This window comes from Achromobacter sp. 18P8.1.1, from assembly GCF_057799415.1.
This window is the reverse complement of record NZ_JBYOKH010000040.1, coordinates 1-57,671: the sequence shown is the minus strand read 5'-3', so window position 1 is coordinate 57,671 and position 57,671 is coordinate 1. Positions and strand designations below refer to the sequence as shown.

Sequence of the window (57,671 nt, the reverse complement as noted above, 5' to 3'; positions counted from 1 at the left end):
CGTCTTCCACGATCGGATGGCGCGCCACCCCTTTTTCCAGGTTGCCGTCGGCATCGGTCACAAAGCGCTTGGCGCCCAGCGTCACGGCTTGATAGATGCGCACGCCCCGCCCGATGCGGGCCGTTTCGCCGATGACGACGCCGGTGCCATGGTCGATGAAGCAGCCAGGGCCGATCTGCGCGCCGGGATGAATGTCGATACCCGTCTCGCCATGGGCAATTTCTGCCGCGATACGCGCCAGCAATGGCAGGTCCAGCAAGTACAACTGGTGCGCCAGCCGGTGATGGATCAGCGCGTGGATGCCGGGATAGCAAAGCAGCACCTCGTCGACGCTGCGCGCCGCGGGGTCGCCTTGATAGGCGGCAAGCACGTCGCTGTCCAGCAGCCGGCGCACATCCGGCAGCGCGGCCGCAAAGCGGCGCACGATCGACGCCGCGTGATCGTCCACCGCAGGATGGTCGGGCGCGTGGCGCCGCAATTCCAGCCGCGCTTGCTCCAACAGGCTGCGCAGGGCTGCGTCCAGCGTATAACCCACGTAGAAGTTCTCGCTCTCGTGGCGCATGTCCACGGGCCCCAGGCGCATGGGGAAAAGCGCGCGCTTGAGTTTGTCGAAGATGTCGGCCAGCGCTTCGCGCGAGGGGAATTCGCGTTCGCCCGGCTCGCGTGTGCGCTGCTGAGAGGTCCGCCAATCGGCACGGATGCCTTCCAGCGCACGGACGATGCCGTCCAGATCGAAGACGGCCATATCAGTCCTGGATCCAGGGCAGCCCGCGATACCGCCAGCCGTCGTTCAAGCCGCGATGCTGATTGGCGTCGAGCTCACCCTCGAAGCCCTCGAACACGTTGAAGACCGAGGAGAATCCGGCCTTGGCCGCGGCTTCGGCGGCCAGGGCAGATCGCTTGCCGCTGCGGCACAGCAGCAGCACGACGGCCGCTTTACCGCCGGCGCTGGCCACCTTTGCTTCAAGTTCCCGCACGAAGCGAGGGTTGCGCGTCAGGCTCGTGCCGGTGGCCCATGGCACATGGACCGTGCCCGGAATGTGGCCCACGAACGTACGTTCTTCCGCCGAGCGCACGTCCACCAGCACGGCATCGCCGTTCTGCGCCAGCGTCCAGGCCTCAATCGGCGTCACGCCGCCCGCATAGGGAAGATGGCGGTCCCGCGCTTCGGCGCGCGCCCGTTCCAGCGCGGCCGGCAGGACCCGTTCGGATATCGGGGCTTCGGTGGTGTCGTAGCTCATGGCGCAAGGGCCTCCTGGCGAGTCGTCGCGCCAGGCGCGACAGAACCCACAATCTAGGCCCTAAGCCGGGAAATCCAAATGAATTAAAAGTCGGAAATTAAGAACCGCCAGTTGTGTAGCGGTGCATTGCCCGACAAGCGGCGCGCCGACGGCATCGGTCGGCGGCCATGGCAGCGACCTGAACGCCGGGGCTATTGCCGGGTCAGGCGGTACACGGAAGCAGGCGGCAGATTGAGCGGCACGAAACGCTCTCTGCGCGCCGACAGCCCACACGCGTCCAGCACGGTGCGGGAAATCGGGCAGCGCACGCCATAGGTGAAAAAGTGCATGGCGCCGCCTGGCCGCATGGCCTCGAACACGGCGGTCAGAAGCTGGTGATGGTGCACCCCGCTCATGTTGCGCAATGGCAGTCCGCAAATCGTCGCATCGATGCCGTCCAGTTCGGGGTGTAGGTGCCGCGACAGGTCTTGCGCCGACACCTGCAACACGGCGGCTTCCGGGAACTGCGTGCGCAGGCTTGAGCTCATGCCCGAATCCTGCTCAACCAGGACCAGCCGCGAGGGATGTACGCCTTTGCGCAGCAGCTCGCGGGTGAACACGCCGGTGCCGCAACCCAGTTCCAGGACTTTTCCTGCCATGGGCGGCACCGCTGCGGTGATCGCCGCCGCCAGCGCCGCCCCGGAAGGCGACACGGCGCCGATGGCTGCGGGGTTGGACAACAGCGCCTTGACGAATTGCTTGCGCTCTTGCAGCCAGGTCATCCGCCACTGGGACGGATGCTTGTGCCGCGCGGCGGTCTTGTATGACGACGAGGAATGCATGGGTGCCTTTGTCTCCGGTTCCAGGACCCCCATGCATGATTGCTGCGCTGCACAGGAGAACTACAAAGACATTACCTGCCCCAGACCGCCCGCACCGGCAACCGGACGTAAGCACGTTTATCAATTGGCGGCGACAGGACGGCGCGGCCGCCACAGCGGGCGGCCGTCGCTGTCAGCTTGCGTTGCAAGTCCCCGTGGCGGATCAGTCGATCGCCGCGCCTGCGGTCTTCACCACCTTGCCCAGCCGCGTGTACTCTTCGGCGCCGAAGTCCGCCAGCGATTGGCGGGTCGTGGGCGACGGAACCGCGCCGCGGGACTCCAGGGCCTTGCGCACTTCAGGACGCTGCAGCGCCTGGTTCACCGCGGCGTTCAGCTTGTCCAGGACAGCAACCGGGGTGCCCTTGGGCGCGTACAGCCCATCCCAGGCGAAGAACTCGTAGCCCTTGACGCCCGCCTCGCTGATCGTGGGGATGTCCGGGTTGGAACCCACCCGTTCAGGCGTGGTCACGCCCAGCGCCCGCAGCTTGCCCGCGGCGATCTGGCCCGACACATTGGGCATCACATCGATCAGGAACGAAATGCGTCCGCCCAGCAGGTCCGTCATGGCTGCGCCGCCGCCCTTGTACGGAATGTGCATGACACGGATGCCGGCCATCTGGTTCAAAAGTTCACAGGCCAGGTGCGACGAGGTACCGTTGCCGGCCGACCCACAGGTCAGTTCGCCAGGATGCGATTTGGCGTAGTCGAGCAGCTGCGCCAGCGTCTTGAAACGGTCGTCGGTGCCGTTGACAACCAGCGCCGCGGCGATGACGGTAAAGCGCGAGATCGGCTCGAAGTCGCTGGGGGCATAGCCGGGCGACTTGTAGAGCCAATGGTTGATGGCCTGCGTGCCGTTGGTGCCATAGGACAGCGTATAGCCGTCCGGCTTGGCCCGCGCGGCGATGGACGCGCCGATATTGCCGCCCGCGCCCGGCCGGTTTTCCACGATGATGGATTGGCCCAGTTCGCGCGACAGCGGTTCGGCCACCAGGCGGGCCAGCGTGTCGCCGCCGCCTCCTGCGGCAAAGGGCACGACCAGCGTGATGGCGTGCGCGGGCCAGTCGGCCTGCTGCGCCAGCGCGGCGCCTGATGTCAGCGACACACAGGCGGCAGCCGCCATATGAATGAGAGTCTTTGAAGGGTTCACTGTTGTCTCCTGGGGGATGCGTTAACGCGCGCCCGCGGCGTTGTAGGTATGTCGGGCGCGTGGTTGGATTGGGAAAGGGGTCAGGCGTCTCCTGGCGGTTGCGTTACACGAAGCGGCAGCTCACCGAGCCCAGCGGCCCGTAATCCACATGGAAGGTGTCGCCTGCCTGGGCAAAGACGGGCCGCGTGAACGATCCGCTCAGGATGATCTGGCCGGCTTCCAGCGTGACGTCATGCTCGGCCAGTTTGTTGGCCAACCACACCACTCCGTTGGCCGGATGGTTCAACACGCCCGCCGCCAATCCGGTTTCCTCGATGACCGCGTTGCGCGACATCATGGCGCCCACCCAGCGCAAGTCCAAGTCGCCCACGCGCACGGGCCGGCCTCCCATCACCACACCGGCGTTCGCCGCGTTGTCGGCAATGGTGTCGAACACCTTGCGCGGCCGTTTGGTCTCGGGATCGATCTGGTGCGACCGCGCGTCGATGATCTCCAGTGCGGGAATCACGTAGCGCACGGCGTCCAGCACGTCGAACAAGGTCACGCCTGGCCCTTGCAGGCGCCGGTCCAGGATGAAGGCCAGTTCAACCTCGACGCGCGGCACGATGAAGCGGTCGCGGGGGATCTCTGCGCCGTCGGCGAACAGCATGTCGTCCAGCAACGCGCCGTAATCGGGTTCGTCGATCTGCGAGGACAGCTGCATCGCACGCGAGGTCAGCCCGATCTTATGACCGACCAGCCGGCGGCCGGCCGCGATCTTCTGCGCGACCCATTCGCGCTGGATCGCATAGGCATCGGCAATGGTGATGTCCGGATGGTCTAGCGACAGCGCACGCACCTGGGTTCGCGTCTGTTCCGCTTCGTCCAGACGGCGCGCCAGCGCCTTGATGGTGGGGGTATCCATGTTGTCTCCTTGGCTTTCTTTGCTTATCCCGCGTCGGGCTCGGGCTTTTATTCGGGTTTGAGTTCAGGCGGCAGATGACGTCGGCTACGCTTGTCAGCCAGACGCCAACCGGCGCCGGAGTCCACCAACGCGTCCTGGCAATCCCGGATGGCGACGAGCCTGGGCGCCCCGCCCTGCTCGTGCGGCACGCTTTCGTAAGCGGTCAGGAAATACGCGACGGTCGCATGCGTGCCTTCCAGCGCGGTCAGGCGCAGGTTGGTGATGACGTGGCAAGTGGTGCGTTCCGGCGCTCGGGCGTTCAACGCGGCCAGGACTTCCTGCGGGCCGCACAGCCGCTTGCCCTGCCGCAGCCATACGCCGTCTTGCGCCATCAGCGCGGCTGCGTCCTCGTGGCGGCGGGTGTCCAACGCATGGAAGAAGTCCAGCACGACCGCTACGCAAGCGGCCTGGATTTGCAGGGTGTGGGTGGAATGTTCCAAAGGGGTTCTCATCCGATCTGGGCGCTGGCCAGCGGCACGTCTGGCCGCTGCAACAACGCCGGGTCCAGGACCGCGCCTTGCGCGATCCACTTGCGCAGCTGGCGGAGATCCCGCGCTGCGTCCACCGCCACCGCCGCCACGAGGCGGCCGCCGTTATCCAGCGCCATCGACAGCAGCGCCCGGCCATCGGCCTGCGGCCGCAATACCTCGCAAGCCGCCAGCGCCGGGAAGCCGACGATCTGCACCATGGCGTCGTATTGCTCCGACCAGACGGCGCCGGTCGGTACATAGGGCGCCGTCTCGCCCAGCGCCGACAACGCGGCCGCCGTGCCCTGGTCTTGCGCGTTCTGCCAGGATTCCAGGCGGATCCGGCCGCCGGCCGCGGCGTGCGCGGAGACCGCTACGTCGCCCGCAGCGTAGACGTCCTCTGCCGAGGTGCGGCAATATTCATTCACCAGCACGCCGCGCTCGCAGGCGATGCCCGCCTCGCGCGCCAACGCATCATTGGGCTGCAAGCCCACTCCAAGCACCACCGCGTCCGCGGCAATGCGGGTGCCGTCGGCCAGTTCGGCAACGGGTTTGCCGTCCGCCTGCGCCTGCACGGCGCGCAGCCCGGCATTGACCCGGATATCCACGCCGTGCGCGGCGTGCAGCGCGGCCAAATGGGCGGACACGCCCGGCTGCACGCTGCGGGCGCACAGCCGCGGCGCCTGTTCCAGCACCGTGACCGTGCTGCCCGTCTGCCGCGCGGTGGCCGCGACTTCCAGCCCGATCCATCCCCCGCCGACGATGACCAGGTGCTTACCGGGCCCCAAACTCGCGCGCAGGCGCAGGGCATCGTCCCGCGTACGCAGCACATGCACGCCGGCGCTGTCGACACCGGGCAGCGCCGGCACTAGCGGCTTGCCGCCCATGCAGAGGATCAGCTTGTCGTAACCCAGCGCACCGCCATCGGAGGTGTCCACCCGACGTTCCCGCAACCGCAGGCGCGTTGCCGACACGCCTGGCTGGAATTCGATGTCCAGCTGCGCCAACCGCTGCGCCGAGAACAGCTCCGTGCTTTCGGGCGGCGCTTGCCCGCCCAGCACGGCCTTGCTCAAGGGCGGACGTTCATAGGGCGCATGCGGCTCGTCGCCCAGCAGCACGACCCGGCCGGCGTAGCCGCGGTCGCGCAGCGTGGCGGCGGCCCAGCCACCCGCCTGCCCCGCACCCACGATGACAATGGCGCCCGTGTTCACGCGGCCTCCGCCTTCAGGTAGATCGTGTTCGCCTCGACCCGCACCTCGTAGCGGCGCAAGTCCGTCGTGACGGGCGGGCATTGCGGCTTGCCGGTGCGGATGTCGAAGACGCCCTGATGCAGCGGGCATTCGATGGTGCCGTCTTCCACATAACCGTCCGCCAGACTGGCGTTGCCATGCGGGCAGCGGTCCTGCGTGGCGCAGATCTCTCCCTGCAAGTCATACAGGCAGACGCCCTCCCCATCGTGCACCACGCGCAGGGTGCCGGTATCGGGCGAGATGTCGCCGACCTGGGCGACGGGTTTCCAGGTTTCCATGCTTACAGCCCCATTGCCTTGCGGTAGTAGTCGTAGAACGACCGGATCAGCACTTCGGTCACCATGTAATCGGCGGGCTCGGTGTCGCGCCCGCCCATTTCGACGATGCCCCGCGCCTCGGGATACCCCGTCACGCCGATCTGCACCTGGTTCAGCATTTCGCTGTCGTCCATGGACACGAATCCGGCCGGACCCAGCAGGTTGGCGTGCTTTAAGCGCAGCCGGGTCATTTCCTCGTCGTCGTCCTCGTACCCGTAATAGGTGAACACCAGTTCGTGCTCGGTCGGGCTGCGCGGAATCACGTGGCGCGTCTTCAGGGAATTGGCCTGGATGCCAAACTGCGCGGCCGGGAACACCCAGGCGCCGCCCACGCGGCCCCGGTTGAATTCAGCGCGCGGCGTCACGGTCTCCAGGTCGAGCAGTTCCAGGTCATCGCGGAAGCGGCTCATTTCGGTCGTGGCCGCCGTCTTCTTCTTGCCTTCGTTGTGCGACACCATGACGCTGTGCGCGCCGCCGCCCGTGGGGATGCACTCCGACTTGGAGTCGGCCCGCCACAGGCCGAAGGTGATGTAGAAGGTATGCAGCAAGGTGGCGTGGTACGGGTCCTTCAGGTTTTCCAGGTACATCTTCCAATTGCTGGGGATCAACTGGCGGCTGTAGCCCAGCAGCTTGAGCGGCTTGCCCGGCAGCATGTGGTCGATCTCGGCCAGCACTTCCGGCCCGCAATAGTCCTCGAAGCTGGGCGCCTCGTCAGAGAACGTGGCCCAGATGGAGCCGCCCCGGTTCACGCTGCGCAGCTTGCGGATGCCGTTCTGCTTGGGGTCGAAGTCCTTCGGCATACCGCCTTTGCCCATGGCGCCGCGACGGAACGGCACACCTTGCAGGTTGCCGTTCAAGTCGTAGTTCCATTGGTGGTACGGGCACGTGAAGTCCGTCACACGGCCGGTGTTGTGCCAGCAGATCTGCGCACCGCGATGGGCGCAGCGGTTCTCCAGCACGGTCACTTCGCCGGTTTCGGTGCGGACCATGATGACCGGCCGGTTGCCGATCCAGTTGCGCTTGTAGCAACCGACCTCCGGCACTTCGCATTCCAGGCCGACGTAATTCCAGGTCTGCCCGGCAAAGAAGATGTCCATTTCCTTCTGGAAAATGGCGGGGTCCGTATAGACCCAGTTGGGGATGCGCGTATAGCCCTCTTTGGGCCAGCGGCGCTCGATATGGATGGGAGCCTCGGCAGGCGCGTCCAGCACAGCGGAGTCGGAACAGGTCATGGCAGGTTTCCTTGCAGCGGATTCAGAGAGGCACGATCAGCGACGTGCGCACGCGGTAGTTGTCGTAGACGCAGTCGCGGCGGGTGAACGCCAGGCCGTCCGGCCCGTCGCGAAGCACGTCCAGGTACCGGCCCACCATGTTCAAGGTGGGCTCGCGGTCGGACAGCGACTCCATCACCGCGAAGTTGGCCTGCGCCACGATGTGGTCGCCCTGCACTTCCATCACGCGCACGCCGCTCACGAAGTGGCGCAGCGAGCGCGGCTCGAACATGGTGGTCTCGCGCAGCGCCGTGACGCGGTCGCGCAGCATGTTCTTGTTCATGCAGTAGATCAGGCCCAGCGGCAGGCCGGCGTCGTGGTTTTCACGGGACAGCACGCGGTAGTGGCAGTCTTCGGTGAAGAAGTCGGGCCATGCTTCAAGCCGGTTTTCGTCCAGGCAAAAGGCGTAGTCGTCATAGAAGTCCCGCAGGCGGGCACGCAACGTCGACACGTCGGAATAGTCGGTCAAGGTCATGGAAGGATCCGGGAATCGGTTCATGGGAAGCGCGTCCGCTTACGAGGCCGCAGCCAACTGCGCGCGGTTGCTTTCAAAGCCGCTCTGGCTGCCCAGCGCCAGGATGGGTTCCTGCATGCGCTCCTGCCAGATCAGCGACTCCATCGCGATTTGCAGGGGGTGGTCCTGCACGGTCAGCGCCGACGTGGTCTCGGTGCCCGAATGGTGCGAGTGCATTGCCCAGCCCGGTGCGGACAGGATCAGGTCGCCGGCCTTCCAGTCCAGGCGCGTGCCGCTGACCTTGCTGTAGCCGTTACCGCGCAGGTAGTAGTTGATGGCAGACGAGCTGTGCCGGTGCGGCACGTGGTGGTTGTCCGGCGGCGACGAGGAAATCGTTGCAAAGAAACTATGCGTGGTGCCGATGCGGCGTTCGGTGGCCGGGTTGTACAGCACGAAGAGCCGGCGGCCGTTATAGCCGCGCGCCATGTCTTCGACGGTAGGCAGGTAGCGCGACACGTCCGCCCACGGCCAGTGCAACGCCTTGGACTCCAGCACGTCGATATCGATCAGCCACTCGTAGCCCATCAGCCAGGCGCCATCAGGCGTGATCTGTTCGCGCAAAGCCAGGTCACGAGACCGCGGGCCGTCCGCGGCGCGAGCCGGCACAGGCTTCGTGTTGGCATCCGCCGGCGGGACATCGCCCTCGAATTCCTCGACGTAATGGATCTCCAGCTTTTCCAGCAAGGGCGCGTTCGAGTACGACAGCCGCACCCAGGGCGTCTTGCCCTCGTTGCGGTAGGAATGCACCTGCATGGCCGGCGTATTCCAGACGTCCCAGTGGCCGACGCGGATATCGCGGCCCGCCACGGTGGCCACGCCCTCGCCGCTGATACAGATCTCCAGCATGTTGGAGTTCTTGCGCAGATTGAACGTGCGTTCGCCGGGGTTCACCACGTTGATGGTCACGTCCGTGCCGGGGGCCAGGCCCAGGCCGGGCGCGGTCGCCTCGGGATGCACGATCAGCGAGGCGCGGCGGCCGTTGTCCGGCCGGGACGCATCGATCAGCCGGGCGATTTCCAGATCGATGTCCTCTTTCGGGATCACGATCGACGGCCATTTGTTCTGTTCGCGAGGGCTGGCCCCGCTGACGTCGACGAACATGCTTGTCTCCTGTTGCCGCCGGCGCTGGGGCCGGCGGTCTCGTTGAGTGGATTCGGTTCAGGGCTGCGCAAGCAGCAGGTTTTCCCGGGTTTGGGCAGGCAGCGCCACGCCCAGGCCGTGGTCGCGGGCGTGCTCGTACACCACGCGCGCCATCGCCAGGTCGGACAGGCCCATGCCCATGCCCTTGAAGATCGTCAGGCGGGCGCCCTCCGGCCGCGCCTGCCCTGAGGCAAGCAGGTCGCTCAGTACAGATACGCCTTGCCACGGCGTCCCGTCTGCGCCGTAGCGTTCGCGCAGTTCGCGCGAGCCCCGGCGGGCGTTCTCCAGGTCGTCCACCACCACTTGGTCCGCGCGGTCGAACACATCCTGGGCAAATTCCGCCTTGGCCGGCAGGATCGCCCCCACCGCATTCAAGTGCCGGCAGTCGGCCAGCATGGCGGCGTCAACAAAGGGTTCGACGGCGCGGGTGATCAAGGTGACGATCTGGGCGCCGGCCAGCGCGTGTTCCAGGCTGGCCGATTCCTCCACGTCGAACGCGTACTTGCCCGCCACGCTGGCCACAAAGGCGCGGCGCTTCTCGGGCGTGGGGCTATAGACCCGCACGCGCCGCAGCTTGCGCACCGCAGCCAGCGCCGCCAGTTGCGTAACGGCCTGCGGGCCGGTGCCGATCAGCGCGGCCTGGGTCGCGTCTTCCGGCGCCAGCGCCCGGGTGGCGACACCGCTGATCGCCGCCGTGCGCAGCATGCCCAGCGCCCGCGCTTCGATAATGGCGCGCAGAAAACCGGTGCCCGCATCGAACAGGCTGAACAACGATCCGCCCCCCGACTTGGTGTGGACCCAGGTCTTGAAACCCGCATATCCGCCCCCGTCGGTCTGCACCGATCCCAATGCATGCATTGAGCTGCCGTCGCCCCAGGTGGCCAGCGCCTTGGGCAAATTGCGCGCCTGGTCCTTGCCTTGCGCGACCAGCATGGCGTGCAGCGCATCAATGGCCCGGTGGATGTCCAGCACCGAGACCACGTCCCGCTCCGTCAGATACCGCAGCGCATCAGTCATGCGCGTCTCCTTGTTCCGGGGCGGGTTCGTCCGCCACCGTGTTGACCAGGGTCCCGATGCCGGGAATTTCCACTTCCAGCGTGTCGCCCACAGCCAGAAAACGCGGCGGCTTGCGGCTGGACCCCACGCCTTCAGGCGTCCCGGTGGCGATGACGTCGCCCGGTGACAGCGGCGTAAAGGCGCTGATGTAGGCAATCAGTTCGGGAATCGGAAAGATCAGGTCGGACACGTCGCCCTGTTGCATGACCGTGCCGTTCAGGCGGGTAATGACTTGCAGGCGCGCCGGGTCGCCGACCTCGTCCGCGGTAACCAGCCACGGCCCGATCGCCCCGCTGCGCTCGAAGTTCTTGCCCGGCGTGACCTGGGCGTTGTGTTTCTGAAAATCGCGCACGGAGTTCTCGGCCATGCAGGTGTAGCCCGCCACATGCGACAGGGCGTCGCGCGCGGCGATGTGGCGCCCTGCCCGGCCGATGACGACCGCCAGTTCGCCCTCGTAGTCGAACTTGTCGGAAAGGCGGGGCTTCCACACCGGCGCTTCATGCCCAACGAAGCTGTCTGCGAACCGGGCGAACATCGATGGATGGGCGGGGAGTTCGCGGCCGGCCTCGGCCACATGACGGCCGTAGTTCAGGCCGACACACAGGATCTTGCGCGGCGCGGGCACCGGCGGCAGCAGCCGCAGCCCGGCCAAGGTCCTACAGAGCATGCCGACCGTCTGCGCCGCCTCGGCGATCTGTTCCGGGCCCGCCTCAAGCGCAGCGGTCACGTCGGGCCAGACCTGCGTCAGGACCACGACGTCGGCGCCGCGCACCACGCCCCAGGCGTTGCGGCCTGCTTGATCGAAGCTGACAAGCTTCATGTTGTCTCCTGTGCCTGCGGTGCTTTCGCATGCATTGGTGGATTTCTTTGCATGCAATCGTGAGCCAATACCCACTTCGACCGCTGTTTTTCTGGATTATTGCATGCAATTTTGATGAATCGCAAGATGCGAACCGATTTTTTGTGGCCTATTGCATGCAATTTTGTAGGTACACTGGAGGCCCTAACCGCCCCTTATTCCGCCGACGCTTCGCTATGGCCGCTCAGATCGACAAAGTTATTTCCGAACTCCGGGACATGGTGCTTTCCGGCGCCCTGCAGCCGGGCGAACGGATCGTGGAGTTGCAGTTCTCTGCCCGCCTGGGCGTCTCGCGCACGCCGTTGCGCATCGCCTTGACCGAACTTGAGAAGGAAGGCCTGCTGGAGCGCTTGCCGTCCCGGGGCTTCCGGGTGCGCTCATTCACCGTCGATGAGATCGGCGACGCCGTGGACGTGCGCGGGGTGCTCGAGGGCATGGCCGCGCGCCTGTTGGCCGAGCGCGGCGCCTCGAAGGAAGTGCTGGAGCAACTGTCGCAAGCGGTCGAGGAAGGCCGCAACCTGCTGGCGCCCGCCCGCCGTGATCCCAACACGACGGTGGATGCCCGGGCCTGGGGCCAGATCAACCGCCGTTTCCACGAGATCCTGTGCGAAGCCGCCGGCAATCGCGCCTTGTTGTCGGCGCTGGAGCACAACAACAAGACGCCGCTGGCCGGCCCGGCCGCGCTGACGCTGCCGTCCACCCCGTCGTTGCTGGAGACGCCCTTTGTCCTGCGCGCGCAGGCAGACCACGAAGATCTGCTGCGCGCCATCACCCGGCGCGAAGCCGTGCGGGCCGAGAACCTGATGCGTGAACACGCCTACCGCAGCCGCGAAAACAAGCGTGTTCTGCTGGACTCGTTGCGGGGCGCGTTGTCGGCCCAACCGCTATTGGCCGATCACAGCGCGTAAACCGCTGTCTGCGAACGACGCCGCGTCGTCATGGGCGCGAACCGCCCATCGTTGAATCAGTCGTCCTGAATATAGAACACTCATGGCAAAATTCCGCTACTAGCGGATATGTTGTTCTTTTTATATCGTTAATGGCAGTCCAGTTCCCGACATGACAGGCGACGAATGCCTGCCACTGCCGGGCAGTTGCCCGCTATCGATTCCCCAGGAGACTATCCATGAGCACCCCCGCAAACTTCAACGGCGCCCGCCCGGTCATCGACCCCGACAACGCCGCGATGCTGTTGATCGACCACCAGAGCGGACTGTTTCAGACCATCGGCGACATGCCTTTCACGACTGTGCGTTCGCATGCTGGCGCCTTGGCGAAGATGGCCACGCTGACCAAGATGCCCGTTATCACGACGGCGTCCGTGCCGCAAGGTCCCAACGGCCCGCTGATCCCGGAAATCCACAAGAACGCCCCGCACGCCAAGTACGTGGCCCGCCGCGGCGAAATCAACGCGTGGGACAACCCCGAATTCGTGGCGGCGGTGAAGGCCACCGGCCGCAAGCAGTTGATCATCGCCGGCACCATTACCAGCGTATGCATGGCCTTCCCGAGCATTGCCGCGGTGAACGAAGGCTTTCAGGTGTTCGCCGTAATCGACGCGTCGGGCACGTACTCGAAGATGGCGCAAGAGATCACGCTGGCCCGCGTCGTCCAGGCCGGCGTGGTGCCGATGGATACCGCCGCCGTCGCGTCTGAACTGCAACGCACGTGGCACCGCGACGATGCCGCGCAATGGGCCGAACTCTACGGTGCGATCTTCCCGTCCTATCAGCTGCTGGCCGAAAGCTATGCGAAGGCCCAGGAAGTCGAGAAGAACCAGGAACTGCTGGACTCCCAGCGGACCTGATCCCAACGCCCGCGCCGGGGCCGCGCCACTGCGCCGGCCCGGCGTCGAGGGTTAACGATTGCTTGCGGGGCGAGGCATAAAAAAATAATAATGGGAATCATTATTGCGATTGATTCCGAGTTCACGCTCCGCTGTCCCGGGGCGGCGTTTCCCTTGCCCCCATGTCAGCGCCCTCCCCGATCCGTCCAGGTAAACGGACCGCGACCGCATTGTCGGTGCGCGAGTTCGTCGACGACCTGCTCAGTCACTACCGAGACTTGTATCGGCACCTGAGCTACCAATTGCGCAATCCCGACGACGCTGCCGACATTGCCCAGACCAGTTTTGAACGGGCTTACGCCAGCGGCCTAACCGACACCGGTAAAGACGGCCTGGCCGTGGAATCGCCGCGCGGGCTGCTCTTTCGTATCGCCCATAACCTGTGCATCGACGAAGCGCGGCGCCGCAAGGTCGCCCACACCTGGCTGACCGAGCACGCGCCGCTCGAAGCCGAACAGACCGCACCCTCATCCGAGCAGATCGTGTCGCAACGACAGATGGTCGAGCGCGTGGCCGAGGTGCTGGCGTCCTTGCCTGCGCGACGGATGCAGGTGTTCCTGCTGTATCGCGCCTATGGACATACCCGTGCCGAAATCGCGCAACAGCTGGGAATCACGGAAGCGGCAGTCGCCAAGCACCTGGTGCGCGGCACGCTCGATTGCGCTCGCGTCCTGCGCAACCTGCATCTGGATACCGGCCCGGCCGCCGCGCGCGACCTTCCTCAACCCCGGTACGATCCGGTCACGGACGACGGCAACTGACCATCATGCAGCAAGCACCTGACGAGGCACTCGTCGAACAGGCACTCAGCCTGCTCGCCACTTCGGAAGTCGCCACAGAACGCGCCGCACGCCAGGCCGCCTCGCGGTTGGCCGCGTGGCGCATGCGCACGCCTCTGCATGAGATAGCCTACCTGGAAGCAGCCCGGCGCTGGACGCTGCTGGGGGAGATCGCGCCAGAGATGCGCGACCGCTTCGAACAGGACAGTCCCGTTGCCGCCGATCGCAAGATGTCTCGCCGCGCGCTGCTGGGATGGGGTGCGGCAGGCGCCTGTACCGCCTTGCTTGGCACGGGATGGTACTGGCGCCAACCGTTGTACCGGGAATCTTATGAAACCGGTTCCGGCCAGTTGGCCCAGGCGCAGTTGCCCGACCGTGGCGACGATGCGGGCTTGGGTACACGGATAGACCTCAGCGCCCAGACCCGGCTCGCGGTCAGCCTGTACCGGCACGAACGCGTGGTGGAACTGAGTCACGGCGAAGCGTTGTTTACGGTAACGCCCGATGCCAGCCGCCCGTTTCGCGTCCGCACGCGGGGCGGCGAAGTCGAAGTCGTGGGTACCGTCTTCACGGTCAGCGACCGCGGCGGCGCGATCTCGCTGGCCGTCGAAGAAGGCCATGTGCGCTTCCACCCCGCGCCGCGCGACGCCCGTTGGTATACGTTGAGCCGCGGCGGCGCCCCATTGGATCTGCGCGCCAACACCTCCATCAGTTGGCGTGACGGAGACGTCGAGCCCGTCCGGCGCATCGACCCGGAAAGCGTGGCTGCATGGCGCAATGGCTGGCTGTGGTTCGACAATCAGCGCCTGGACGAGGCGCTGCCTGCCATCAATGCCTTCCGAACCCGCCCCTTGACGACGGCCAGCCCGGCGGTCAACGCCCTGCGCCTGACCGGCCGATTCCGGAGCGCCGACGCCAACAGCGCCTCGGCCCTGCTCGAGGCCATCCTGCCGCTACGCGCCGAAACGCGCGCCAACGGCGACGTCGTCTTGCGGCTGCGCTGAAAATTTTTCGCCCCGGGGTGTATCCGTTTTAGCGCCTGATCCGTCTTCTGTATCGATAGGCCGCCCATGGGGGCGACGATTTTCTCGATAGACGGAGTTCAAATGCACCAATCCGGTATTCGCCGGTCTGCGTTGGCCCTGGCGCTAGCGGGCGCGCTCGGCCTGCCGCTGGCCGGCACGCCCTCACGCGCCCAGGCCCAAGCCCAATCCGAACGGCTCTACAGCATCAACCTGCCCGCGCAGCCCCTGAACACCGCGCTGACGGCGCTATCGCGTCAGACCAATACTCCCATCATGGCGGGCGGCTCCCGGGTGACCGCGCACAGCGCGCCGGCTCTCTCCGGACGCATGACGGTCGAGGAGGCGTTGTCGCGGCTGCTGGCGGGGTCTGGACTCTCCAGCGCGGCCACGCCGGGTGGAGGCTTCGCGGTGACCGCCCCAGACCAGGGCGCTGCCGTCACCACGCTGGCGCCAGTGGTGGTGACGGGCCGTTCGCAGCTGTCCGAACCCTATGCCGGCGGCCAGGTCGCCCGCGGCGGCCGAGTGGGTTTGCTAGGCGAACGCGACGTCATGGATACGCCGTTCAACATGGCCAGCTACACCTCGGAACTGATCCAGAACCAGCAGGCGAATTCCATTGCCGACGTCCTGGCCAATGACGCCTCAGTGCGCACGGTCAATGACGGCCAGGGCTCGGTGGCCGGCACGGGCGATGAATTCCAGATCCGCGGCTTCCCGGTGCGCAACCAGGACGTGTCCTTCAACGGGTTGTACGGCATGCTGCCACTGCGCACGATCGCGATGGACGGCGTGGAGCGGGTCGAGGTGCTGAAAGGGCCCACCGCCCTCTTGAACGGCATGAGTCCCCGAGGCAGTGTCGGCGGGGGCATCAACGTCGTGCCCAAGCGCGCCGGCGACGAACCCTTGACCCGCCTGACCGCGACCTACCAATCCGATTCCCGTTTCGGCGGCATGGTCGACATCGGTCGGCGCTTTGGCGAAAACAACGAATTCGGCATCCGTTTCAACGGCTCTTACCGCGACGGCGACACGGCGGTACAGAACCAGTCCAACCAGATGGGCACGGCGGTTGTCGGGCTGGACTACCGCAGCGACAAGCTGCGCGTTTCGCTGGATGCCGGCCACCAGACGAACAACATCGACGCGCCCGGGGATTCGGGCGTGCTGATCTTTGGCGACAACCTGCCCGTGCCTCGGGCGCCTGATGCATCCAAGGGCTATTCGCCCGACTGGGGCTATTCCAAATCGCGCGACAACTACGGCGTGCTGCGCGCCGAGTACGACATCACGCCGCAACTGACCGTGTTCGGGGGCGTCGGTTACCGGCGCAGCAACAACCGCTACCTGTACGCGGACCCCATCGTTGTCGGCTCCGAGGGCGAATTGCTGATGCGCCCGTACTACTGGCCCAGCTGGGAGCAGAACGTCTCCAGCGTGTGGGGCGCCCGGGGCAATTTCAGTACGGGCTCGGTCAAGCATGAGGTCAGCCTGAGCTATTCGACCTTCGAACAGCGCGCCGGCTACTACGACTACTACATCTTCGGCCTGTCGCCGTCTAATCTGTACGACCCGGCCGACATTCCCAAGCCCTCCACCGATGGCCTGTCGAGTTCGCCGCCGCGCACCTCGCTACTGAAACTGCCGACGATCGCCCTGGCCGATACGCTTTCTTTTGCCGATGACCGCGTGCAATTGACGGCCGGCGTGCGCTACCAGACGGTGAAGTCCACCAACTACAGCTACACCACGGGCCAGGAGACTTCCAACTACGACAAGTCGGCCGTGACGCCGGCGTTCGGGCTGGTGGTCAAGCCGTGGAGCGACGTTTCCTTCTACGCCAACTACATCGAGGGCCTGACGACCGGCCCCATCGCTCCGGCCGGCACTTCCAACGCCGGGGAGATCTTCGCGCCCATCAAGACCAAGCAGATAGAGACCGGTGTCAAGGTCGATTTCGGCTCCGTCACGACCACCCTTGGCCTGTTCCAGATCAAGCAGCCGTCCGGACTGACGACCGTCAGCGGCGGGGTGACCCGCTATGACATGAGCGGCGAGCAACGCAACCGCGGCGTCGAACTGAACGCCTTCGGCGAGCTTGCCCGGGGCGTGCGCCTCCTGGGCGGCATCACCTATATCCAGCCCACCATGACGCGCACCGCCAATCCGGATACCGAAGGCAACAGCGCCGTCGGCGTGCCGCGCTGGATGGCCAACGTCGGCATGGAATGGGACCCGTCGTTCGCGCCGGGCCTGACCTTGAGCGCGCGCGCGCTGTCGACCAGCTGGCAATACCAGAATCTGGAGAACACCCGCCGCATTCCGGGCTGGACGCGCTGGGACGTGGGCATGCGCTATGCCACGCGCGCCTTCGACCATCCCGTCACGCTGCGCGCGACGGTGAACAACGTCTTTGGGAAGGATTACTGGTCGTCGGCCTCCGAGGGGTATTTGCGCCTGGGTTCGCCGCGGTCCGTGATGCTGTCGGCGTCGATCGACTTCTAGGGTGGTGCGGCGCGTGCGGAAGGCGCTGGGCGGTTGACGCCCAGCGGCCCCATCAGTCGATCCGCCCGATCTCGGCGCCTGCCGTCACCGCCTTGCCTGCGGCAGCCTGATGCGTGAGCACGCCGTCGCGATGCGCCAGCACTTGCATTTCCATCTTCATGGCTTCCATCGTGGCGATCAGTTCGCCTTGCTTGACGGTGGCGCCGTCTTCGGCGTTCCATGACTGGATGGTGCCCGCAATCGGCGCGGCCACGCTTTGCGCGCTGGCTTGCGCCGGGGCGGCCGTTGCCTCGCCGCCTGCTGCCGCGCCGGCGGATTGCAAGCCGCGCAGCAGTTCGGCGGGCAGGCCCAGCGACACGCGCCGGCCATCGATTTCCACCGCAGTACGGTGCAGGCTCACCGCGCCCAGCGGGGCCGGACGCACGGCGGCTTCCAGATCCGTGGCGAAGTCGGTCTCTATCCAGCGCGTGTGCACCTTGAAGCCTTGGCCGTCGCCGATGAAATCGGCATGGTCCAGCACGGCGCGGTGGAACGGCAGCACCGAGGCCACGCCTTCAATGCGGAATTCGGCCAGCGCACGGCGCGCGCGCGCGATCGCCTGTTCGCGCGTGGCGCCGGTGACGATCAGCTTGGCCAGCAGCGAATCGAAGATGCCTGGAATGGTGGAACCGGATTGCACGCCGCTGTCCACGCGCACGCCCGGGCCGGACGGCGCGGCGAAGGTCGTGATGAGGCCCGGCGACGGCAGGAAGCCGCGGCCCACGTCTTCGGCGTTGATGCGGAATTCGATGGCATGGCCGCGCGGCGCGGGCGCGGTGTCGATGGCCAGCGGCAGGCCGTCGGCGATGCGCAGTTGCTCGACCACCAGGTCCAGGCCGCAGGTTTCTTCGGTGACGGGGTGCTCCACCTGCAGACGGGTATTCACTTCCAGGAACGAGATGGAACCCGATGCGCTCAACAGGAATTCCACCGTACCGGCGCCAACGTAGCCGGCGTGCGCGCAAATGTCGCGCGCCGACGCGTGGATGCGCTGGCGCTGCTCGTCGCTGAGGAACGGCGCGGGCGCCTCTTCCACCAGCTTCTGGTTGCGGCGCTGTAGTGAGCAATCGCGCGTGCCCAGCACCACCACCTTGCCATGCTTGTCGGCCAGCACCTGCGCTTCGACGTGGCGCGGGTGGTCCAGGAACTGCTCCACATAGCATTCGCCGCGGCCAAACGCCGTGACGGCTTCGCGCACGGCGGACTCGTACAGGTCGGCCACGTCTTCCATGCGCCAGACCACCTTCAGGCCACGCCCGCCGCCGCCGAACGCCGCCTTGATGGCAATCGGCAAGCCGTGTTCGTGCGCAAAGGCCAGCACCTCTTCGGCGCCGCCGACCGGACCGGGCGTGCCCGCCACCAGCGGCGCGCCCACTTCCAGGGCGATCTTGCGGGCCTGCACCTTGTCGCCCAGCCGTTCGATGGTTTCCGGCGACGGGCCGATCCAGGTGAGGCCGGCGTCGATCACGGCGCGCGCGAAGCCGGCGCTTTCGGACAGGAATCCGTAGCCGGGATGCACGGCGTCGGCGCCGCTGCGGCGCGCCACCGCCAGCAGCTTGTCGATATTGAGGTAGGTGTCGGCCGGGCGGTCGCCCTCCAAGCCGAACGCCTCGTCGGCCATGCGCGCGTGCAGCGCGTCGAAATCGGCGTCGGCGTAGACCGCGACGGACTTCACGCCGTAATCGGCGCAAGCGCGGATGATGCGCACCGCGATTTCGCCACGGTTGGCGATGAGGACTTTCTTCATGGCTGGCATATTCAGGTTATTGCGTTGTGACTTGCGCGGCGGGAACGTCAACCGGGACAAAGTCGGAAACGGGGTTGAAGCGCACGCGCGCGCCGATGGGAATCTGCGCCGCGCGGTCCAGGTGCCAGGGCGCCACGGAGCCGATTACCGGGTAGCCGCCCGTCAGCGGGTGGTCGGCCAGGAACAGCACCGGCTGGCCACTGGCAGGCACCTGGATCGACCCCTTGCGCGTACCCTCGCTGGGCAGTTCGGCATGGTTGGCGCGCTGCAGCGGCCGGTCGCCGTTCAAGCGGATACCGACACGATTGGACTGCGGGGTGACGGTCCAGGACTGGCTGGCAAGCAGCGCCACGGCCTCAGCATCGCACCAATCGGTGCGCGGCCCCAGCACGACGTCCAGCACGACCTCGACGTCCTGCATGGGCAGGTCCGCAGCGGGCAGTTCCGGCGCGCCGACGATGGCCCCCTGCCCGGCCGGCAGGATGCCGATGTGGTCTCCGGCGGCAAGCGCATCGGGGCCGACGCGCGCGAGCGTATCGGTCGAACGGCTGCCCAGCACGGGTTCCACAGCGAAGCCGCCGCGCGCGGCCAGGTAGTAACGAATGCCCGCGCCCGGCTGCCCCAGCGTGAGTGTGTCGCCGTCGTTCAAGGCAAGAGCCTCGTGGCCGGGAACGGTCCAGCTGGCACCCTTGGCATCACGCAGGGTCAGCTCGCCTCGCGCGCCTGTCACGGCCACCACGCAGGCGCCATGCGCGCGGACCTGGAAGCCGCCGTACACGATTTCGATACAGGCCTGGCCGGGCGAGTTGCCGACCAGCCGGTTGGCGGCGCGCAGCGCGCCCCGATCCATTGCGCCCGACGCAGCCACGCCCTGGCGAGCCTGCCCGGGGCGGCCCAGGTCTTGGAAAAGCGCTTGCAGGCCGGGCGCCACCACTTCCAGCGAAGGCGTGGCGGTGCCAGCCCGGCGGGAGGTGGAGGGATCTGCGCCGGTGGCGGGCGTCGAAGCCGCGCGAGCGGCAGGCGCGGGACCGGCGTCGATGAAGCGGACGCGATAGCCCGGCTGGAGCAACGCGGGCGTGTCGCGAGACAGGTCCCACATGGGGGTCGTCGTCACGCCAAGGATCTGCCATCCACCGGGGCTGGCTTGCGGATAAACGCCGCTGAACGTGCCGGCCAGCGCCACGGCGCCCGCCGGGATGCGCGTTCGCGGCGTCTTGCGCCGGGGCACGTCCAGGCTGGGGTCGCCGCCGCTCAGATACGCAAAGCCCGGCGCAAAGCCGGTGAACGCCACGCTATAGGTGCTGGCCGTGTGGCGGCGCACCACTTCTTCGGGGGGGATGCCGAGCAGGGTTGCGACTTCGCCCAGGTCTTCGCCGTTGTAATGGACGGGAATTTCAATCAGCGTGCCGTCGCGCGCAACACGGCCCGATGTGTCGCGGCCGCCGATATCGGCGATCAGCGCCTCGCGCGTCACGCGGTCCGGGCGGAACACCACCAACACGGTGCGCGCAGCCGGCACCAGCTCGGCGACGCCGTCGATCGGCCGGGCCTGCAGCGCATCAAACAGCGCCAGGGTCTGCTCAAGATCGTCCAGTTCAACGAGCAGGGCATCGGTATTCACGGGCAGAAAGCGCACGTGTTCTCCTAGGCGGGAAATTCCCGGGGGTTCAACGTCTATGGGGCAAGATGGCGTTACGCGGCGACGCCTGCAAACGAGCGAATGGTAACGCCAGACTGCTCCAGGCGGCGACGCACTTCGCGCGCCATGTCCACCGCGCCCGGGCTGTCGCCGTGCACGCAGATGGAATCCGCCTGCACCCGGGTGAGCGAGCCGTCGATGGCTTCGACCACGCCTTCCTCGACCAGGCGCACCATGCGCTGCGCGACCGCTTCAGCGTCATGCAGCACGGCGCCCTTCTCGCGGCGGGAAACCAATGCGCCTTGCGGGGTATAGGCCCGGTCGGCGAAGGCCTCGGACACCACGCGCAGGCCGCGCTCTCGCGCCAGCGTGAGCAGGGGCGAACCGGCCAGGCACACCAGCGCCAGTGCCGGGTCGATTTCAAGGATGGCGGTGATGACGTCGTTGCCTTGGCGCGCGTCATGCGCGATGGTGTTGTACAGCGCGCCGTGCGGCTTGACGTAGCTGACCTGCGTGCCCGCGGCCGCCGCCAGGCCCTTGAGCGCGCCGATCTGATAGATGACGTCCGCCACCAGATCGGCGCTGGCCACGTCCATGTTGCGGCGGCCGAAACCTGTCAGGTCCGGGTAGGACACGTGCGCGCCCACCGCGACGCCGTTGGCTGCAGCGCCTTTCAGCGTGGCCAAAATACCGGCGGGGTCGCCCGCATGGAAACCGCAAGCCACGTTCGCGCTGGAGACCAGCGCCAGCATTGCGGTGTCGTCGCCCATGGTCCAGGCGCCCAGGCTTTCACCCAGGTCGCTGTTCAGATCAATCGTGGTCATTGCTTGTTCGCCATTTACCGTCAGGTCGAAGTGTAGAACGTCTGTTACAGCATTGTTCTACAATTTTTATGAATAGTAGATCAGATAGCAGATAATTGCCTATCAGTAATTGCCCCAAGCCAGTACAAAATCACTTGATATGCAGGGCAATCCGGCCAACGCTCAGATACACTCGGAACCAAGCAGCTCTTTCGGCTGCGCCACACCCGCCTATGACCGATCCGAACGCGCACCAGACCCTGACCGACAAAGTCACCGAACAGGTACGCCGCCGGCTGATCAACGGCGAATTCGCGCCCGGCCAACGGCTGTCCGAGGCGACGTTGACGCAAAGTCTGGATGTATCGCGCAATACGCTGCGCGAAGCGTTCCGCAACCTGACCAAGGAAGGCCTGCTGACCCATTCGCCCAACCGCGGCGTGGCGGTCGCGGTGCCCAGCATGGCGTCGATCATCGATCTTTACCGCGTGCGGCGCATGATCGAATGCCAGGCGCTGGCCCAGGCATACCCCCACCATCCCGCGCATCAGCGCATGCGCCAGGCAGTGGATGACGCGGTGGCCCGCCGGCAAAACCAGGACTGGTCGGGCGTGGGAACGGCGAACATGGCCTTCCACATGGCCATCGTGGAACTGGCCGACAGTGAACGGCTGAACACCATGTTTTCGCTATTGCTGGCCGAGCTGCGCCTGGTCTTCGGCCTGCTGCAGGACCCGGAATTCCTGCACGCGCCGTACGCCGAAATGAACAAGCGGATCCTGGAACTCGTCGAAGCCGGCGAATTCCAGAAGGCCGCCGATGCGCTCAAGGACTACCTGGCCCAATCCGAGCGCATCGTGCTGGCGAGCTATGCGCGCCGCGTCAGCGCCGCGGGCGGCTGAGCCCGCCACGTCCGCAGCACGTCCACCGCCAGGAATACCAGCAGGCTGACGCCCATCACGGGCAGGCACCACCCCAGTGCCAATGCCGCGACGGCGGCCAGGATGCGGCCCGGCCAGGCCAGTTCGCGCCACGCCTGCGTCAGCGTCTGGCCGGACGCGCCCGACGCCGGACGGCGCAACCACCACATGCGGTAGCCCAAGACAATCATCACCGTCAGCGCCACGCCGATGGCGGCCATGAGCAACTGGTTCGGCCAGCCGAACAGAATGCCCATGTGCATGTCCACGCCCCAACGGATCAGTTTGGCGATCAGCGGAAACGTGGCGAAGTCCGCGCGGCTGGTGACGGTGTAGGTGGCCGGATCGATGGCGATGGTATCCACCTGCGTGGGCCACGAACGGTCCACTTCCCGTACTGTCCACGCCTGATCAGCGGTGCGTGGCGGCCGGATCTCCAGCTGGTCGCTATCGATGCCGCCAGCGCGCGCGGTGTCCAGGATGCGATCGATATCGCCTGAAGGCGCTGCCGCCGGCGTCATGGCCATGCCCGCCATGGCGCCATGATGATGTGCGTGTTCGCCCTCGCCCTGCGCAGGCGGCATCCCGGCGCCCGGCAGCTTCAGCGACACGGACGGCGTAATCCAGCCCAATTGCGCCCGCAGCTGGTCCACGCGCCCGCCTGCCCAGTTCGACCAGGTCAGGCCCGTCGCGGACAGGAACAGCAACCCCACCGCCAGCCACAAGCCCAACAGCGTGTGCCAGCGGCGCGTCCGCAGACGCGGGCCGCGCGCCATCGCGGCCGGATTACGGCGGCGGCCCGCCAGCCACATCACCAGCCCGCCCAGGGTGGCCAGCCACATCCATGAGGCGGCCAGCTCGCTGTAGTTGCGGCCCACTTCGCCCAACATCAGGTTGCGGTGCAGATAGTCCAGCGCGGTGCGGAACGGCAGCGTGCCGCTGGTGCCGTAGACGATCATGTCGCCCTTGATGTCCAGCGTGACGGGGTCCACAAACAAGGCCCGGCTTTCGGAATCACCCAGGCCGGGGTACGTGAACATCACGCGCGTCGTGTCGCCCGCGCCGGGCGCCGGGCGCACGGCGAACAGCCGCGGGCCAGCGCCGATGCGCGCCTGCGCCGCCTGGACCTGGCTGGCCAGGGACTGGGCCGGGCCTGTCGAGGTGGTGCGCAGCTGATCGGCGTAAAGCAGGTTTTCGATCTGGGGCGTCAGCACGAACAAGGTGCCGGTGACGGCCGCCACCAGGATGAAGGGGCCGACGAACAGCCCGATATAAAAATGCAGTCGGGTGATAAGCGCCAGCAAGGCGCTGCGTCCCGCAGCCCGCTCGCGCGCGGGCGCCGCGGGGGAATCCAGGGTTTGGGTGGACATGGGATCCTCGAATACGAACGACGCCGCCCTGCCGGGGCGGCATTCATGCGCGCAGTGCGCGCACGCCGGTTACGGTCATTCGAAGGTCGAAGGTGGTGCGCGTGGCCCCACTGGCGGGCCGGCGGCCGGCATGGGCGGACGCGGGCTGTCTGTCTGGAGCGGCGTCTGGGCCAACCAGCGCAGCAGCACGGGCGCCACCGCCAGCATCGGCGGCACGTCCAGCACCTGATGGGCGCTTAGGCCGAAGGGGCATTCCTGCCCTGCCCCGCCGCGCTCGTCAGGCGTGCCGTGTCCATGATGGCCGAGATGGGGATCGTGCTGCGTGGTCAGCACGCGCAACGCCGACAACGACCCGCCGCCTGCCGCGCAGAAGCCCAGGGCCAGCCGGCCCTGCCGCAGGGCGTCGGCGTCCGGCATATATCCCACCGGTACCCAGGCCCGCGCCACCAGCAACAGCAGCAGCAACAGCCGCCCGAAATCGGCGGCCGAGGCAGTGCGTGGGAATCGACAGGAAAGTCCGGTGCGCATGCGCCCATCCAGCGCGCCGGCGGATTCCGGCGCCACGGCAGAATTCTACTCGCGCCCCACCGCAAGTCGGGCGACGCTTTCTGCTTGCGGATGCCCTGTTTCGGGCATAAATTGAGCAAACCCGTTTTTGGACCGAGGCATTCCCTTGAGCCCGACACGGCGTCGAAAGGTCGTTTTTTATCTTTTAAGCCCGCGAGGAGCGTTGCGATGAAAGTGAAACACCTGTTAGGCCCGGCAGCCCTTGCGCTGTCCATGCTGTTCACCACGCCTGGCGTGGCCCAAACCACCGATCCGGCCCCCATCGTCACCGGGAAGCAATGGACGGAATCAGACGCCAGCCTGAAGAAAGCCTACCTGCTGGGGATCGCCAACCTGCTGCAAGTGGAACGCGCGTACCAGGAACGGCGCAAGCTCACCGACACCCAGACCCTGGTTCCGCGGTTTGCCAATGGCCTGCAAGCGCACACCCTGGACTCCGTGCGTGACGGGCTGGACAGTTGGTACGCTGCGAACCCCACCAAGCTGGACCGCCCCGTGATCGAGACCTTGTGGTTCGAGATCGTCGTCCCCGGCACGAAGCGCAAGCCCTGAAGGAGCTGTCATGAAGCTAATTCGATCGATTGTCATCGGCGTCGCGATAGGGACGCTTGCGGCCTGCACGAACATGACGCCCAAGCAGCAAGGCACCGTGTCGGGTGCCGCCATCGGCGCCGCCGCGGGCGCAGGCATTGCCGCCATCGCGGGCGGCAGCGCATGGACGGGAGCCGCCATCGGCGGCGTGGCAGGCGGCGTCGCGGGCAATATCCGCGGCGGCAAATCCTACTGACCCCGCGTTCCGCCCCGGGGCGCGGCCCTTACGTGGCCGCCGCCCGGGGCGTCCAGCAAAACCATTTCAACCCGGCGACGGATCCCGGCTCATCGGGATCGTCGTGCTCAAACCCCACTTCAACCCCGCCCTCGGTCGTGACCAGGAAGGCGTAGGGCGGCGCATGCGGGCGCACCGACCGGATGGCGATTCCGTGCTGCGGCGCGGCATCCAGAAAGCGCGGCATGGGGGTTTCCGCACACAGCAGGCCGACCTCGGTCAACGTCAGCGGGCCGCCGCAGGCTGCGCCGTTCGGGCCGCTGAAGCTGTCGACGAAGACGGTGACGAGCGACGCCGGTGACTCAAAGTGGAATTCAACGTCGCCGTAGGCCACGATCAGCGGAAAACAATCGACGTCGCCCGGGACGTACGGGCGATCGGGATCATTCGGGTTGTAGACCTGGTCGGCCGGCCCCAGCGCCGCAAACACCGCTTCCGGCGAAGCGCCGGCAACCGGAACGTACGGGCCGAAGGCGCCGCTTTGGAGAAAGGCGATCAAGGAGACAGGCGTCATGCGCCGCATTATCCCTTGTGCCGCATCGCGCCGTCCGCCCCTCTGCCAGCCAAACCCTAGCTTTGCTTGGCGCGCCAGGCCTGGTACCTGGCCTGGTTTTCCTGGTTGGGCGGATACAGGCCGGGCAACTTCTCGCCCGCTTCCACCTGCTGCATGATCCAGCCTTCCAGCCGTTCCTGCTCGATGGCGATCTCGACCACCTCGTCCAGCAAGGCGGCGGGAATCAGCACGGCGCCATCGCGGTCCAGCACGATCACGTCATTCGGAAACACCGCGACGCCGCCGCAGCCAACGGGTTCCTGCCAGCCCACGAAGGTCAGGCCGGCCACGGACGGCGGCGCGGCCGCACCACTGCACCACACCGGCAGGCCGGTGCCTTCGACGCCTTCCAGATCCCGCACCACGCCGTCCGTCACCAGCGCGGCCACGCCGCGCTTTTGCATCCGTGCGCACAGGATGTCGCCAAAGATGCCGGCATCCGTCACGCCCATCGCGTCCACCACGGCAATGCAGCCCTCGGGCATGTCCTCGATCGCCGCCCGCGTCGAAATGGGCGACGCCCACGAGGCCGGCGTGGCCAGGTCTTCGCGGGCCGGCACGAAGCGCAGCGTGAACGCGCGCCCCACGATCCGTTTGGCGCCCGGCGCCAACGGCTGCGCGCCCCGCAGCCACACGTTGCGCAGCCCCTTCTTGAGCAGCACGGTGGTCAGCGTGGCGGTGGTGATGCCGGACAAGGCCTGGACGACGCGGCCGTCCAAAGGCTGAGTTGCAATCGTCATGATGCAGATTCTCCTTGAATGGACTTCGATTGTGACCCTGCGCAAAACGCAACACAACACGGTTTTTGCAGATTCAGAATCCGTTTTTTATACCTGCGTCTTCGGATTTGCCGTTGTGGCGCGCGCCGCCCCTCAGGCTTACCAGCGGTGCTGATACGTCAACGTCAGCACGGTACCGGCCGCTGGCAGGCGGCTGGTATTGGTGCTGCTGCGCATCAGCTGGCTGTACAGCGGGTAGTAGTCGCGGTTGAACAGGTTTTCGATGCCGACCGTCACCGTGTCCTTCTTGGTGAACTGGTAGCGGCTCATGACGTCCACCGTGAAATAGCTGTTGACCTCGCGCCGCCCGAAGCTGGCCACGCCGTCCAGCCGATAGTCCTTGCTGGCGTAGTAGTTGGCCTGGATGCGGTTGCTCCAGCGCTCGTTAGGCCGGTACTGCACGTAGCCCGTCAACTTCACCGGCGGAATGCGGTACCCGGTCATGTTGCGCCATTCGCCGCCATCGGGCTGTTCCTGCCCCTTCATCCAGGTGAACGTGCCGCCCGCGCCCCAGACCTCGTCGTCCGTCAGGTAATCCGCGGCGGCTTCCACGCCGTACACGCGTTCCTTCGTGCGGGTCAGGATGAGGCCATTGTTGAAGCTCTGCACGTCGCCCAGCTTGGACGTGGTGTAGAACACCGCCAGCGACGCCGTTGTGTTGCCCAGGCCGCCGCGCCAGCCCAGCTCGTAGTTGTTGGTCTTGACGGGTTCCAGGTCCGACGAGCCGATGTCGAAGCCCGGCCGCGCGTTGCGCATCTGCACACCGATGTCGGGCAACTGGAAGCCCTGGCTGAACGACGTGTAGAACTCCTGGCCGCGCACGGGCTCATAGCTCAGGCCCACATTGAACAGCAAGGCGTCGTAGTTCACCGTGCCGCCTTGGACCGTGGCCGGCGACGGCACCCGCGACTGCGAGAGCGGCACGAAATCATTGAAGCGCGCCGACGAATATTCGTAGCGCACGCCGCCCTGCCCGGACCACTGATCGTTGAAGCGATGCTCCAGCTGGCCGAAGATGCCCGTGCTGCGCGTGGTCAGTTCCGGCATGTAGGTCAGCGTGCCCGTCTTGCGGAATACGCGCCCGCCACTGCTGTCGAACGCGGCCGGATCGAAGATGTCGATCGGCATGTCGCTGCGTTCCTGGTTGAAGTCCACGCCCCACAGCAGGCGGGTCTTGTCGGAGGCGCCCAGCGGCGTGTCGATGGTCAGCCGGCTGCCCAGCACCTTCGAATTCTGCATGGCCTGGTCGACGTTACCGCCGCGCGTGACCACGGCGCGGGCGTCGAACGGCGTGAAGCGCGTGTAATAGTCGCGGTAATAGACCTGGGCCGACAGCTTGCTGCCCCACAGGTTCTGATGCTGGTATTCCAGGTTCACCAGCGTGTTGCGGATCTGGTTCTGGTCGACCAGTTCCAACCCGCCCAGCGGCAAGGCGCGCGCCGTGCCCGGCGGCAATCGGCCCACTGAAGGGTCCGAGCCGTAATTGCTGTCCTGGTCGGCGTTGTAATAGCTGGCCGACAGTTGCACCCGCTGGTCGTCGTCGATGCGCAAGCCGAGCTTGCCGCCCACGCTGTAGATGTTGGAGTCGAACAGGTCGCCCTGGCTGGGCTCGGAGGCAATGCGACGGCCCTGCGCGTCGTAAGAGGCGCCGTTGTGGCGCGCGCCCAGGTCCAACGCGTAATCAAGCTTGCCCTGGCTGCCCGCGAAATGCTGCTGCAGCTGGCCACCCAGGCCATCGGCACGCAAGCGGCTCAGCGGCGAGACGGCGGTCAGCGTGGTCTCGGACACGGGTTCGCCCCCGGCCGGGCGCGTCGTGATTGAAACGATCCCGCCCGTGGCCCCTGCGCCATAGATCGAACTGCTGCCGCGCAACACTTCGACGCGTTCGATGATGGCCGGATCGATGTTGGCCAGGTTGCGCGACGAATCGCGGTTGGTATTCAGCGGGATGCCGTCCACCAGCACCAGGATGCCGCGGCCGCGCAGCGTCTGGCCGTAATCAGTGATGGTGCGGCTGGAATCGGCCATGCCGGGCACGACCTTGGACAGCACCGTCGCCAGGCTGTCTGAGCCCGTACGCAGTTCTTGCAGGTTGTCGCGTTCCAGCACGATGGTCTGCTGCACCGGGCTGACCAGGTTGCTGGCCATGCGCGAGGCGCTGACCTCGATCGGCGCCAGCACCGTCGGCGCGGCGGCGCTGGCCGGTTCAAGAATGATGGCGCTGCCTTCGCGGCGGGCGCGCAACGGTGTGTCGCGCAGCAAAGCGTCCAGGGCCTGCTCGGGTGTCATCGTGCCCGACACCGCCTGCGCTTGCATGCCGGCCACGGCTTGCGGCGTGTAGAAGATCTGCAGGCCATGCTGCTGCGCCAGGCGCTTGAGCGCAGCGTCCAAAGGCTGGGCGGGGAGATCGATGGCGACCGTCGGCGACGCGGCCCAGGCGGCGGGCGCCCCCAAGACGATCAACACCACCGCGCTGACGGCCCTGATCCGGCAGGCCACCGGCCGCGCCCGCTTGTTCTTATTGCGATCCACTTCATCCTCTCCTGATTGGGACGGTCTCCGGCCCCCTTGGCCGGCATAGCCCCGCGATAAGAGAGAAGACGCAAAAGCGGAAAAAAACCTGAATGCCGGCGCGAAATATTTTTGCCGGCCCCCTCGCGGCCTTAGTGGGCCACGACTTCGGCCCGTCCGTCGGGCAATTTGCGCACCGTCACCGGCAGGATGTGCGGCAGCGCCGTCAGGAAGGCATCGGTGTCGTCGATACGGAAGACGCTGGTCAGGCGCAGGTCCGCCAGCCCCTTGCCATCGGCCAGCACGATCGGCTGTGCGCGATAGCGCGAGACTTCCCGCACCGCGCTGGCCAGGTCGGCGTCGCTGAAGACGATCTGCCCCGCCCGCCAGGCCAGGGCCGAGGCGACAGGCGCCGTTTGTGGCGGCTCGACCTTGCCCTGCGCGCCGACGCGGGCGCCGAGTCCTGGCGTTACCGACACGGCGCGGCCCGGTTCGTCCTGGCGCCCGGCCACCCGCACCGAGCCGGATTCGACCATCACACGCACTTCCTCGGCATCGCGCCGCACGTCGAAACGCGTGCCCGTGACGGTAGCCGTGCCCAGCCCGGCGTCCACCACGAACGGCCGGCCGGTGTCCTTGTCGACGGCGAACAGCGCTTCGCCCTCCAGCAGTTCGACCTGTCTTGCGGCCGCATCGAACCGCACCTTCACGTGGGTGCGGCTGTTCAATTCCGCGCTGGACCCGTCGGGCAGCGCCACGACGCGGCGCTCACCGGGCGCCGTCCGGTACTCCGCGGTCTGCACGGAAGCGGGCTGATACTGCTGCCAGAACAGCACGCCGGCCGCCACCGCCAACGCAGTCACGCTCAGCGCCAGCACCTGGCGCCGTCCGGACGACGACGCGCGCCGGCGCGGCTGGGCCAGCGCCCGCAAACGGTCGGCGGGCACCTCGGCCGCGGCCTGCCAGATGGATTCCAGCACGCGGTATTCGTAGGCGTGGCGCGGATCGGCGGCCAGCCAGGCCTGCAGTTCGGCCTGCCCGGCGGTGTCCAGTTCGCCGGACCGCGTGCGGGCGAACCATTTGGCTGCCTCGGCCCGCGGCGCGTCGCTAGCTGGGCGCATAGGCCCCCAGGCGTTCGCGCAGGTGCAAGGCGGTGCGGATCATGTATTTTTCAACCATGTTTTTGCTCAGGCCCATGCGCTCGGCGATCTCGGCCTGCGTCAGGCCTTCCAGCCGTTGCCAGATGAAGACCTGGCGGCATTTGAGCGGCAATTCGGCCAGCGCGGTTTCCAGCGCCTGCCCCAATTGCTGCGTGCGCGCCTGCGCCACGGGATCGCCCAGCTCGCTGGGGTGGGCCGCTATGGTATCAAGCGTCACCCACTCGTGCCCGCCTTCGCGGCGGAAGCCGTCCACAGCCGTATTGCGCGCCGCCTGATGCAGATAGGCGCGCGGCTGTTCAACGTGGTCGGAACCGGCCTCCAGGCACTTCACGAAGGCGTCATGGGTCAAGTCCTGCGCGGCGTCGCGGCACCCCAGCTTGCGGGTCCAGACGGCGAGCAGTTCTTCGTAATAGGCAAGAAAGCCGTGTGGACGAGACCGGGAGGGTGACATGGGGCGGGATCGATGCGAAGCGGCATGATAATGCTTTTTATTAGCGATTGTCATGTCACTGCCCGGCGTCGGGAAAATCTGCAGGGCATACCGGTTTTTCCGCACCAGCCGGCCCGAGCCCTAGGCGAGGCGGGCGATTTTCCCCTGCTGAGCGCGGCGGGAAGCCGGCCCAGGCACGCTAATTGCGCAGAGGCGGAAGTTTCCCACCCCGGAGAGTCCATGCCCGCCCCGAACCACGATGCCTCCCGGAGGTTGACGGTGCTGACCGTCAACACCCATAAAGGGTTCACCAGCTTCAACCGGCGCTTCATGCTGCACGACCTGCGCGCAGCCCTGCGGACCGCCGCTCCGGACGTGGTGTTCCTGCAGGAAGTGCTGGGCGAGCACCAGGCTCATGCCGAGCGCCACCCGACCGCGTGGCCGGCGTCGTCCCAATATGAATTCCTGGCCGATACGCTGTGGACGGACTTCGCCTATGGCCGCAACGCCGTCTATCCGGCCGGCCATCACGGCAACGCAATCCTGTCGCGCTACCCGATCGAGCGGTACGAGAACCATGACGTCAGCGTGGACGGGCACGAAGGCCGCGGCCTGCTTCATTGCGTTTTGCGCGTCCCGGACAGCGCGCCCGTCCATGCGATCTGCGTGCACCTGGGCCTGCTGGAACGGCATCGGGGCCAGCAACTGAACGGGCTTTGCAAGCTGGTCAGCCGCGACGTGCCGGCAGGCGAACCCCTGCTGATCGCGGGCGACTTCAACGATTGGCGCTTGAACGCGGACCGGTTGATGGCCGGCTGCGGCACGCAGGAGGTGTTCACCACCCGGCTGGGCCGCCCTGCCCGCACCTTCCCCGCACGCTGGCCCTTGCTGCGGCTGGACAGGATCTATGTGCGCAGCGTGCGCGACTGGCGCCCGGTCCCGCTGGCCTCGCGAGTCTGGTCGCGATTGTCGGATCACGTGCCGATTTCAGCGGAGATCGCGCTATGACGACCGTTGATCTGGGATGGCGGGAGGGCAACCGCTACACGCTGCTGGAGAATGGCGAAGTCTATTTCCCGGCTGTGCGCCGCGCCATCGAGTCGGCCAAGCACGAGGTGTTGGTCGAGACCTTCATTCTGTTCGAGGACAAGGTCGGACAGGAATTGCAGCAGACGCTGATCGCGGCCGCCGGGCGCGGCGTCAGCGTGGACTTGCTGGTGGACGGCTACGGGTCGGATGAGTTGACGCCCGCGTTCATCGGCGCCATGACGGAAAGCGGCGTGCGCGTCCATATTTTTGACCCTCGGCCCAGGCTTCTGGGCATACGCACCAACGTATTCCGCCGCATGCACCGCAAGATCGTCGCGGTGGACAGCCAGTGCGCGCTGGTGGGCGGCATCAATTTCTCGGCGGACCATCTGCCGGATTTCGGTCCGGAAGCCAAGCAGGATTACGCGGTGCAGGTGGATGGCCCCTTGGCGGCCGATATCGCCGACTACGCCCGCGCGGCCCTGAAGCGGCGCCCGCTGCGGCGGTGGCGACGGCCGCCCGTGGCCTCGGTGCCTGACGGCGACGGCGGCGGACGGCTGGTGGTGCGCGACAACCTGGGCCACACGACTGACATCGAACGCTATTACCGTGCGGGCCTGCGCGCCGCCAAGCGAGACGTGCTGATCGCCAACGCCTATTTCTTTCCCGGCTATCGCCTGCTGCGCGACCTGGCCAATGCGGCCCGTCGCGGTGTCCGGGTGCGCCTGCTGCTGCAAGGCGAACCCGACATGCTGGTGGCCCGCCTGGCGGCCACGATGCTTTATGACCACCTGATGAGCGCGGGCGTCGAGATCTACGAATACTGCAAGCGTCCCCTGCATGGCAAGGTAGCCTGCATGGACGACGATTGGTGCACGGTGGGGTCCAGCAATCTGGATCCGCTGAGCCTGGCCCTGAACCTGGAGGCGAACGTGGTGGCCCGCGACGCGTCGCTGAACGCGGCCTTGCGTGACAGCCTGGAGCGCCTGATCGCGCAGGACTGCAAGCCGGTTCCTAAGAGCGCCAAACCCACCCGGGCGCTGCGCCGGTTCTGGGTCGGCGTGGTGGTCTTCCATTTTCTGCGGCGCTTTCCGGCCTGGGCGGGCTCGCTGCCCGCCCACAAGCCTAAGCTACAGACCATCAAGCCCGCCCCGCCGGGCGAAGGCGAGACGGCATGAGGGTCTTCCGCACGAACCTCATGCGCTCGCTGCGCCATCGCTGGCCGCGCATCAAGAAGGTGCTGCCCTGGCTGATACTGGCCGTGGTGGCGGGCCTGTTGTTCTATTTCGGCCGTTCGGTGGATTGGCCGCAGGTATGGCAAGCCATGCGCCGCATTCCCCGCGACGCCATCCTGATGGCCGGCGGGCTGGTCGTGCTGGGCTATCTGAGCTATGCCACGCTGGATCTGCTGGGGCGCCGATACACGGGCCACAAGTTGCCTTGGCCGACCGTGGTGGGCGTGGCGATGCTGAGCTATGCCTTGAACCTGAATCTGGGCGTGTTGCTCGGCGGGCTGGGCACCCGGCTGCGCCTGTACGCCAGGCTGGGTTGCCGCAAGGCGGTGGCCACGCGCGTGGCCTTGTTTTCAGCGGCCTCGAACTGGATCGGCTATGCGTGGGTGGCGGGCGCGGTGTTCGTGAGCGGCGCATTGCCGGTGCCCGAGGGCTGGGATGTGGGCAGCGGCGTGCTCCGGCTGATGGGGGCGGTGATGCTGGCAGCCGGCATCGGCTATGTCTGGGCATGCGCCCGCGCGCGCCGGCGCTCGGCCACCTGGTTGGGCCAACGCGTGACCTTGCCACGCGCCCGCATGGCGGCGCTGCAATGCCTGTTCGCCGGCCTGTCGTGGATGTTCATGGGCGCGGTGGCCTATGTGTTGCTACAGGGCAAGGCGCCGTACCCGGTGGTGCTGGGCATCCTGCTGTGCTCAAGCTTTGCGGCCGTGCTGACGCGTGTGCCGGGCGGGCTGGGCACCACAGAGGCGATCTTCGTCGCCGTGCTGGCGCCGAAATTGCCGTATTCCGAGGTGTTGGGCGCCGCCCTGGCGTACCGCGCCTGCTACGCCCTGGCGCCGCTGTGCCTGGCGCTGGCCGCCTTTCCGATCGTGGAAGCGCGCATCGCGTGGCGCAAGCGCCAGGCGCCGGCCGCATTATCCGGGCACGAAAAGGCGTCTCCGTAGGCGCTCGGCGCCCGCCCGGGCACGCCGCTTGCTGCCATCGCCAACATGAAAAAAATACCGTCACCCCCAGAGTCCGACCTGGTCGTCGCCTATCCCCGCCGGGCCAACGCGTCTGAACACGAGATTGCGTCCCAGGAAGCCATGGCGGCTAGATTGGCAGCCTTGCTGGGGCGCCGCTTCAAGCCGGACTACCGGCCCAGCCGCCATCGGGACGAACCCCCGCCCTATTACGTGCCCGACCGCACGCTGATCGGCGTGGTGCGCGCCGCGCGCCTGGGCATCAACCGGGCGGCGGACCTGTACGGGGGCGTCGCCCCGCATTCCTTCGTGGCGGGCAAGTCCATTACCCATGGGCTGGCCAGCCCCCACGCCAAGGCCCCGAAAGCCTGGGTGGCGAGCCTGGCCGACACCTTGCGGGACGTGGTTCTGACGGGATATACCGCCTTCACCCTGCCGGATGCCGAGGCCGCCGGCCTGCGGCTGCTCAAGCACGGGCGGCTGCGCATCAAGCCCGCGGACGCCAACGCCGGACGCGGACAGGTCGTCGTGCGCAACGCCGCCGAATTGCATGCGGCGCTGGCCGGCCAATCCGCCACGGCTATACGCAGGCTCGGCCTGGTACTGGAGGAAGACCTGGAAGACGTCACCACCTACAGCGTCGGTTGGGCGCGCGTGGGCAAGATGGAGATCTCCTACGTCGGCACCCAGTCGCTGACGCCGGACAATACGGGCGTGCCGGTATACGGGGGCTCGGAACTGCGGCTGGCCCGGGGCGGCTTCGACGCCTTGCGGGCATTGGACCTGGAACCCCGGGAACGCCAGGCCGTGGACATGGCCTGCCGCTATGACGCTGCGGTATCGACCGCGTATCCCCAGCTGTTCGCGTCGCGCCGCAACTACGACGTGGCGTTCGGCCGCAACGCGGCTGGCGAAACGCGGGGCGGCGTCCTGGAGCAATCGTGGCGCGCGGGCGGCGCCAGCCTGGCCGAACTGGCCGCCATGCAGGCGTTCGCGCTGTCGCCGTCCATGGCGTCGGTGCGCGCCGCCACTCGTGAGCGCTACGGCCCGGACGCGCCCCGACCGATCCCGCAGCATCTGGTCTTTCACGGGGAGGATTCCGCCGTCGGCCACATCAGCAAGTCTGGCGGCATCCTGGAGGAAGCCAATGGCGGCGCATAGCGATCCCATTGCCCTATCGGTGGATGGCCAGACCCTGGACGGCACGTTCCTGACGCCGGAAGACAAGGTACCAGGCGTGCTTTTCATTCACGGATGGGGCGGCAGCCAGGCCTTTGACCTGAACCGCGCCAAGGGGATCGCCGCGCTGGGATGCGTGTGCCTGACCTTCGACCTGCGCGGCCACGCGGCGACCCGCGAGCAGCAGTTGCAGGTCACCCGCGAAGACAATCTGCGCGACGTGGTGGCGGCTTACGACCGCCTGGCCGCGCACCCCTCCCTGGACTCGGGTTCGGTCGTGGTGGTGGGCAGCAGCTATGGCGGCTATCTGGCCGCCCTGCTCAGCAGCCTGCGCCGCGTGCGGTGGCTGGCCTTGCACGTGCCGGCCCTGTATCTGGATGACGAATGGCTGTTGCCCAAGAACCAGTTGAACCGCGAGACGCTGCGCGCCTACCGCAACAGTTATGTCCCGCCGGAATCGAATCGCGCCCTGAAGGCCTGCGCCGACTTCGCGGGGGACGTGCTGATCGTGGAAGCGGAACACGATACGTTCATTCCCCACTCCACCATCATGAGCTACCGCTCTGCGTTCCGCCGGTCGCACTCGCTGACGCACCGCATCATCGACGGCGCGGACCACGCGCTGACGGAAAAAACGGCGCAGCGCGCCTATACCTCGATCCTGGTCAACTGGGTGACGGAAATGGTGACCGGCGCGCGGGTCGCGGACCCGCGGCCGGTACCGTGAAGCCGGGGCCTATCGGCCCCGGGCATCATGGCCTGCCGTCATGGCCTACCAATAGATGTCTTGCTTGTAATAGGTGTGCAGGCTTCTTGCCCACGTCTCGTCCGCCATGCTGGGCCAATTGTCCTTGTCGAAGCCCGGCGCGTTCTTCAGCGTTTCCTTGTCGACGTTCAGCACGAAGCACTTGCGGTCGGTGTCCAGCGTCAACGCACCCCAGGGGATCGCGAACAGCTTGTCGCCGATGCCCAGCACGCCGCCGCGCGACAGGACCGCATAGGCCACACGGCCGCGGGGCACGTCGATCATGATGTCCTTGATCGATCCCAATTCCTCGCCGGCCGAGTTGTACACGTCATTGCCTTCCAGCGTATCCGCCGCCATGACCTGCGGGCCCGGGCCAGTCGGGTTGCTCTTGGGGCCGCCCACGATGTTGGTCTGAGTTTCCATGGTCTATCTCCTTTGCCGGGGCAAGCGCCCCGCGTTGTGGTGGTAGGAACCTGTTCCTCCGCAAGCGCCGTGCCGCGCTTGCCCTAGCTTGCCCACCATTGCTTGATGGTGGCGCGCAGCGCGGCGGCGCCGGTGGCGGCGTCCTCTTTACGCAACGCGGCCATGTAGGCGCCGAACTGCTTCATCGAGATATGCGGCGGCATCGGCGGCACTTCCGGGTCAGTAACCATTTCCAGCACGACCGGCCGCCCGGCGGAAAGCGCGCGATCCCAGGCGGGTCCGACGTCATCCGGTTCGGTCACGCGTATCCCCTCCAGCCCCAGCATGCGGCCGTATTCCGCATACGAAAACGGCGGCAGCCATTGGGAATCGCCAAAGCGCGGATCGCCGCCCATGACGCGTTGCTCCCAGGTCACCAGGTTCAAATCGCCGTTGTTCAGCACCAGCACCACCAGCGTGGGGTTGGCCCAGTCCTTCCAGCGGTGGGCGATCGTGATCAGTTCGTTGATACCCAGCATCTGCATGGCACCATCGCCCACCAGCGCCACGACCGGCCGGCCCGGATGCGCCAGCTTGGCCGCCAGCGCGTAAGGCACGCCGCAGCCCATGCTGGCCAGGCCGCCCGATACCGAGCCCATCATGCCGTCGCGCAGCTGCACGTCGCGCGCGTACCAGTTGGCGGCCGAACCCGAATCGCAGGTGACGATGCATTGCGGCGGCAAGCGGCGCGACAGTTCCACGAACGGCCGTTGGGGATTGATCCCGTTGGCTTTCACCATCGCGCGGTCCACGACCGTCTCGCGCCACCGCGCTACGCGCTTTTCGATCCCTTTTCGCCAACGGTCGGACTTTTTTTCCTCCAGCCGGGGCAGCAAGGCCTGCAAGGTCAGGCGCGCATCGCCGACCAACCCGGCCTCGACCGGATAGCGCAGGCTGAGCTTACGGCCGTCCACGTCGATCTGCACCGCCCGGGCCTGCCCCTCCTTGGGCAGGAATTCGGCATACGGAAACGAGGTGCCCACCATCAGCAAGGTGTCGCAGTCGTTCATCATTTCCCAACTGGGCTGCGTGCCCAACAGGCCGATGGCGCCGGTGACGTACGGCAATTCATCGGGCACTACCGCCTTGCCCAGCAAGGCTTTGGCCACGCCGGCCCCCAGGCGCTGCGCCACCGCCTGTACCTCTGCGCCGGCGTCCAGCGCGCCCGCGCCTACCAGCATCGCCACGCGCTCACCGCGGTTCAGGATGGCGGCGGCGTTATCCAGCGCCGCGTCGGGGGGCACGGCAGCGTGCGACGTCAGGCCGATGCCGGTGTGTACCGTGCCATGCTCGCGAGGCGGTGCTTCGACGGCCTCCAGGTCCTGCACGTCGTTGGGAAAGATCAGGCACGTCACGCCGCGCCGCTCCATGGCGATGCGCATGGCGCGGTCCACCATATGGCGCGCCTGCAGGGGCGACGTCACCATATGGACGAAGTCGTGCGCCACGTCCTTGAACAGGCTGACCAGATCCACCTCCTGCTGATAATCGCCGCCCAGGGCGCTGCGCGCCTGCTGCCCCACGATCGCCACCACAGGCTGATGGTCCAGCTTGGCGTCGTACAGGCCGTTAAGCAGATGGATGGCGCCGGGGCCAGAAGTAGCCAGGCACACCCCGACCTGGCCCGTGAACTTGGCATGAGCGCAAGCCATGAACGCCGCGCCTTCTTCGTGGCGCGCCTGGACGAACTCCAGTTCTTCGTTTCTTCCGAACGCGCCGATCAGCCCGTTGATCCCGTCGCCGGGATAGCCGAACACGCGTTGCACCCCCCATTCGCCCAGCCGGGCCAGAACAAAATCGGAAACGGTTTTCAAGTTGACGCTCCTTTGCATGGTTTGCAGCAAGCGAAGCGCGCCGCAATCGCCATGCCCGGCCCGGCCTCGTCCCCGAAATGCTGCGCCGCTCCCAGATTTACAAACGTCAGCAACAACGACACCCGAAGGCTCCGAACGCGTAACGCCGCGTCACTGCCGGGCCGTGGGCACGCGCCTTGCGCATTGAAGGCCTTACGGAATCGGGCCCCCTTTTTCAGTGGCCCTCCGACTCTCCCCGGAGCACTAAGCATGGCGACGACAACGATACTCATAGTGGCTGCTGAAGCATTTCCCCTGGCCAAGACGGGCGGGCTGGGTGACGCCATCACCGGCATGGCACGCGCACTGACCGAACGCGGCCTGACCACCACCGTCCTGCTTCCCGCCTACCGCGGCGTAGCCAGCCGCCTGGAAGAACCGCATGAAGTGGCCAGGCTTGAAGACCTGCCAGGCGGCGATGCGCGTCTGATTGCAGGCGTATGTCCGGTGTCCGAGCTGTCCTTCCTGCTGCTGGAGAACGACGCCCTCTACAACCGCAGCGGTCTGTATATGGATGACGAGGGCCGCGAACACGCCGACAACGGCGTGCGCTACGCCGCCCTGTGCCACGCGGCGGTGCGGATCGCGCGCGGGCTGCCGGGCCTGCCCCGCCCCACGGTGGTGCACGCGCACGATTGGCATGCGGCCCTGACGCCGATGCTGCTGCGTGAAGCCGGCATCCCGGATGTGAAAAGCGTACTTACCATCCATAACCTGGCGTTCCAGGGGCAGTTCCCCCTGGAAGATGCCGCTGCCCTGGGCATCCCGCCCGCCTGCCGCAGCGAAGACGCCATGGTGGCGTGGGACAAGCTCAACTTCATGAAGGCCGGCATCCGCCATGCCGACCGCGTAACGACCGTCAGCCGCACGTATGCCCGCGAAATCCTGACCCCCGCCTTCGGTTGCGGGCTGGACGGGCTGCTGCGTGAACGTGCCCCCGACCTGATGGCGATCCCCAACGGCATCGATACCGCCCTGTGGGACCCGTCGCGCGATCAGCAGTTGGGGCAATTGCGCTATCACGCGGGCGACCTCGCCAACAAGCGGCTGTGCAAAACGGTCTTGCAGCGGGAATTCGGCCTGCAGCCGGATCCGCAGGCCACGCTGGTCGTGCTGGGTAGCCGCCTGACCGAACAGAAAATGGCGGACGTCGCCGCCGATGCCTTACCCCGCGCGCTGGACGCGCACCCCGAAATGCAGGTGGCCATTCTGGGCCAGGGCGACCGTCGGCTGGAAGGCGCGTTGACCTCTCTGGCCGCGCGCTTCCCGGAACGCTGCGCGACGCGCATCGGCTACAACGAGACGGGCGCGCACCGGCTGCATGCAGGCGGAGACATCCTGCTGCACGGCAGCCGTTTCGAACCCTTCGGTTTGACCCCGCTGTACGCCATGCGCTACGGCACCGTCCCGATCGGATCCCGTGTGGGGGGCATGGCTGACACCATCAACGACCCGGGCGCCGATGCGCCGCTGACCGCGATGGCGTTCGCCAACGGCCTGCTGTTCGACGGCGACGCACCCGACGCCATGGCCGACGCGCTGTCGCGCGCGATGCACCTGCGCCGTCATCCGACCTTGTGGCGGGCCATGCAGCGCAATGCGATGACCAGCGATTTCAGCTGGCAGCGCGCCGTTGGCCCTTACGAGGAACTGCTCAACTCGCTGGCGGGCCATCCCGTCCTCGAAGAGACCGCCGCAGCGCCCGCGCCGGTCACCGCAGCACACCGTCGCACACGCCAGGCGCACGGCACAATGCCGATGCCGGTTTAAGGCGGACACCCATGGCCGCTACCCACCGACCCGTCCCAGCCCCCCACACGCCGTTGCGCATCTGCCATGCGCCACAGGGGCTGCCGGACGTCGCGCCGGCGGCGGCAGGCGCGGACGCGCTGGAATCCCGGCTCACCCGCATCAAGCAAGCGGGATTTGATGCCGTACTGATCCCCGCCCCGTGGCTGCTGCCGGCGGGCGCCCATTCCCTGGCGCCTGTCGACGCGGATCTGAGTGCGCTCGGCAACCGGACGGAACCCATCACGCAGCGACTATCACGGCTTTCCGAAGCGGCGGCAGCCCAGGATCTGAAGCTGATGGTCCGCGTGCGGTTCGACCGGGTGTCGGTGGACGCCAGCGCCGGCACCGCGCCGCCCGGTTGGTATCGCGCACACCCTGAAGATCCGGCTCGGGATCCCCGGCTGCCGGTCAGCGACTGGGGCCTCATGGCGCTGCAGGACAATCCGCCGGCGGGCTTCGCGGCATCCTGGGCGGCACGGCTGTCGCGCTGGACGGACGCGGGCGTGTCCGGCTTCCTCTTCGACGCGCCACAGTGCCTGCCGGCCCACAGTTGGCAGGAACTGCTGGCCCCGTTGCGGCAACACACTGTCCCGCCCGCCTGCCTGGCCTGGACGCCCGGCCTGAACCCGCAGCAACTCGAGGCGTTGCGCGACGCGAGATTCGACGGCGTGTTCTCGTCCCTTCCCTGGTGGGACTACAAATCCGCGTGGCTGGCCGAAGAGGCCGCACGACTGGCGCGCGTCGCCCCTATCCTGGCCAGCGTGTCTGCGCTGGACGCCGTGACGGGGGTCCGGCCGCGTACTGACCACCGCAGCGCCTGGACCGCTGCCTTCACGGCCCGCGGCTGGGTGGCCGACGAAACCGACATCGACCCGCCCGGCACCGCAGAGGATGTCAACCAATGGCTCGGCGCCCAACCCCTGCCGACCGGCCCGCCCCATGTGCTGGCCGGCCGCGATGGCCGCGCGACGCTGGTGCTACGCGCCGCTGCGGACGAAGCCACGGCCATCCTTGCCCTGAACCCCGCCGACGCCGCGCCCGCCCTGCTTGATTGGGATGCCGTGGCGTCCAGCTTGCCCCCCGGCGACATCCTGCCGCATCGGGAAGGCGACGCGGTGGCGCTGGACGCCGACGCGCTGCCCGCTGCGGGTTGCGCCGTGCTGTCGGTAGCGCCCATGCCGCCCGTGCGCGAATCGTCCCGCCATCCCGGGCCGCGCACCGAAGGCGGAGCCGGCCTGCGCATAGCCATCGAAAGCATCTCGCCCGCCGTCGACGACGGCGCGCACCCCGTCAAATGCGTCGTGCACGAACGCATTACCGTGCAGGCCGACCTGCTGATGGACGGCCACGACCGCCTCGCCGCCGAACTGCGCTGGCGCGCGGCCGACGAACCGGAATGGCGCCGGGCGCCGTTGCGTCTGCTGGCCAACGACCGCTGGCAAGCCAGCTTCCGGCCTCGCCGCATCGGGCCGCACGAATTCCAGGTGGCGGCATGGTTCGACGTCTGGCAGACCTACCACCATGATCTGGACGTCAAGCACCGGGCAGGCCTCGACGTGCGGCTGGAAGTCGCCGAGGGCGCGCAGTTGCTGCGCGAAGCCGACAAACGGGCGGGCCGGCAAACGTCCGCGGGCGACAGCGTCGCCACGATCAAACGCGTCCTGAAAGCATTGCCCGACGCCTTGACCGATGCCGCGCCGACGGACGAGCAGATCGCCCTGCTGCTTGGCGCCGACCTGGCGCGCGCCATGCACGAGCTGGACGCGCATCCCTTTGAATCCGTGACCGCGGTGCGCTACCCCATCTGGGTCGACCGGCCGCAAGCGGCCCACGGCGCATGGTACGAACTGTTCCCGCGTTCGCAGGCCCAAGAGCCGGGCCGTCACGGCACCTTCGACGACGTCATCGAGCGGCTGCCCGACATCCGCGAAATGGGGTTCGACGTGCTGTACCTGCCGCCCATCCACCCCATTGGACTGCGCAACCGCAAAGGCCCCAACAACAGCCTGACCGCAGGCCCGGACGATGTCGGCAGCCCCTACGCGATCGGTTCGGTCGATGGCGGGCACGACGCCATCGAGCCCAAGCTGGGCACCCTTGAAGACTTCCTGCGCCTGGTGGGCGCGGCGCAAGGCCACGGCATGGAGGTGGCGCTGGACTTCGCCATCCAGTGCTCGCCCGACCACCCGTGGCTAGAAGCGCATCCGGACTGGTTTTCGTGGCGCCCCGACGGGTCGCTGCGCTACGCCGAGAACCCACCGAAGAAATACCAGGACATCGTGAATGTTTCGTTCTACGGCGGGCCGCCGCGCCGGGCCCGCAAGCTTGCGCTGTGGCGGGCGCTGCGCGATGTGGTGCTGTTCTGGGTCGAGCACGGCGTACGCATTTTCCGGGTAGACAACCCCCACACCAAGCCGCTGCCATTCTGGCAATGGCTGATCGCCGAGGTGCACGGGCAGCATCCCGATGTGCTGTTCCTGTCCGAAGCGTTCACCCGCCCCAAGATGATGTACCGGCTGGCGAAGGTGGGATTCACGCAGTCCTACACCTACTTCACGTGGCGTAACGACCGGGCCGAACTGCAGTCCTACCTGGAAGAAATCTCGCGGCCGCCGCCAGCCGATTTCTTCCGCCCGCATTTCTTCGTCAACACCCCGGACATCAATCCCCTGTTCCTGCAGACCTCGGGCCGCGCAGGCTTCCTGATCCGCGCCGCGCTGGCCGCGATGGGGTCCGGCCTGTGGGGGATGTATAGCGGATTCGAATTGTGCGAAGCCGCGCCGGTGCCCGGCAAAGAGGAATACCTGGATTCCGAAAAGTACGAACTGCGTCCGCGCGACTGGCACCAGCCCGGCAACATCCGCGCCGAGATCACGCGCCTGAACCAGATCCGGCGGGCCAATCCCGCCGTGCAGACGCATCGCGGACTGACGGCGATCCCCAGCGGCAACGACCGCGTGCTGGCCTTCGTGAAGGCGACGCCGGGGCTGGGCAACGTGGTGCTGACGGTGGTCAGCCTGGACCCTTTCCACCCGCAGACCGCGCATCTTGACCCGCCGCTGTGGCTATTCGCCGACGCCGGCGCACAGCAGTTGGCGGCCGAAGACCTGCTGACGGACAGCCGCGACACCTGGCGCGGCGCAATCCGCGCCGTGACGCTGTCCCCCGATCAACCCTATCGAATCTGGCGCCTGTCCCTCAATGGTTGACGCCGCCCGGAGCCCAACAAATGATCAGTGAAACCCAGCCCATCAAGGACGACGGCCTTTGGTACAAGGACGCGGTCATCTACCAGCTGCATGTGAAGTCGTTCTTCGACTCCAATGACGATGGGGTGGGAGACGTGCCCGGCCTGATCATGAAGCTGGACTACATCGCCAGCCTGGGCGTGAACACGATCTGGCTCTTGCCCTTCTATCCGTCGCCCCGGCGCGACGACGGCTACGACATCGCGGATTACCGCGGCGTGCACCCCGATTACGGCACCGTGGCCGATGTGCGCAAGCTCATCCGCGAGGCGCATACGCGGGGCTTGCGCGTGATCACCGAGCTGGTGGTGAACCACACGTCTGACCAGCACCGGTGGTTCCAGCGCGCCCGTACGTCGCGCCCGGGGTCGGCAGCCCGCAATTTCTACGTATGGTCGGACAACGACAAAGCCTACGCCGGCACCCGCATCATCTTCTGCGATACGGAGAAATCCAACTGGACGTGGGACCCCGAGGCCAACGCCTACTTCTGGCACCGCTTCTACTCCCACCAGCCCGACCTGAACTACGACAATCCCCAGGTCCTGAAAGAAGTGCTGTCGGTCATGCGGTACTGGCTGGACATGGGCGTGGACGGGCTACGCCTGGACGCCGTGCCCTATCTGGTTGAACGCGAAGGCACCAACAACGAGAACCTGCCCGAAACGCACCAGGTGCTCAAGCAGATACGCGCGGTGATCGACGCCGAATACCCGGGCCGCCTGCTCCTGGCCGAGGCGAACCAATGGCCGGAAGATGCACAGGAATACTTCGGCAGCGGCGACGAATGCCACATGTCGTTCCATTTTCCGCTGATGCCGCGCATGTACATGGCGATTGCGCAGGAAGACCGCTTTCCCATCACCGACATCATCCGCCAGACGCCCGACATTCCGGCCACCTGCCAATGGGCCATCTTCCTGCGCAATCACGACGAGCTGACGCTGGAAATGGTGACGAGCCGCGAACGGGACTATCTGTGGAGCGTGTACGCCGCCGACCCGCGTGCCCGCATCAACCTGGGCATCCGCCGCCGCCTGGCCCCCTTGCTGGAACGCGACCGCCGCCGGGTGGAACTGATGAACAGCCTGCTGCTGTCGATGCCCGGCACGCCGGTGCTGTATTACGGCGACGAGCTGGGCATGGGCGACAACGTGCACCTGGGCGACCGCGACGGCGTGCGCACGCCGATGCAATGGTCGCCCGACCGCAACGGCGGCTTCTCGCGGGCCGATCCCGAGCGCCTGCCCTTGCCCGTGCTGATGGGGCCGCTCTATGGCTACGAAGCCGTCAACGTCGAAGCCCAGCAGCGCGATCCGCATTCGCTGCTTAACTGGACGCGCCGCATGCTGGCGCAACGCCGCCAGACGCATGCGTTCGGCCGCGGCACGCTGCGCTTCATCCTGGCCGGCAACCGCAAGATACTCGCCTACCTGCGCCAGTGGAACGACACCATCATCCTGTGCGTGGCGAACCTGTCCAATGCCGCGCAGCCGGTCGAACTGCAGTTGCAGGCCTTCAACGGCCGGGTGCCCGTCGAAATGCTGGGCGGCACGCCGTTCCCCGCCATCGGCGAACTGCCTTATCTGCTGACCCTGCCTCCCTACGGCTTTTACTGGATGGACCTGAGCGCGGACGCCGCGCCGCCCGGCTGGCATGCCAGCGGCCCCGCCCAGATGCCCGAACTGACGACGCTGGTGTTGAAGTCCCGCGGCGGCGCCGCGCTGACCGATTCGTCGCGCGCCACGCTGGAAAACGAGGTGCTGCCCGAATACCTGGCGCGCCAGCGCTGGTTCCCCGGCTCGCATGCGCCGGCCCGCGCCCGCCTGGCCTACGCAACGCCCTTCACCGCCGCGGGCGGCGAATACTACTGGGCCGAAGTCGAGCCGGAAGACGGTGTGGAAGGCTTGCGCGCCCAGGCGCCCTTCGTCCTGGTATGGGACGAAACCGCGCAAGTGCAATATCCGATCGCGCGCGTGCGCCGGGGCGCGGAGGTCGGCACGCTTGCCGATGCCTTCCTGCAGCCCGGCTTCGTGCTGGGCGTGGTCGATGCCCTGCGCGCCAGCCGCGAACTGGACGGCCGCGAAGGCGGCAAGCCGGGCGACAAACCCGGCATCATCCGCTATCTGCCCGAACCCGGCCTGGCGGCGCTGGATTTCGGCGAAGAACCCGCACTGCAGTGGATCAGCGGCGAACAATCCAACAGCTCGGTCATCATCGGCGGACAGGCCATCCTGAAGCTGATCCGCAACGTGCAGCCCGGCGTCTCGCCGGAAGTCGAACTGACCCGCCACCTGACCCGCGCCGGCTACGCGAACATTCCCGCGTTGCTGGGCGAGGTGCTGCGGGTGGACGCCGACGGCGTGCCGCATACGCTTGCGGTGCTGCACGCATTCGTCACCAACGAAGGCGACGCCTGGACGTGGACGCTGGACTTCCTGAAACGCACCTTGGGCGCCGCGCTGCTGGGCGGCGACAGCCCGGAGGAATTCGAGGCCACCCTGGAGGGATATACCGTCATGGCGGCCACGATCGGCCGTCGCCTGGCCGAGCTGCACAACGCCCTGGCGCAACCCTCGGACGACCCCGCTTTCGCGCTGAGCACGGCGACGGAAGAAGACACAGCGGCGCACGCCGCCCGGATCATTGCCCAGCTGAACCGCGCGGAGCAAGACCTGCGCGCGGTGCTGGACACCCTGGAGGCGCCGTCCCACGCCTGCGCGCAGTGGTTCTTCGAACACCACGCACGCCTGGTCACGCAGGTCGAGGCCATGGCAAAGGCGCTGACCGGCGCCCCGATGATCCGCGTACACGGTGATTTCCATCTGGGCCAGGTGCTGGTGGCGCAGACCGATGCCTACCTGATCGATTTCGAGGGCGAACCGATCCAAAGCCTGCAGGCGCGTCGGCAGGTCAACACCCCGTATAAGGACGTTGCCGGCATGCTGCGCTCGTTCGACTATGCCGCGGCCTCCATCGCACGGGGCGATCCGCTGGGCGGTGCGCCCACGGACGCGAACGCGGGGCCCGCCGATTCGGCCGCCGCACCCGGCGCGCCTGTCGAGCTGCGCGATACCTTGCTTGCGCGCTTCGGCTCCCGCTCGGCGGAAGCCTTCCTGCAGGGTTACCAGGAGGCCGCCAGCACCGCGATCGCCTTGCCCGGCGCGCAGGAGGATCCGCTGCTGAAACTGGCGGTGCTGGAAAAGGCCGCCTATGAAGTCAGCTACGAAGCCGCACACCGTCCCGACTGGATCTCCATCCCCCTATGCGCGTTGACCGGGCTTGCACGCGAACTGCTGCAGGCTGCCGCGATCAGCAGCGAGGAACAAGCACAATGAACAGCACCGCCAACGCCACGTTGCCGCCCCGCGCCAAGCCGGCCGGTCAGGTCGACCCGGCCACCCTAGCCGCGCTGGCTTCCGGCCTGCACGCCGACCCGTTCGCGGTGCTCGGCCCCCACGAGGGCGTGGTCCGGACACTAGCGCCCGGCGCGGCCGCCGTCTGGGTCGTTGCGCAGGATGGCCAGCGCGTTGCGCTGCAAGAGCAGGCGCACGGGCTGTTTACCGGCACGGCCCCCCGCGCCCGCCCCGGCCAACCGGGTTCCTACCAATTGGCGATCGTATGGCCGGATGCGGAACAGGTCACGCCTGACCCTTACGCGTTTGGCCCCTTGCTAACGGCCCAGGACCTGGACGCGCTTGCCAGCGGAGACTGGCGCGCCGCGCTGGAATTGCTGGGCGCCAGGCTTGCCGACATCGACGGCATTCCCGGCCTGCGTTGCGCGGTATGGGCGCCCAATGCGCGCCGCGTGGCGGTCGTGGGCGACTTCAACAGCTGGGATGGCCGCCGCCATCCGATGCGCTTGCGCCATGCCGCCGGCGTCTGGGAACTGTTCATCCCCGGTATCCAGGCCGGCGAGCGCTACAAATTCGCGATCACCGACGCCAACGGCGCCATCGCGCTCAAGGCCGATCCCATGGCGCGCCGCGCCCAGGCCGCCCCGGCCACGGCGTCCGTCGTGGATGACCCCTCACCCTACCCCTGGACGGACGACGCATGGATGCGATCCCGCGCCGCGCGGCAAGCGCGCCAAGCCCCCATTTCCATCTACGAAGTACACGCCGGCTCCTGGCTCGCGCCCGATGGCGCGCCCTGCGTCTGGGACCAACTGGCCGACAAGCTGCCCGCCTACGCGCACGCCATGGGGTTCTCGCATGTCGAGTTGATGCCAATCATGGAGTATCCGTTCGGCGGTTCCTGGGGCTACCAGCCGCTGGGCCTGTTCGCGCCGTCCGCGCGCTTTGGGCCGCCCGACGCCTTCGCGCGTTTCATCGATCGCTGCCACGCCGCCGGCATCGGCGTCATCCTGGATTGGGTTCCCGCGCATTTTCCCGATGACCCCCACGGCTTGGCGCGCTTTGACGGCTCGCCGCTATATGAATACGCCGACCCGCGCGAAGGCTATCACCCCGACTGGAACACGCTGGTCTACAACCTGGGGCGCACCGAAGTCAAAGCCTTCATGATCGCCAGCGCCATGCACTGGCTGCGGCGCTTCCATATCGACGGCCTGCGCGTGGATGCGGTGGCGTCCATGCTGTATCGCGACTACAGCCGCCAGCCCGGCGAGTGGATCCCGAACCGCCATGGGGGACGCGAGAACCTGGAGGCCGTCCAGTTCCTGCAGGAGTTGAACGCCACCATCCGCGAAGAGGAACCGGACACCATCGTCGTGGCCGAGGAATCCACCGCCTGGCCCGGCGTCACCGCCCCGGTGCCTGAAGGCGGCCTGGGCTTTCACTACAAATGGAACATGGGCTGGATGCACGACACGCTGCGCTATCTGCATGAAGACCCGGTTCATCGCAAGCATCATCATCACGACATCACCTTCGGCATGGCCTACGCCTACTCCGAGCGCTTCGTCCTGCCCCTCTCGCACGACGAAGTGGTGCACGGCAAGGGGTCGCTGCTGAACAAGATGCCCGGCGACCGCGCGGCCAAGCTGGCGAACCTGCGCGCCTATCTGGGCTTCATGTGGGCGCATCCGGGCAAGAAGCTGCTGTTCATGGGCGGCGAACTGGCGTGCCCGGCCGAATGGAACCACGACGCCGCGCTGGATTGGAACCTGCTGGACGACCCTGGCCACAAGGGCGTGCAGCGGCTGGTTGCCGACCTGAACCGGCTTTACCGGGAGACCCCCGCCTTGCACGAACTGGACACGGACCCGGCGGGATTCGCCTGGGTGGTCATGGACGACGCCGACAACAGCGTGGCCGCGTTCTTGCGCCAGGCCGGCGGATCGCTGGTGCTGGCCGTGTCGAATTTCACGCCCGTGGCGCGCCATGGCTACCGCGTCGGCGTGCCGATGGCGGGACGCTGGACCGAAACATTGAATACCGACGCGGGCTGCTACGGCGGTTCGGGCCAGGGCAACCAGGGCGCCGCGCTCACCGAGGCGGAACCCTCGCACGGGCACGCGCAATCGCTGCCCCTGACGCTGCCGCCGCTTGCCACCCTTTTCCTCACGCTACAAGGCTGATCCATGGACCCCTCACAATTGACCCGCCTTACCACCGGCCAGCCGTACCCGTTGGGCGCAGTCAGCGACGGCCTGGGCGTGAACTTCGCCGTCTTCTCGGCCAACGCCACGCGCATCGAGCTGTGCGTGTTCGACGCGCGCGGCCGTAAGGAACTGCGGCGCTTCGACCTGCCGGAATGCACGGACGAGGTCTGGCACGGCTATCTGCCGGATGCCCAGCCCGGTCTCGTCTATGGCTACCGCGCGCACGGCCCCTATGATCCCCGCAACGGCCACCGTTTCAATCCGCACAAGCTGCTGCTGGACCCCTACGCACGCCACCTGACAGGCCCGGCGAGCTGGAGCGACGCGCTCTTCGGCTACCGGCTGAACCACGCGCGCGCCGACCTGTCGATGGACCGCCGCGACAGCGCGCCGGCCATGCCCAAGGCCATCGTGACGGAAGACGTCCCATTCAACTGGGGCAACAGCAAGGCGCCGCACACGCCATGGGTGGACACGACGATCTACGAAGTGCATCTGCGCGGCGTGTCGATGCAGCGCGAAGACCTGCGCCAGCCGCTGCGCGGCACGTGCGCGGCGCTGGCCGACCCGCGTTTCATCGAACACCTGCACCGCCTGGGCGTCACCGCCGTCGAACTGCTGCCGGTGCACGCCTTCCTGCAGGACCGGTTCCTGCTGGAACGCGGCCTGCGCAATTACTGGGGCTACAACACGCTGTCGTTCTTCGCGCCCGAACCCGCGTATCTGCAGCGCGGCCCCAATGACCTGCGCCAGGCGGTCCGCCGCCTGCATGCCGCCGGCCTGGAAGTGATCCTGGACGTGGTCTACAACCACACCTGCGAAGGCAGCGAACTGGGCCCCACGCTGTCATGGCGCGGGCTGGACAACGCCAGCTATTACCGCCTGATGCCGGGCGAAGAGCGCTACTACATCAACGACACCGGCTGCGGCAATACGGTAAACCTGTCGCACCCGCGCGTCCTGCAGATGGTGATGGATTCCCTGCGCTACTGGACCGATTCGTATGGCGTGGACGGCTTTCGCTTCGACCTGGGCGTGACGCTCGGCCGCGAGGGCACGGGCTTCGATCCGGGGTCGGGCTTCTTCGACGCCCTGCGGCAAGACCCGGTCCTGGCCGGCGTGAAACTGATCTCGGAACCCTGGGACATCGGGCCGGATGGCTATCAACTGGGCAACCATCCGCCGGGGGTGGCGGAATGGAACGACCGCTACCGCGACACGGTGCGCCGCTATTGGCGCGGCGATGAAGGCATGCGCGGCGATATGGCGGCCAGGCTATGCGGTTCGCGCGACGTCTTCGACCGGCGTCATCGCCGGCCGTGGGCCGGCGTCAATTTCGTGGCATCCCACGACGGCTTCACCACGCAAGACCTGGTGAGCTACGACGGCAGCCACAACGAGGCCAATGGCGAAGGCGGCAACGACGGCCACGGCGAGAACTATAGCCACAACTGGGGCGAGGAAGGGCCGACGCAGGACGCAGCCATCCTGGAACGGCGTGGTCAGGTGCAGCGCGCGCTGCTGGCGACGCTGTTCCTGTCCGACGGCACGCCGATGCTGCTGGCCGGCGACGAGTTCGGCAACAGCCAGGACGGCAACAACAATGCGTACTGCCAGGACAACCCCCTGTCATGGCTGGATTGGACCTTGGCCCAGAGCGATGCCGGCCGCGCGCTGACACATTTCGTGGCGCGCGCCGTGGCGCTGCGCCGCGACCATCCCAGCTTGCGTGCCGCACGCTTTGGCGACGCCGCCCAGGAGATCTGCCCCGGCGTCGCGGCCATCGGCTGGTTCGACACGGCCGGCGGCACGATCGCCCAGGAGGCCTGGGACGACCCGCAAGCGCTCACCATGGCGCTGCGCCGCGCCGCGCTGCGCGAAGACGGCAGCGCGGACATCACGCTGCTGCTGCTGAATCCGGGCGCCGAGCCCGCCACGTTCACGCTGCCCCCGCCCGCCCAACCGTGGATCCGCGAACTGGATTCCGCCACGCAGGTCCCCGCAGCGCCGGTCTCGGAAACCGACATCACCGTGCAGGCGCACAGCCTGGTGCTGCTGTCGGCCACCTGCATTCCCGGAGCAGCGTCATGACGGCCTGGCCCGAGCCCTACACCCATGGCGCGCTGCCTTTGCCCGACGGTCGCACGCGCTTTCGCCTGTGGGCACCCACGGCGGCCACAGGACTGGCTTTGCTGATCGACGGGCGCGACCCGATCCCCCTGCAGCCGGACGCCGACGGTTACGCGCAGACCGACGTCGATTGCCCGCCGGGCACCCGCTATCGCTACCGCATCGGCGACGGCTTGACCGTGCCGGACCCGGCATCGCGCCAGCAAGACGGCGACGTGCACGGCGCCAGCATCGTCGCGGGGCCTGACACCTATGCCTGGCAGCATCCCGCCTGGCATGGCCGGCCGTGGGCGGAATCCGTCATCTATGAAGCGCACGCGGGCCTGGCGGGCGGCTTTACGGGGCTGGCCGAACGGCTGCCGGACCTGGTGGCGCTGGGCGTCACCGTCGTCGAACTGATGCCCGTCGCGGACTTTCCCGGCCCGCGCAACTGGGGTTATGACGGCGTGCTGCCCTATGCGCCCGACGCAGCCTATGGAACGCCGGACGCGCTCAAGCATCTGGTCGACACGGCGCATGGCCTGGGGATGAGCATGATGCTGGACGTGGTCTACAACCATTTCGGCCCGGACGGCAATTTTTTGCCCCAGTACGCTGCGCCTTTCTTCCGCGACGACGTAGCCACGCCCTGGGGCAACGCGATCGATTTCCGCCAGCCGGCGGTGCGCCGCTATTTCGAAGAGAACGCCCTGTACTGGCTGACGGAATTCCGTTTCGACGGCCTGCGGCTGGACGCGGTACACGCGATATCCGACCCGGATTGGCTGGTGGAGCTGGCGCAATTCGTCCGCGGACAGATCCCCGCGCAGCGCCACGTCCACCTGGTGCTGGAAAACGACGACAACCGCGCCAGCCTGCTCGCCCAGGGGTACGACGCCCAATGGAACGACGATGCGCACCATGTGTTGCACCACCTCTTGACCGGCGAATCGCACGGCTATTACTCGGACTACGCGGACCGCCCGGCCGAGGCCCTGGCGCGGTGCCTGGCGCAGGGCTGGCTGTATCAGGGCCAGCCTTCGCCCTTCCGGCAAGGGGCGCCGCGCGGGGAACCCAGCGGCCATTTGCCGCCGACCGCGTTCGTCCTGTTCCTGCAGAACCACGACCAGACTGGCAACCGGGCCGCGGGCGAGCGCTTGACGGTGTTGGCCGAAAACACGGAGCGCCTGCGCGCCGCCGTCGCGCTGCAACTGCTTGCGCCGCAGATTCCGCTGATCTTCATGGGCGAGGAATCCGGCAGCCGCGCGCCCTTCCTCTATTTCACCAGCCACACGGATCCGGACCTGGCTCAAGCAGTTCGGGAAGGACGCCAGCGCGAGTTCTCGGCCTTTCCCGGCTTTGACGACGGCGCTGCCCAAGCGGTGCCGGACCCCAACGCCCCGACCACCTTCAGCCAAAGCGATCCCTGGCAACCAGGCAACGACGACGCGCAAGGGTGGCGCACGCTTTATGAGGCGCTGCTGCATATGCGCCAACAGGTGATTGCGCCACGCTTGCCCGGCGCGCGCAGCGTATTTGGCCGTGCCGTGGGCAAACACGGCGTCCATGCGCAATGGCGCCTGGGCGATGGTGCCCGGCTGACGCTGTACGCCAACCTGGGACCGGTGCAAGAAGCGTTGCCGCCCAAATTCTCAGCGGCTGGCCACCTGTTTTCGTCGCTGCTGTTCGAATCCCGCGCAGGCGCGTTTGATGCGCTGTCGTTGGGCAGCATGTGCTCGGAAAGCACGGTCTGGTTGCTGGAGGATGCAGCATGAACACCGCCGCGCAAACTGAGTTGTCCGCCCTGGCCGCCGAAGCCGGCATCGCCGAAGACTGGACCGGCGCCGACCGCCGCCCGCGCCGCGTCGCGCCCGATACGCTGCGCGCCTTGCTTGACGCGATGGACTTGCCCGCCGGTTCCGAGGCGGACATCCGCGACAGCCGGCAGCGCCTGTCCGCGGCATCGGCGCAGAACCACCTGCCCGCGCTGCTGATCGCGCTACCGGGCGAAGCGGTACCGCTGCCCATGGGTTGCGCCGGGGTCTGCCAGATGCAGGCTCCGTCGCAACCTCTCATCACCGCCCGCACCGCCGCCGGCCCCGATGGCGCGCCAACCCTGCGCGCGCCCGCCGTCCCCGGCTACTACACACTGAGCACGCCCGGAGGCGATACCACGCTTGCCGTTGCACCCCGAAGCGCGCCCACGATCGACGAGCTGTCCGGCGTCAAAAATGCGCGCGCCTGGGGCTTGGCCGTCCAGCTCTACAGCCTGCGGCGCCCTTCCTCGGACCTGACGCAGGCCACGCATGGTTTCGGCGACTTCGGCGCGCTGCGCGATCTGGCCATTGCCGCGGGGTCGGCCGGCGCGGATGCGCTTGCCATGAGCCCGGTTCACGCCATGTTCGCGGCGGACCCCGCGCAATGCAGCCCGTACTCCCCGTCCAGCCGCCTCTTCCTGAATACCCTGTATGCCGACCCCGCCGGCGTGCTGGGCAATGACGCCGTGCGCGCGGCGCTGGCGGGCATGGATCAGGCACAATTGCGCGCGCTCGATGCGCGCCCGCTGATCGATTGGCCTGCCGCGGCCACCTTGCGCCACCAATTGCTGCGCCGCCTGCATGCCGGTTTCCCGACGGGCGCCACGACGGCGCAGCGGCAAGCCTATGACGCCTACCGTGACGCGGCTGGACCCGACCTGCACGACCATGCTCTATTCGAATCGCTGCATGCCGATCAGACGCAGGCGCATGGTGCGCCGCTTTCCTGGACCGACTGGCCCGCCGGCCTGCGCGACCCGCGATCCCCGGACGCGCAGCGCTACGCCGATGGACACGCCGAAGACATCGACGCGCACATGTTCGGCCAATGGCTGGCCTCGGCCAGCCTGGCACAGGCGCAGCAGGCCGCCCGGGACGCCGGCATGCGCGTCGGCCTGCTGGCGGACCTGGCGGTAGGCGGCAGCCCGTCAGGCAGCCACGCCTGGAGCCGACAGGCCGACCTGATGTCGCGCACCAGCGTGGGCGCGCCGCCAGACCTGCACAACCCACTGGGCCAGGGCTGGGGCTTGACCGCGCTATCGCCCGCTGCCTTGCGGGAGTCCGGCTACTCGGCGTTTCTTGCCATGCTGCGCGCCAGCCTGGCCAACGCGGGCGGCGTGCGCATCGACCATATCCTGGGCATGGCGCGGATGTGGCTGATCCCCGATGGCGCCCGGCCACAGGACGGGGCCTACCTGCACTACCCGCTGGCGCAGTTGCTGCGGCTGACGACGCTGGAAGCCTGGCTGCACGGCGCGTTGGTCATCGGCGAGAACCTGGGCACCGTGCCGGAGGGCTTCGACGCCCAGCTTGAAGACCACGGGCTGCTGGGCATGAATGTGCTGTGGTTCATGCGCGCGGCCGATTCCCCGCCGCAAGCGCAGGACTCGGCCGGAGACGCCCTCCCGGAACCCGCCACGCCCGCTGCCTTCCTGGCCCCGAACGACTGGCCGGCGCACGCCGTAGCCATGACGACAACGCACGACCTGCCCACGCTGGAGGGCTGGTGGCACGCGCAAGACATCCTGTGGCGTTCGCGGCTGCAGCTGCTGGGCCCGGACCAGGACGAGTCCGCGATGCGCGCCGCGCGGTTGGAAGACCGCGCCGCGCTGTGGCGGACCGTGCAGGCTTACTCGTCCACCGCCGCCAGGCAATCGACGCCGCGCGAACCGCCCGGCGCCGAACTGCTGGGCTTTGTCGCGTCCACGCCTTGCCCGCTGATGCTGGTGGCGCTGGAAGACCTGACCGGGCAGCTGGATCAACCCAATCTGCCCGGCACCATCGCCGACCACCCCAACTGGCGCCAGCGCGTGCCGCTCTCCGTTGCCGACTGCCTGAATGCGCCGGCCAGTTTGGCGCGCCTGCAACCGGTACGCGCCTTGCGAGGCCGCTCATGAACGCCCCCCGTGCCACCGCCCGCCTGCAACTGCACGCCGGGTTCACGCTGGAAGACGCCCGCGCGCAACTTCCCTACTACGCGGCGCTGGGCGTCAGCCATCTGTATCTGTCGCCCATCACGCAGGCACGCGACGGATCGGCCCACGGCTACGACGTCACCGACCACCAGCGCGTCAGCGCGGCGCTGGGCGGAGACGCCGCGCTGCGCCGTCTGGCCACGGCCGCCCGCGACCTGGGCCTGGGACTCATTGCGGACATCGTGCCCAACCACATGGCGGCCCACCCGTCCAACGCGTGGTGGGCCGATGTGCTGCGCCTGGGCCAGCGCAGCCCGCACGCGCGCGTGTTCGACATCGATTGGGATGCGCCTGACCCGGCGTTGCGCGGCAAGGTGCTGCTGCCCGTGCTGCCGGATCCCTACGGGGTCTGCCTGGCCTCGGGCGCCGTCCAGATCATTCACGAAGCGGACGCTTTCTTCGTGTCGGTCAGTGAGCTGCGGCTGCCCCTGGCGCCGGGATTCGCCACGGACGCGGCCGGCCCCGACGCGACCTGCGAGGCACACAACGCCCAGGCCGCCGAGGGGCGGGCCCGCCTGCACGACCTGCTGGAACGCCAGCACTACCGCCTAGCCTGGTGGCGGACGGCGCCGGAACAAATCAACTGGCGGCGCTTCTTCGAGATCAGCGAACTGGTCGGCGTGCGGGTCGAAGACGACATCGTCTTCGACGCCGTGCACGGCATGGCGCTGCGCCTGTACCGGGAAGGCGTGCTGGACGGCTTGCGCATCGACCACGTGGATGGCCTGGCCAGCCCGGGCGCCTATCTGCGACGCCTGCGCCAGCGCCTGACGCAGGCACGGGGCGAACGCGCAAGCGCTTATCTCGTCGTGGAAAAGATCCTGGCCGACGGAGAAACCCTGGATTTCCGCTGGCCGACCGACGGCACGACCGGCTACGACTTCATGGACCAGGTTGGCGCGCTGTTGCACGCGCCCGCCGCGCAAGCGCCGTTGGAGGCCTATTGGAACGGACTTGCCGGTGACCCGCGCGGTGCGTCCGCCCAATTGCAGGACGCCCGCCAACGAATGCTGGCTCGCCATTTCCCGGCCGAACGCCAGGCGCTTGCAAGGGCGCTGGCACACGTCGCCCGCATGGACCTGCGCACCCGCGACTGGACCACCACCGCCATTGACCGCGTATTGACCGCCCTGCTTGCCGTATTTCCGGTGTATCGCACCTATGCGGAAGACGGCGGGCGCAGCCCGGCGGATACCGACTGGTTCCACACCGCGCTTGACCGCGCGCGCACCGCGCTGGGGCCGGACACGGCAGACGCCCGCCTGCTGGACCAGATAGACCATTGGCTCAGCGGCGGGCCCGTTGATGAGAGCCTTGCCTCGCACGGCGACGGCACCCCCGAGCCGCATGCGCTGGCCGAAGCCCTGGCGCACGCCCTGCGACGCTTTCAGCAATTGACGCCGCCGCTGGCGGCCAAGGCGCTGGAAGACACCCTGTTCTACCGCCGCGGCCCGCTGCTGTCGCGCAATGAAGTGGGGTCCAGCGCGGAACGGTTCTCCCTGTCGCCTGACGCCTTCCACGCGTTAAGCGCCGAGCGCGCTGCCACCCATCCCCATGCCATGCTGGCCACGGCCACCCATGACCACAAGCGCGGCGAAGACACGCGGGCCCGCCTGGCGGTGCTGAGCGAAGCGCCGGAAGAATGGATCGCCCTTGCCCAGGCGTGGGTGCCGCGGCTGGCCCGGCCCGGTCCCATCGCGCCTGCCGACGCTTATCTGCTGCTGCAAAGCCTGGTTGGCGCGTGGCCGCTGGCCCTGCCGCCCGAGCCTGCTGACGACGCGTTGGCCGATTATCTGGCCCGCATCGCGCAATGGCAGGAAAAGGCGTTGCGCGAGGCCAAGTTGCGCACCAGCTGGACGGACCCGGACGCCGCCTATGAACAGTCGGCAGCGCGCTGCCTCGACGCGCTCAAGCATACGGACGACGGCCGACTGCTGCTGCGTGAAATCGCGGACTACACGCTGCGCCTTGCACCCGCCGGCCTGGTGAACGGCCTGGCGCAGACCTTGCTGCGCTGCACCTTACCGGGCGTGCCCGACCTGTATCAGGGCGCGGATCTGTGGGATTTCAGCTTGGTCGACCCCGATAACCGCCGCCCGGTGGACTACCCCGCGCGGGCGGGCCTGTTGGCCTTGGACGATCCCGGCCAGCCTATCGTCACCAGCGCCGCGGCGTGGCACAGCGGCGCCATCAAACAGGCGTTGATCCGCCAGGCTCTGGCCCTGCGCGCCCGCGACCCGGCACTGTTCAGCGACGGGCGCTGCGAACCGCTTGCCGTGCACGGCCCGCAGGCCGCCCATGTGCTGGCCTACTTGCGGCGGCACGAAACGCGATGCCTGCTCGTTGTCGTGCCCCGGCTGTGCGCGCGGGCGTTGGCCCCTTACGCGCAGGACCAAGCCGCCCAGGCGCATCGGTTCTGGGACGGCAGCCGAATCCGGCTGCCGTCCGACGTGCCCGCGGCGGGTCTTGTCGATACGCTATCCGGCCGGCAGCCAGGCGTGGACACGGCCGGCGACATCGACGTGGGTGATCTGCTGCGCGATTGCCCGGTCGCGCTGTGCGTGGCGAGCTGACAGCAATGGCGTAGACCGCCGGCGCCGGGAATGCCCCCCGCGCCGGCGGCCTGCTTGTCCCCGGGATTTGCGCTGACGCAGCTTTCTCTTTACGCTCTCGGATCGTTCGCGGGCCACAATCCACGGGCCCGATTCGGAATTCCCATCCAGACGCCATGATCCCACCCATGCCGGCACCGCACGCATGATCGCGTTGCTGCAGCCCTTCTTCCGTGAAGACTGGCGGCCCTACGCCGAAACGGTGCAGCTGGGCGCGCCGCCCGTCGGCGGACGCAAGGCGGCCGCGCTGCTGGGCGATCCAGCCGGCCTGGCCGACGCACTAGCGCGCCATCGTCGCCATTGGTCG

The 57,671-nt window shown here is 67.5% G+C and carries 46 protein-coding genes (1 of these 46 running past the window's edge); 21 read left to right on the top strand and 25 right to left on the bottom strand.

Features of this window, described 5'->3' with window-relative positions; translation table 11 throughout:
* The 13 genes from epsC to AC27VE_RS22320 form a co-directional block, all read right to left on the bottom strand.
* Positions 1-745, bottom strand: the 5' portion of a protein-coding gene (epsC, locus tag AC27VE_RS22380; protein WP_488705005.1) for a serine O-acetyltransferase EpsC. The gene continues 185 nt to the left of window position 1, outside the view; 745 of the gene's 930 nt are visible here — the first part of the coding sequence; its start codon is at positions 743-745; its stop codon lies beyond the left edge, outside the window.
* 1 nt (position 746) lies between these two features.
* Positions 747-1,241, bottom strand: coding sequence for a rhodanese-like domain-containing protein (locus tag AC27VE_RS22375; RefSeq protein WP_088587490.1), 495 nt, complete (start codon positions 1,239-1,241; stop codon positions 747-749).
* 191 nt (positions 1,242-1,432) lie between these two features.
* Entirely contained in the window at positions 1,433-2,062 is a 630-nt protein-coding gene (locus AC27VE_RS22370; RefSeq protein WP_427961094.1) for a class I SAM-dependent methyltransferase, read from the bottom strand.
* Between the two features lie 202 nt (positions 2,063-2,264).
* A complete protein-coding gene (locus AC27VE_RS22365) occupies positions 2,265-3,248 on the bottom strand; it encodes a Bug family tripartite tricarboxylate transporter substrate binding protein (RefSeq protein ID WP_488705004.1) in 984 nt (327 codons plus the stop codon).
* Positions 3,249-3,351: 103 nt separating this feature from the next.
* Positions 3,352-4,152, bottom strand: coding sequence for a 2-oxo-hept-4-ene-1,7-dioate hydratase (hpaH, locus tag AC27VE_RS22360; protein ID WP_488705003.1), 801 nt, complete (start codon positions 4,150-4,152; stop codon positions 3,352-3,354).
* 47 nt (positions 4,153-4,199) lie between these two features.
* Complete coding sequence (locus AC27VE_RS22355; RefSeq protein ID WP_488705002.1) at positions 4,200-4,631, bottom strand: nuclear transport factor 2 family protein; 432 nt, start codon at positions 4,629-4,631, stop codon at positions 4,200-4,202.
* An 8-nt stretch (positions 4,632-4,639) separates the two neighbouring features.
* Positions 4,640-5,869: an NAD(P)/FAD-dependent oxidoreductase gene (locus AC27VE_RS22350; RefSeq protein WP_488705001.1), complete on the bottom strand. Its 1,230-nt coding sequence runs from the start codon at positions 5,867-5,869 to the stop codon at positions 4,640-4,642.
* Positions 5,866-6,186, bottom strand: a complete 321-nt coding sequence (locus AC27VE_RS22345; RefSeq protein ID WP_006225819.1) for a non-heme iron oxygenase ferredoxin subunit — start codon at positions 6,184-6,186, stop codon at positions 5,866-5,868. The genes AC27VE_RS22350 and AC27VE_RS22345 overlap by 4 nt, the downstream gene beginning before the upstream one ends.
* A 2-nt stretch (positions 6,187-6,188) precedes the next feature.
* Positions 6,189-7,457 carry an aromatic ring-hydroxylating dioxygenase subunit alpha gene (locus AC27VE_RS22340; RefSeq protein WP_006225820.1) on the bottom strand — a complete coding sequence of 423 codons (1,269 nt, stop codon included), beginning with the start codon at positions 7,455-7,457 and terminating at the stop codon, positions 6,189-6,191.
* Between the two features lie 22 nt (positions 7,458-7,479).
* Positions 7,480-7,971, bottom strand: a complete 492-nt coding sequence (locus AC27VE_RS22335; protein ID WP_488705000.1) for an aromatic-ring-hydroxylating dioxygenase subunit beta — start codon at positions 7,969-7,971, stop codon at positions 7,480-7,482.
* A gap of 39 nt (positions 7,972-8,010) precedes the next feature.
* Positions 8,011-9,111, bottom strand: coding sequence for a cupin domain-containing protein (locus AC27VE_RS22330; protein ID WP_488704999.1), 1,101 nt, complete (start codon positions 9,109-9,111; stop codon positions 8,011-8,013).
* Positions 9,112-9,168: 57 nt separating this feature from the next.
* Positions 9,169-10,167, bottom strand: a complete 999-nt coding sequence (locus AC27VE_RS22325) for an ornithine cyclodeaminase family protein (protein WP_488704998.1) — start codon at positions 10,165-10,167, stop codon at positions 9,169-9,171.
* The gene (locus tag AC27VE_RS22320; protein WP_488704997.1) at positions 10,160-11,026 is read right to left on the bottom strand and encodes a fumarylacetoacetate hydrolase family protein; all 867 of its coding nucleotides are present in this window, start codon (positions 11,024-11,026) and stop codon (positions 10,160-10,162) included. The genes AC27VE_RS22325 and AC27VE_RS22320 overlap by 8 nt, the downstream gene beginning before the upstream one ends.
* A gap of 215 nt (positions 11,027-11,241) precedes the next feature.
* Between AC27VE_RS22320 and AC27VE_RS22315 the strand changes: the two genes are divergently transcribed.
* The 5 genes from AC27VE_RS22315 (at position 11,242) to AC27VE_RS22295 (ending at position 17,217) form a co-directional block, all read left to right on the top strand.
* A complete protein-coding gene (locus tag AC27VE_RS22315; protein ID WP_006225825.1) occupies positions 11,242-11,973 on the top strand; it encodes a GntR family transcriptional regulator in 732 nt (243 codons plus the stop codon).
* A 218-nt stretch (positions 11,974-12,191) separates the two neighbouring features.
* Entirely contained in the window at positions 12,192-12,872 is a 681-nt protein-coding gene (locus AC27VE_RS22310) for a hydrolase (protein ID WP_424625613.1), read from the top strand.
* A gap of 161 nt (positions 12,873-13,033) precedes the next feature.
* Positions 13,034-13,672 (top strand): RNA polymerase sigma factor, encoded by a 639-nt coding sequence (locus tag AC27VE_RS22305; RefSeq protein ID WP_488704996.1) that lies wholly within the window; start codon positions 13,034-13,036, stop codon positions 13,670-13,672.
* 5 nt (positions 13,673-13,677) lie between these two features.
* Positions 13,678-14,694 (top strand): FecR family protein, encoded by a 1,017-nt coding sequence (locus tag AC27VE_RS22300; RefSeq protein ID WP_488704995.1) that lies wholly within the window; start codon positions 13,678-13,680, stop codon positions 14,692-14,694.
* 102 nt (positions 14,695-14,796) lie between these two features.
* The gene (locus AC27VE_RS22295) at positions 14,797-17,217 is read left to right on the top strand and encodes a TonB-dependent siderophore receptor (RefSeq protein WP_488704994.1); all 2,421 of its coding nucleotides are present in this window, start codon (positions 14,797-14,799) and stop codon (positions 17,215-17,217) included.
* 52 nt (positions 17,218-17,269) lie between these two features.
* Here AC27VE_RS22295 and AC27VE_RS22290 read toward each other — a convergent pair whose 3' ends face one another.
* The 3 genes from AC27VE_RS22290 to AC27VE_RS22280 are packed head-to-tail and all read right to left on the bottom strand — an operon-like array spanning position 17,270 to position 21,466.
* Positions 17,270-19,003, bottom strand: a complete 1,734-nt coding sequence (locus tag AC27VE_RS22290; RefSeq protein WP_488704993.1) for an acetyl/propionyl/methylcrotonyl-CoA carboxylase subunit alpha — start codon at positions 19,001-19,003, stop codon at positions 17,270-17,272.
* 16 nt (positions 19,004-19,019) lie between these two features.
* Entirely contained in the window at positions 19,020-20,639 is a 1,620-nt protein-coding gene (locus AC27VE_RS22285) for a 5-oxoprolinase subunit B/C family protein (protein WP_488704992.1), read from the bottom strand.
* Between the two features lie 56 nt (positions 20,640-20,695).
* Positions 20,696-21,466, bottom strand: a complete 771-nt coding sequence (locus AC27VE_RS22280) for a LamB/YcsF family protein (protein ID WP_488704991.1) — start codon at positions 21,464-21,466, stop codon at positions 20,696-20,698.
* 212 nt (positions 21,467-21,678) lie between these two features.
* On the opposite strand from AC27VE_RS22280, the gene AC27VE_RS22275 reads away from it, so the two are divergent.
* Complete coding sequence (locus AC27VE_RS22275; protein ID WP_488704990.1) at positions 21,679-22,347, top strand: GntR family transcriptional regulator; 669 nt, start codon at positions 21,679-21,681, stop codon at positions 22,345-22,347.
* Here AC27VE_RS22275 and AC27VE_RS22270 read toward each other — a convergent pair.
* Entirely contained in the window at positions 22,314-23,735 is a 1,422-nt protein-coding gene (locus AC27VE_RS22270; RefSeq protein ID WP_488704989.1) for a PepSY-associated TM helix domain-containing protein, read from the bottom strand. The two genes, AC27VE_RS22275 and AC27VE_RS22270, sit on opposite strands and share 34 nt — an antisense overlap.
* A gap of 75 nt (positions 23,736-23,810) precedes the next feature.
* Positions 23,811-24,263 (bottom strand): DUF2946 family protein, encoded by a 453-nt coding sequence (locus AC27VE_RS22265; protein ID WP_488704988.1) that lies wholly within the window; start codon positions 24,261-24,263, stop codon positions 23,811-23,813.
* A gap of 207 nt (positions 24,264-24,470) precedes the next feature.
* On the opposite strand from AC27VE_RS22265, the gene AC27VE_RS22260 reads away from it, so the two are divergent.
* Positions 24,471-24,854, top strand: coding sequence for a hypothetical protein (locus tag AC27VE_RS22260; protein WP_088587506.1), 384 nt, complete (start codon positions 24,471-24,473; stop codon positions 24,852-24,854).
* A 10-nt stretch (positions 24,855-24,864) separates the two neighbouring features.
* Positions 24,865-25,089 (top strand): YMGG-like glycine zipper-containing protein, encoded by a 225-nt coding sequence (locus AC27VE_RS22255; RefSeq protein WP_006225841.1) that lies wholly within the window; start codon positions 24,865-24,867, stop codon positions 25,087-25,089.
* A gap of 28 nt (positions 25,090-25,117) precedes the next feature.
* Here the strand turns inward: AC27VE_RS22255 and AC27VE_RS22250 are convergent, their stop codons facing one another.
* The 5 genes from AC27VE_RS22250 to AC27VE_RS22230 form a co-directional block, all read right to left on the bottom strand.
* Positions 25,118-25,642: a hypothetical protein gene (locus AC27VE_RS22250; RefSeq protein WP_488704987.1), complete on the bottom strand. Its 525-nt coding sequence runs from the start codon at positions 25,640-25,642 to the stop codon at positions 25,118-25,120.
* Positions 25,643-25,698: 56 nt separating this feature from the next.
* On the bottom strand, positions 25,699-26,421 hold the full coding sequence (locus tag AC27VE_RS22245; RefSeq protein WP_488704986.1) for a ribonuclease activity regulator RraA: 723 nt from the start codon (positions 26,419-26,421) through the stop codon (positions 25,699-25,701).
* A 138-nt stretch (positions 26,422-26,559) separates the two neighbouring features.
* Positions 26,560-28,992: a TonB-dependent receptor gene (locus AC27VE_RS22240; protein ID WP_488704985.1), complete on the bottom strand. Its 2,433-nt coding sequence runs from the start codon at positions 28,990-28,992 to the stop codon at positions 26,560-26,562.
* Positions 28,993-29,123: 131 nt separating this feature from the next.
* Positions 29,124-30,092 (bottom strand): FecR family protein, encoded by a 969-nt coding sequence (locus AC27VE_RS22235; protein WP_488704984.1) that lies wholly within the window; start codon positions 30,090-30,092, stop codon positions 29,124-29,126.
* Complete coding sequence (locus AC27VE_RS22230; protein ID WP_488704983.1) at positions 30,079-30,582, bottom strand: RNA polymerase sigma factor; 504 nt, start codon at positions 30,580-30,582, stop codon at positions 30,079-30,081. The genes AC27VE_RS22235 and AC27VE_RS22230 overlap by 14 nt, the downstream gene beginning before the upstream one ends.
* Positions 30,583-30,801: 219 nt before the next feature.
* On the opposite strand from AC27VE_RS22230, the gene AC27VE_RS22225 reads away from it, so the two are divergent.
* The 5 genes from AC27VE_RS22225 to AC27VE_RS22205 are packed head-to-tail and all read left to right on the top strand — an operon-like array spanning position 30,802 to position 35,690.
* Positions 30,802-31,569: an endonuclease/exonuclease/phosphatase family protein gene (locus AC27VE_RS22225; protein WP_088587511.1), complete on the top strand. Its 768-nt coding sequence runs from the start codon at positions 30,802-30,804 to the stop codon at positions 31,567-31,569.
* A complete protein-coding gene (gene clsB / locus AC27VE_RS22220) occupies positions 31,566-32,768 on the top strand; it encodes a cardiolipin synthase ClsB (RefSeq protein WP_488704982.1) in 1,203 nt (400 codons plus the stop codon). The genes AC27VE_RS22225 and clsB overlap by 4 nt, the downstream gene beginning before the upstream one ends.
* Positions 32,765-33,766 carry a lysylphosphatidylglycerol synthase domain-containing protein gene (locus AC27VE_RS22215; RefSeq protein ID WP_488704981.1) on the top strand — a complete coding sequence of 334 codons (1,002 nt, stop codon included), beginning with the start codon at positions 32,765-32,767 and terminating at the stop codon, positions 33,764-33,766. The genes clsB and AC27VE_RS22215 overlap by 4 nt, the downstream gene beginning before the upstream one ends.
* 45 nt (positions 33,767-33,811) lie before the next feature.
* Positions 33,812-34,945 carry a DUF3182 family protein gene (locus AC27VE_RS22210; protein ID WP_488704980.1) on the top strand — a complete coding sequence of 378 codons (1,134 nt, stop codon included), beginning with the start codon at positions 33,812-33,814 and terminating at the stop codon, positions 34,943-34,945.
* The gene (locus tag AC27VE_RS22205; RefSeq protein ID WP_488704979.1) at positions 34,932-35,690 is read left to right on the top strand and encodes an alpha/beta hydrolase family protein; all 759 of its coding nucleotides are present in this window, start codon (positions 34,932-34,934) and stop codon (positions 35,688-35,690) included. Before AC27VE_RS22210 ends, AC27VE_RS22205 begins: the two co-directional genes overlap by 14 nt.
* 45 nt (positions 35,691-35,735) lie before the next feature.
* Here AC27VE_RS22205 and AC27VE_RS22200 read toward each other — a convergent pair whose 3' ends face one another.
* Both AC27VE_RS22200 and AC27VE_RS22195 read right to left on the bottom strand, forming a co-directional pair.
* Positions 35,736-36,134 carry a PRC-barrel domain-containing protein gene (locus AC27VE_RS22200; RefSeq protein ID WP_006225852.1) on the bottom strand — a complete coding sequence of 133 codons (399 nt, stop codon included), beginning with the start codon at positions 36,132-36,134 and terminating at the stop codon, positions 35,736-35,738.
* An 83-nt stretch (positions 36,135-36,217) separates the two neighbouring features.
* Complete coding sequence (locus AC27VE_RS22195) at positions 36,218-37,987, bottom strand: thiamine pyrophosphate-requiring protein (protein ID WP_488704978.1); 1,770 nt, start codon at positions 37,985-37,987, stop codon at positions 36,218-36,220.
* A gap of 249 nt (positions 37,988-38,236) precedes the next feature.
* Here AC27VE_RS22195 and glgA point away from each other — a divergent pair, with 249 nt between their 5' ends.
* Genes glgA through treY form a run of 8 tightly spaced genes read left to right on the top strand, consistent with a single transcriptional unit; the run spans position 38,237 to position 57,325 of the window.
* Positions 38,237-39,796, top strand: coding sequence for a glycogen synthase GlgA (gene glgA / locus AC27VE_RS22190; protein WP_488704977.1), 1,560 nt, complete (start codon positions 38,237-38,239; stop codon positions 39,794-39,796).
* An 11-nt stretch (positions 39,797-39,807) separates the two neighbouring features.
* Positions 39,808-43,026 (top strand): alpha-1,4-glucan--maltose-1-phosphate maltosyltransferase, encoded by a 3,219-nt coding sequence (locus AC27VE_RS22185; protein ID WP_488704976.1) that lies wholly within the window; start codon positions 39,808-39,810, stop codon positions 43,024-43,026.
* A 20-nt stretch (positions 43,027-43,046) separates the two neighbouring features.
* Positions 43,047-46,403 carry a maltose alpha-D-glucosyltransferase gene (treS, locus tag AC27VE_RS22180; RefSeq protein ID WP_488704975.1) on the top strand — a complete coding sequence of 1,119 codons (3,357 nt, stop codon included), beginning with the start codon at positions 43,047-43,049 and terminating at the stop codon, positions 46,401-46,403.
* Positions 46,400-48,607, top strand: coding sequence for a 1,4-alpha-glucan branching protein GlgB (gene glgB / locus AC27VE_RS22175; protein WP_488704974.1), 2,208 nt, complete (start codon positions 46,400-46,402; stop codon positions 48,605-48,607). The genes treS and glgB overlap by 4 nt, the downstream gene beginning before the upstream one ends.
* A 3-nt stretch (positions 48,608-48,610) precedes the next feature.
* Complete coding sequence (gene glgX / locus AC27VE_RS22170) at positions 48,611-50,722, top strand: glycogen debranching protein GlgX (RefSeq protein WP_488704973.1); 2,112 nt, start codon at positions 48,611-48,613, stop codon at positions 50,720-50,722.
* Positions 50,719-52,515 carry a malto-oligosyltrehalose trehalohydrolase gene (treZ, locus tag AC27VE_RS22165; protein WP_488704972.1) on the top strand — a complete coding sequence of 599 codons (1,797 nt, stop codon included), beginning with the start codon at positions 50,719-50,721 and terminating at the stop codon, positions 52,513-52,515. The genes glgX and treZ overlap by 4 nt, the downstream gene beginning before the upstream one ends.
* Positions 52,512-54,674: a 4-alpha-glucanotransferase gene (gene malQ, locus AC27VE_RS22160; protein ID WP_488704971.1), complete on the top strand. Its 2,163-nt coding sequence runs from the start codon at positions 52,512-52,514 to the stop codon at positions 54,672-54,674. Before treZ ends, malQ begins: the two co-directional genes overlap by 4 nt.
* Positions 54,671-57,325 carry a malto-oligosyltrehalose synthase gene (gene treY / locus AC27VE_RS22155; RefSeq protein ID WP_488704970.1) on the top strand — a complete coding sequence of 885 codons (2,655 nt, stop codon included), beginning with the start codon at positions 54,671-54,673 and terminating at the stop codon, positions 57,323-57,325. The genes malQ and treY overlap by 4 nt, the downstream gene beginning before the upstream one ends.
* The last annotated feature ends 346 nt before the right edge of the window (positions 57,326-57,671 follow it).

Coding starts and splice junctions, on each gene's coding strand:
- AC27VE_RS22340 (WP_006225820.1), bottom strand. CDS start 7,457: ATGACCTGTTCCGACTCCGCTGTGCTGGACGCGCCTGCCGAGGCTCCC.
- AC27VE_RS22235 (WP_488704984.1), bottom strand. CDS start 30,092: ATGCGCCCAGCTAGCGACGCGCCGCGGGCCGAGGCAGCCAAATGGTTC.
- AC27VE_RS22345 (WP_006225819.1), bottom strand. CDS start 6,186: ATGGAAACCTGGAAACCCGTCGCCCAGGTCGGCGACATCTCGCCCGAT.
- malQ (WP_488704971.1), top strand. CDS start 52,512: ATGAACACCGCCGCGCAAACTGAGTTGTCCGCCCTGGCCGCCGAAGCC.
- AC27VE_RS22320 (WP_488704997.1), bottom strand. CDS start 11,026: ATGAAGCTTGTCAGCTTCGATCAAGCAGGCCGCAACGCCTGGGGCGTG.
- AC27VE_RS22280 (WP_488704991.1), bottom strand. CDS start 21,466: ATGACCACGATTGATCTGAACAGCGACCTGGGTGAAAGCCTGGGCGCC.
- AC27VE_RS22370 (WP_427961094.1), bottom strand. CDS start 2,062: ATGCATTCCTCGTCGTCATACAAGACCGCCGCGCGGCACAAGCATCCG.
- treY (WP_488704970.1), top strand. CDS start 54,671: ATGAACGCCCCCCGTGCCACCGCCCGCCTGCAACTGCACGCCGGGTTC.
- treZ (WP_488704972.1), top strand. CDS start 50,719: ATGACGGCCTGGCCCGAGCCCTACACCCATGGCGCGCTGCCTTTGCCC.
- AC27VE_RS22215 (WP_488704981.1), top strand. CDS start 32,765: ATGAGGGTCTTCCGCACGAACCTCATGCGCTCGCTGCGCCATCGCTGG.
- glgB (WP_488704974.1), top strand. CDS start 46,400: ATGAACAGCACCGCCAACGCCACGTTGCCGCCCCGCGCCAAGCCGGCC.
- AC27VE_RS22205 (WP_488704979.1), top strand. CDS start 34,932: ATGGCGGCGCATAGCGATCCCATTGCCCTATCGGTGGATGGCCAGACC.
- AC27VE_RS22255 (WP_006225841.1), top strand. CDS start 24,865: ATGAAGCTAATTCGATCGATTGTCATCGGCGTCGCGATAGGGACGCTT.
- AC27VE_RS22275 (WP_488704990.1), top strand. CDS start 21,679: ATGACCGATCCGAACGCGCACCAGACCCTGACCGACAAAGTCACCGAA.
- AC27VE_RS22245 (WP_488704986.1), bottom strand. CDS start 26,421: ATGACGATTGCAACTCAGCCTTTGGACGGCCGCGTCGTCCAGGCCTTG.
- AC27VE_RS22250 (WP_488704987.1), bottom strand. CDS start 25,642: ATGACGCCTGTCTCCTTGATCGCCTTTCTCCAAAGCGGCGCCTTCGGC.
- clsB (WP_488704982.1), top strand. CDS start 31,566: ATGACGACCGTTGATCTGGGATGGCGGGAGGGCAACCGCTACACGCTG.
- AC27VE_RS22265 (WP_488704988.1), bottom strand. CDS start 24,263: ATGCGCACCGGACTTTCCTGTCGATTCCCACGCACTGCCTCGGCCGCC.
- glgA (WP_488704977.1), top strand. CDS start 38,237: ATGGCGACGACAACGATACTCATAGTGGCTGCTGAAGCATTTCCCCTG.
- treS (WP_488704975.1), top strand. CDS start 43,047: ATGATCAGTGAAACCCAGCCCATCAAGGACGACGGCCTTTGGTACAAG.
- AC27VE_RS22260 (WP_088587506.1), top strand. CDS start 24,471: ATGAAAGTGAAACACCTGTTAGGCCCGGCAGCCCTTGCGCTGTCCATG.
- AC27VE_RS22310 (WP_424625613.1), top strand. CDS start 12,192: ATGAGCACCCCCGCAAACTTCAACGGCGCCCGCCCGGTCATCGACCCC.
- AC27VE_RS22185 (WP_488704976.1), top strand. CDS start 39,808: ATGGCCGCTACCCACCGACCCGTCCCAGCCCCCCACACGCCGTTGCGC.
- AC27VE_RS22305 (WP_488704996.1), top strand. CDS start 13,034: ATGTCAGCGCCCTCCCCGATCCGTCCAGGTAAACGGACCGCGACCGCA.
- AC27VE_RS22335 (WP_488705000.1), bottom strand. CDS start 7,971: ATGACCTTGACCGACTATTCCGACGTGTCGACGTTGCGTGCCCGCCTG.
- AC27VE_RS22225 (WP_088587511.1), top strand. CDS start 30,802: ATGCCCGCCCCGAACCACGATGCCTCCCGGAGGTTGACGGTGCTGACC.
- hpaH (WP_488705003.1), bottom strand. CDS start 4,152: ATGGATACCCCCACCATCAAGGCGCTGGCGCGCCGTCTGGACGAAGCG.
- AC27VE_RS22325 (WP_488704998.1), bottom strand. CDS start 10,167: ATGACTGATGCGCTGCGGTATCTGACGGAGCGGGACGTGGTCTCGGTG.
- glgX (WP_488704973.1), top strand. CDS start 48,611: ATGGACCCCTCACAATTGACCCGCCTTACCACCGGCCAGCCGTACCCG.
- AC27VE_RS22315 (WP_006225825.1), top strand. CDS start 11,242: ATGGCCGCTCAGATCGACAAAGTTATTTCCGAACTCCGGGACATGGTG.
- AC27VE_RS22295 (WP_488704994.1), top strand. CDS start 14,797: ATGCACCAATCCGGTATTCGCCGGTCTGCGTTGGCCCTGGCGCTAGCG.
- AC27VE_RS22330 (WP_488704999.1), bottom strand. CDS start 9,111: ATGTTCGTCGACGTCAGCGGGGCCAGCCCTCGCGAACAGAACAAATGG.
- AC27VE_RS22300 (WP_488704995.1), top strand. CDS start 13,678: ATGCAGCAAGCACCTGACGAGGCACTCGTCGAACAGGCACTCAGCCTG.
- AC27VE_RS22230 (WP_488704983.1), bottom strand. CDS start 30,582: ATGTCACCCTCCCGGTCTCGTCCACACGGCTTTCTTGCCTATTACGAA.
- AC27VE_RS22290 (WP_488704993.1), bottom strand. CDS start 19,003: ATGAAGAAAGTCCTCATCGCCAACCGTGGCGAAATCGCGGTGCGCATC.
- AC27VE_RS22270 (WP_488704989.1), bottom strand. CDS start 23,735: ATGTCCACCCAAACCCTGGATTCCCCCGCGGCGCCCGCGCGCGAGCGG.
- AC27VE_RS22375 (WP_088587490.1), bottom strand. CDS start 1,241: ATGAGCTACGACACCACCGAAGCCCCGATATCCGAACGGGTCCTGCCG.
- AC27VE_RS22200 (WP_006225852.1), bottom strand. CDS start 36,134: ATGGAAACTCAGACCAACATCGTGGGCGGCCCCAAGAGCAACCCGACT.
- AC27VE_RS22210 (WP_488704980.1), top strand. CDS start 33,812: ATGAAAAAAATACCGTCACCCCCAGAGTCCGACCTGGTCGTCGCCTAT.